The 57,671-nt window shown below is 68.3% G+C and carries 36 protein-coding genes (2 of these 36 running past the window's edge); 23 read left to right on the forward strand and 13 right to left on the reverse strand.

The genetic code is table 11. The annotated features are described in order from the left end of the window. Nucleotides 1-446: the 5' portion of a TetR/AcrR family transcriptional regulator gene (locus LTV02_RS23520; RefSeq protein WP_067710410.1), read on the reverse strand. 166 nt of this gene lie to the left of the window's left edge; 446 of the gene's 612 nt are visible here — the first part of the coding sequence; the start codon lies at nucleotides 444-446; its stop codon lies off the left edge, out of view. A gap of 150 nt (nucleotides 447-596) precedes the next feature. Here LTV02_RS23520 and LTV02_RS23525 point away from each other — a divergent pair, with 150 nt between their 5' ends. From LTV02_RS23525 to LTV02_RS23535, 3 genes are read left to right on the forward strand one after another with little or no spacing between them, the layout of a single operon-like run. Beyond that, on the forward strand, nucleotides 597-1,538 hold the full coding sequence (locus LTV02_RS23525) for a metal-dependent hydrolase (RefSeq protein ID WP_233033864.1): 942 nt from the start codon (nucleotides 597-599) through the stop codon (nucleotides 1,536-1,538). Then, on the forward strand, nucleotides 1,535-2,698 hold the full coding sequence (locus LTV02_RS23530; protein ID WP_233033866.1) for a hypothetical protein: 1,164 nt from the start codon (nucleotides 1,535-1,537) through the stop codon (nucleotides 2,696-2,698). The genes LTV02_RS23525 and LTV02_RS23530 overlap by 4 nt, the downstream gene beginning before the upstream one ends. Next, nucleotides 2,631-3,026, forward strand: a complete 396-nt coding sequence (locus tag LTV02_RS23535; protein ID WP_408639253.1) for an NUDIX hydrolase — start codon at nucleotides 2,631-2,633, stop codon at nucleotides 3,024-3,026. The genes LTV02_RS23530 and LTV02_RS23535 overlap by 68 nt, the downstream gene beginning before the upstream one ends. Nucleotides 3,027-3,068: 42 nt before the next feature. Here the strand turns inward: LTV02_RS23535 and LTV02_RS23540 are convergent, their stop codons facing one another. Next, nucleotides 3,069-4,037 (reverse strand): alpha/beta hydrolase, encoded by a 969-nt coding sequence (locus LTV02_RS23540; RefSeq protein ID WP_233041679.1) that lies wholly within the window; start codon nucleotides 4,035-4,037, stop codon nucleotides 3,069-3,071. A gap of 74 nt (nucleotides 4,038-4,111) precedes the next feature. Further along, complete coding sequence (locus LTV02_RS23545; RefSeq protein WP_233033870.1) at nucleotides 4,112-5,764, reverse strand: MFS transporter; 1,653 nt, start codon at nucleotides 5,762-5,764, stop codon at nucleotides 4,112-4,114. Nucleotides 5,765-5,923: 159 nt separating this feature from the next. Here LTV02_RS23545 and LTV02_RS23550 point away from each other — a divergent pair, with 159 nt between their 5' ends. Beyond that, the gene (locus LTV02_RS23550) at nucleotides 5,924-7,657 is read left to right on the forward strand and encodes a thiamine pyrophosphate-dependent enzyme (protein ID WP_233033872.1); all 1,734 of its coding nucleotides are present in this window, start codon (nucleotides 5,924-5,926) and stop codon (nucleotides 7,655-7,657) included. Between the two features lie 208 nt (nucleotides 7,658-7,865). After that, a complete protein-coding gene (locus LTV02_RS23555; RefSeq protein WP_233041680.1) occupies nucleotides 7,866-9,383 on the forward strand; it encodes a TerD family protein in 1,518 nt (505 codons plus the stop codon). On the opposite strand, the gene LTV02_RS23560 is transcribed toward LTV02_RS23555, so the two are convergent. Further along, nucleotides 9,380-10,045, reverse strand: a complete 666-nt coding sequence (locus LTV02_RS23560; protein WP_233033874.1) for a TetR/AcrR family transcriptional regulator — start codon at nucleotides 10,043-10,045, stop codon at nucleotides 9,380-9,382. The genes LTV02_RS23555 and LTV02_RS23560 overlap by 4 nt on opposite strands. Before the next feature lie 185 nt (nucleotides 10,046-10,230). Between LTV02_RS23560 and LTV02_RS23565 the strand changes: the two genes are divergently transcribed. The 8 genes from LTV02_RS23565 (at nucleotide 10,231) to LTV02_RS23600 (ending at nucleotide 19,259) form a co-directional block, all read left to right on the forward strand. Next, complete coding sequence (locus LTV02_RS23565) at nucleotides 10,231-11,775, forward strand: amino acid permease (RefSeq protein ID WP_233033876.1); 1,545 nt, start codon at nucleotides 10,231-10,233, stop codon at nucleotides 11,773-11,775. A gap of 35 nt (nucleotides 11,776-11,810) precedes the next feature. Further along, nucleotides 11,811-11,948, forward strand: a complete 138-nt coding sequence (locus tag LTV02_RS23570) for a hypothetical protein (protein WP_233033878.1) — start codon at nucleotides 11,811-11,813, stop codon at nucleotides 11,946-11,948. 80 nt (nucleotides 11,949-12,028) lie between these two features. Then, entirely contained in the window at nucleotides 12,029-12,799 is a 771-nt protein-coding gene (locus LTV02_RS23575; RefSeq protein WP_233033880.1) for a DUF1989 domain-containing protein, read from the forward strand. Then, nucleotides 12,796-13,410, forward strand: a complete 615-nt coding sequence (locus tag LTV02_RS23580; RefSeq protein WP_233033882.1) for an urea amidolyase associated protein UAAP2 — start codon at nucleotides 12,796-12,798, stop codon at nucleotides 13,408-13,410. Before LTV02_RS23575 ends, LTV02_RS23580 begins: the two co-directional genes overlap by 4 nt. Before the next feature lie 86 nt (nucleotides 13,411-13,496). Then, nucleotides 13,497-15,434: a 5-oxoprolinase/urea amidolyase family protein gene (locus tag LTV02_RS23585; protein ID WP_233041681.1), complete on the forward strand. Its 1,938-nt coding sequence runs from the start codon at nucleotides 13,497-13,499 to the stop codon at nucleotides 15,432-15,434. 104 nt (nucleotides 15,435-15,538) lie between these two features. Further along, nucleotides 15,539-17,155 carry an allophanate hydrolase gene (atzF, locus tag LTV02_RS23590; RefSeq protein WP_233033883.1) on the forward strand — a complete coding sequence of 539 codons (1,617 nt, stop codon included), beginning with the start codon at nucleotides 15,539-15,541 and terminating at the stop codon, nucleotides 17,153-17,155. Nucleotides 17,156-17,238: 83 nt separating this feature from the next. Then, nucleotides 17,239-17,637, forward strand: coding sequence for a DUF4870 domain-containing protein (locus LTV02_RS23595; protein ID WP_233033886.1), 399 nt, complete (start codon nucleotides 17,239-17,241; stop codon nucleotides 17,635-17,637). A gap of 131 nt (nucleotides 17,638-17,768) precedes the next feature. Then, entirely contained in the window at nucleotides 17,769-19,259 is a 1,491-nt protein-coding gene (locus tag LTV02_RS23600) for an amidase (RefSeq protein WP_233033888.1), read from the forward strand. Here the strand turns inward: LTV02_RS23600 and LTV02_RS23605 are convergent. Then, entirely contained in the window at nucleotides 19,256-19,777 is a 522-nt protein-coding gene (locus tag LTV02_RS23605; protein WP_233033890.1) for a hypothetical protein, read from the reverse strand. The two genes, LTV02_RS23600 and LTV02_RS23605, sit on opposite strands and share 4 nt — an antisense overlap. A gap of 106 nt (nucleotides 19,778-19,883) precedes the next feature. Here LTV02_RS23605 and LTV02_RS39320 point away from each other — a divergent pair, with 106 nt between their 5' ends. Next, nucleotides 19,884-20,402, forward strand: coding sequence for a hypothetical protein (locus LTV02_RS39320; RefSeq protein ID WP_269821556.1), 519 nt, complete (start codon nucleotides 19,884-19,886; stop codon nucleotides 20,400-20,402). Here the strand turns inward: LTV02_RS39320 and LTV02_RS23615 are convergent. Further along, nucleotides 20,361-20,843, reverse strand: coding sequence for an Imm32 family immunity protein (locus LTV02_RS23615; RefSeq protein ID WP_233033892.1), 483 nt, complete (start codon nucleotides 20,841-20,843; stop codon nucleotides 20,361-20,363). The two genes, LTV02_RS39320 and LTV02_RS23615, sit on opposite strands and share 42 nt — an antisense overlap. Nucleotides 20,844-21,192: 349 nt before the next feature. On the opposite strand from LTV02_RS23615, the gene LTV02_RS23620 reads away from it, so the two are divergent. Further along, nucleotides 21,193-21,687, forward strand: a complete 495-nt coding sequence (locus LTV02_RS23620) for a hypothetical protein (protein WP_233033894.1) — start codon at nucleotides 21,193-21,195, stop codon at nucleotides 21,685-21,687. A gap of 60 nt (nucleotides 21,688-21,747) precedes the next feature. Here LTV02_RS23620 and LTV02_RS23625 read toward each other — a convergent pair whose 3' ends face one another. Continuing rightward, the gene (locus LTV02_RS23625) at nucleotides 21,748-21,951 is read right to left on the reverse strand and encodes a hypothetical protein (protein ID WP_233033896.1); all 204 of its coding nucleotides are present in this window, start codon (nucleotides 21,949-21,951) and stop codon (nucleotides 21,748-21,750) included. 393 nt (nucleotides 21,952-22,344) lie between these two features. Here LTV02_RS23625 and LTV02_RS23630 point away from each other — a divergent pair, with 393 nt between their 5' ends. After that, nucleotides 22,345-22,704, forward strand: coding sequence for a DUF732 domain-containing protein (locus LTV02_RS23630; RefSeq protein ID WP_233033901.1), 360 nt, complete (start codon nucleotides 22,345-22,347; stop codon nucleotides 22,702-22,704). A gap of 207 nt (nucleotides 22,705-22,911) precedes the next feature. After that, the gene (locus LTV02_RS23635; RefSeq protein WP_233033903.1) at nucleotides 22,912-23,406 is read left to right on the forward strand and encodes a DUF4189 domain-containing protein; all 495 of its coding nucleotides are present in this window, start codon (nucleotides 22,912-22,914) and stop codon (nucleotides 23,404-23,406) included. Nucleotides 23,407-23,526: 120 nt separating this feature from the next. Here the strand turns inward: LTV02_RS23635 and LTV02_RS23640 are convergent, their stop codons facing one another. Continuing rightward, nucleotides 23,527-23,952: a DoxX family protein gene (locus LTV02_RS23640; protein ID WP_233033905.1), complete on the reverse strand. Its 426-nt coding sequence runs from the start codon at nucleotides 23,950-23,952 to the stop codon at nucleotides 23,527-23,529. Nucleotides 23,953-24,005: 53 nt separating this feature from the next. Further along, nucleotides 24,006-24,578 (reverse strand): dihydrofolate reductase family protein, encoded by a 573-nt coding sequence (locus LTV02_RS23645; RefSeq protein ID WP_233033907.1) that lies wholly within the window; start codon nucleotides 24,576-24,578, stop codon nucleotides 24,006-24,008. 129 nt (nucleotides 24,579-24,707) lie between these two features. On the opposite strand from LTV02_RS23645, the gene LTV02_RS23650 reads away from it, so the two are divergent. From LTV02_RS23650 to LTV02_RS23670, 5 genes are all read left to right on the forward strand, one after another. Then, a complete protein-coding gene (locus tag LTV02_RS23650) occupies nucleotides 24,708-25,355 on the forward strand; it encodes a TetR/AcrR family transcriptional regulator (protein WP_233033909.1) in 648 nt (215 codons plus the stop codon). 303 nt (nucleotides 25,356-25,658) lie between these two features. Beyond that, a complete protein-coding gene (locus LTV02_RS23655; RefSeq protein ID WP_233033911.1) occupies nucleotides 25,659-26,096 on the forward strand; it encodes a hypothetical protein in 438 nt (145 codons plus the stop codon). A gap of 288 nt (nucleotides 26,097-26,384) precedes the next feature. After that, complete coding sequence (locus LTV02_RS23660; RefSeq protein WP_233033912.1) at nucleotides 26,385-27,191, forward strand: helix-turn-helix domain-containing protein; 807 nt, start codon at nucleotides 26,385-26,387, stop codon at nucleotides 27,189-27,191. After that, nucleotides 27,188-27,394 (forward strand): DUF397 domain-containing protein, encoded by a 207-nt coding sequence (locus LTV02_RS23665; protein WP_233033915.1) that lies wholly within the window; start codon nucleotides 27,188-27,190, stop codon nucleotides 27,392-27,394. Before LTV02_RS23660 ends, LTV02_RS23665 begins: the two co-directional genes overlap by 4 nt. Nucleotides 27,395-27,503: 109 nt before the next feature. After that, the gene (locus tag LTV02_RS23670) at nucleotides 27,504-28,289 is read left to right on the forward strand and encodes an alpha/beta fold hydrolase (RefSeq protein WP_233033917.1); all 786 of its coding nucleotides are present in this window, start codon (nucleotides 27,504-27,506) and stop codon (nucleotides 28,287-28,289) included. 4 nt (nucleotides 28,290-28,293) lie between these two features. Here LTV02_RS23670 and LTV02_RS23675 read toward each other — a convergent pair whose 3' ends face one another. Further along, on the reverse strand, nucleotides 28,294-28,710 hold the full coding sequence (locus tag LTV02_RS23675) for a RidA family protein (RefSeq protein ID WP_233033919.1): 417 nt from the start codon (nucleotides 28,708-28,710) through the stop codon (nucleotides 28,294-28,296). A 35-nt stretch (nucleotides 28,711-28,745) separates the two neighbouring features. Beyond that, nucleotides 28,746-29,219 carry a MarR family winged helix-turn-helix transcriptional regulator gene (locus tag LTV02_RS23680; RefSeq protein WP_233033921.1) on the reverse strand — a complete coding sequence of 158 codons (474 nt, stop codon included), beginning with the start codon at nucleotides 29,217-29,219 and terminating at the stop codon, nucleotides 28,746-28,748. Nucleotides 29,220-29,327: 108 nt separating this feature from the next. Here LTV02_RS23680 and LTV02_RS23685 point away from each other — a divergent pair, with 108 nt between their 5' ends. Then, nucleotides 29,328-30,491 (forward strand): GDSL-type esterase/lipase family protein, encoded by a 1,164-nt coding sequence (locus tag LTV02_RS23685; RefSeq protein WP_233033923.1) that lies wholly within the window; start codon nucleotides 29,328-29,330, stop codon nucleotides 30,489-30,491. Between the two features lie 181 nt (nucleotides 30,492-30,672). Here the strand turns inward: LTV02_RS23685 and LTV02_RS23690 are convergent, their stop codons facing one another. Next, complete coding sequence (locus LTV02_RS23690; RefSeq protein ID WP_233033925.1) at nucleotides 30,673-31,245, reverse strand: Uma2 family endonuclease; 573 nt, start codon at nucleotides 31,243-31,245, stop codon at nucleotides 30,673-30,675. 162 nt (nucleotides 31,246-31,407) lie between these two features. Further along, nucleotides 31,408-57,671: the 3' portion of a non-ribosomal peptide synthase/polyketide synthase gene (locus tag LTV02_RS23695; protein ID WP_233033930.1), read on the reverse strand. Its footprint extends 18,427 nt past the window's final position; 26,264 of the gene's 44,691 nt are visible here — the last part of the coding sequence; its start codon lies off the right edge, out of view; the stop codon is at nucleotides 31,408-31,410.

Raw genomic sequence — 57,671 nt, forward strand, 5'->3', positions numbered from 1 at the left:
TAGCTTTCCCAGTCGACGTCGAAGCGCCGGATCATGGTCATGCCGAAGGCCTGCGCCTCGTCGGAGGTGATGCCGTCCGGGTCGGCCTTCGAATAGCTCGCCGTCAGCAGAATCCCCAGGTGCGGCGTCCGGCGCACCTCGGCCAGGGTGAAGACGGCGGCGTCGGTCATGGCGTCGGCCGGATCCTCGATCCCGCGCACCTGCGCGGCGAGCCGATCCAGGAATCCGGCGACCGAGGCGATGGCCGAGGCCCGCATGAGCGCGTCCGCGCTCGGGAAGTACCGGTACACCGTCTGCCGGATGACCCCGAGCGATTCGGCCACGTCGGCGATGCTGATCTCCGCGCCGGTGCGGCCGATGAGTTCGACTGCGGCATCGACGATTCGGCGCGATGCCTCCTCGTCACTGTCCGGCGGACTGCCGCCCCACCCGCGCCTGCGTGCCACCGCCCGACCGTAGCAGGCGCCGCGCCGCTCATCCGCCACGGGATTCGCCCGCTACCTGCGCGATTGTAATCATACACTTGTACATAGCCATGTATGTTTGTATGGTCACCCGGAACCAGCCCGCCTCCGGAAGATGAGGTATCGCCGAAAATGACGGATCTTGTTGTGCGAAAGATGGATTTCGCGTTCGAGGACCACGACGTACCGTTCCTGTGGAACGAGACCAACCCGGCCTTCTCGAGCATGGCCAATGCGGTGTCGTTCCTGGCCATCGGTTTCGAGAAGATGATCGTGAAGATGATTCTGCAGTTGAAGCCGCAGATCACCGACCCCGAAGTCGCCGACGAGGCGGACGCTTTCATGCGGCAGGAGGGGCAGCATTCGGGCGCGCACCGCCAGCACGTGCGGGCGCTGATCCGGCGGTACCCGGGCCTGCAGGACACCCTCGACGCGGTGATCGCGGAGTTCGACGCGCTGACCGAGCACAAGCCGCTGAAGTACCGGCTGGCCTACACCGCGGATCTGGAGGCCACCTTCACCTCGGTGTTCAAGCTCATGCTCGACAACGAGGCCAGCCTGTTCCGGCCCGGCGACGACCGGGTGGCGTCACTGTTCATCTGGCATTTCGTCGAAGAGGTGGAGCACCGCAGTTCGGCGCTGATCATCTTCGATTCGGTGGTGGGCAGCGACCTGTACCGGATGCGGGTCGCGCCGTCGATCTTCGCGCACGTGCTGAAGGTGATCCGGATCGCCTGCGCCGGCTTCAACGAGCATGTGCCGCTGGAGGATCGGCGGATCGACTCGCTCTCCATGTTCGGGACGTACCGCAACAAGAAGGCCCTGAGCAAATGGCTGCCGTGGCTGCGCACCCCCGATTTCGGGCCGATGACGCGCGCGTTCGACGACCTGCCGCTGGGTGAGCAGCTGATCGCGCTCAAGGGCATCATCCGCAGTCAACTGCCGAAACACGATCCGGCCCACGAGAACCTGCCCGCCCTCGCGGACGTCTGGTTCGATCGCTACGCCGCCGGTCACGACGTCGCGCACTGGTACGCCACCGACGCGCTGCTCACCTCCGGAGCGAAATCATGAGCGAGCACTGTGCCACCACCTTCTCGGAACTCGCGACCCGCCTGGGCTTCTCGTGCGAAGAGGCCGGCGGGCTGATCGAGTTCCGCAATCCGTTCGGCTTGGAGAACTGGACGCTGCCGGTGCTGGAGCTCACGATCATCGTGGGCTCGATCCTGGCCCTGGCGCTGGCCGTCGTGCGGTGGCGCCGGCACGGCGATCCGACCAATCTGGCGCTGTGGTTCGGCGCGACCGCCTACCTGTTCATCATCGAACCGCCGCTGTACTTTCCGGCGGCCTTCGGTATCGAGGACCAGGTGGACACCATGTTCGCGCACAATGTGTTCACGGTCGACTTCCTGTGGGGCCGGCTGCCGCTCTACATCGTGGCCATCTATCCGTTCATGGCGACCGTGGCCTACGAAATCGTCCGCACCCTGGGCGTTTTCCGGCAGTACGGCGCGCTCGCCGGGGCGGTGTGCGTGGGCTTCGTGCATCACGCCTTCTACGAGATCTTCGATCATCTCGGCCCGCAGTTGCGCTGGTGGGAGTGGACGACCACGAACCCTCTGAACCTGCCCATGTTCGATTCGGTGCCGACCGGCAGCGTGGTGGTGTTCGCGGCGCTGTGGCCGATGTCGCTGGCGTTCTGCGTGTACTGGATGGTGGGCCGGCACGCCGACGGCGGGCGGCGGCTCACCGGGCTCGAATTGACCTGGCGCACAATCGTGATCGGCCTGCTGGCCTCGGTCGGCACCTTCCTGCTGCCGCTCCCGGCGACCGTGTTCGGCGCGGGCAGCGATACCGTGCGCGGCGTGCTCTACGCGGCCGAGCTGGTGCTCATCACGGTGGCCGCCGTTCCGCTGCTGTACCGGCAGTGGGTGCGGCTGCGCGCGGCGACCGGGGACGTGCCGCGCTACTCCGATCCGGTCATGCTCGGCTACAGCGTGCTGTACCTGGTCGTCTTCGCGCTGCTGTGGGCCACCGCACTGCCCGACTTCCTGGCCGCCGTGGACGGTGTGACCAGCGCGGGCGATCCGATCGGGAACCTCTGGTACGTCCTGGCTTGCTACGCGGTCGCCATCGCCGTCGTGGCGGCGGCCTACACTGTGCCGGGTGATTCGCACCGCGGCACTGGCACACATCCGGGACCGTCGTCTGTTGCAGACCCGGTCCACCGGTAAGGACGTCTTCTACATGGCGGGCGGGAAGATCGATCCGGGCGAGACCCCGGAATCGGCTCTGCACCGTGAGATTCGCGAGGAACTCGGGGTGGGCACGGTCGGGGTGACCGAGCTGGGGATCTTCGAAGCCGAGGCGTACGGGCACGCGCCCGGCACCCGCCTGCACATGACCTGCTATCTGGGTGATCTCACCGAAGAGCCGCGGCCCTCCGGTGAGATCGCCGAACTGCGCTGGTTCACCCTGGACGAATACGCGAACATGCCGCATGTCGCGCCGGGTTCGCTGCTGGTGTTCCAGCGACTGCACGAACTGGAGCTCATCGACTGAGGAGCGGTCTCACCCGCCCGCCGAGCCGCCTCGCCTTCGAGTTCAGTGCGCGTTCAACGCATCCAGGATCATCGGACGCGCATTGGCCAGGGCCTGCTGCCAGTAGGGCCAGGTGTGGGTGCCCGCGCCGAGTTCCACCCGGGCGCTGATGCCCAGCGCCGCCAGCCGGCTCTGGAAGATCTGGGACGCGGTCAGCGTCATGGCTTCCAGACCCATGGCGTTCACGGTGTTGACGACCGTATTGCTCAGGTCGGCCGCGGTGGGCACACCGTTCCCGGACCACACGTACATCGGTAGTCCGCGCAGCCTTTCGGCCTGTGCGACAGCGTCATTGCGGCTCCAGGCCGGGTTACTGCTCGGACCCCACATATCGTCCACGTTGAACTTGCCCTCGTCCCACATGGCGGCGCGCATGGCTTCGTTCCAGAGCGGGAAGGTCGGGTTCAGGTAGCCCGAGAAGGACCCGGCGAACTTGAACTGGTCACGGTGGTAGGCGGCGAGGATCATGGCGGCATTGCCGCCCATGGACGCGCCCACGATGGCGTTCTGGGTACGGGAGACGCCGAAACCCGCCAGATAGTCCGGCAATTCCCGGGTGAGGAACGTTTCCCACTTGTACGTGGTGGTCTGGCCGTTGGTACTGCTCGCGCGGTACCAGTCGGTATAGAAGCTGGAGTGCCCGCCGACGGGGAACACCAAAGTCACATTGTCGCCCGCGAATTGGCGCAGCGCGTCGGTGTCGGTCGTCCACTGGCTGTGGTCGCCGGGCGCGCGCAGCCCGTCCAGCACGTAGAGCGCGGAGCTGCCGCCGCGCGCCGCCCACTGCACCTGGACCTTGATGTTCCCCATGCTGGAGGGCACCCACAGGTCCTGGGTGCCACCCGATGGCGTCTGCTTGACCGGCGCGTAAACCGGTGCCGCCGAGGCGATCACGCCGCCCGAGGACAGCAGTAGCGCGCTGGCCAGCACGGTGACGGCCTTGCGCAGCGCGCGTTGTTTTCCGGACCGCATTGCGATGTCCACCCGGGTACCTCCCACCTTTCCCACAGGTTAAGGTACCGAACCCGCGCCAATCCTGTTGTGCCTCAGGGGGTATTACTCTTGGGCTCCGGCGTGTCACCCGGCTTTTCGGCAGCCGCCACGCCCTTGTTCGGGATGCGGGTGGCGGCGGCCAGGCCGATCAGCAGGAAGATGGCCGCGGCCAGCAGTGTGGTGCGGGTGGCGTCGGTGAAGCCCCTGGACAGCGCGTCCACGACCGCGGCGGCGCCGTCGTGCGCGCGCAGCCCGGCGATCGCCCCGCCCGCGGATTCCCGGGTGGCGGTCTCGGCGGCGTCGGCGGCCTTCTGCGGCAGATCCGGCACCTCGGCCAGGCGTTTGGCCAGATCCTGGCCGAGCGCCGCGGACAGCAGCGCGCCGAGCACGGCGGTGCCGAAGGCCGAACCGACCTGCCGCACCGTGCTCTGAGTGGCCGAGCCCTGACCCGACTGCTGCGGCGGCACATCGGCCAGCACGGTGCCGGTCAGCTGCGCGGACGCCATCCCGAGGCCGACGCCGTAGCCGACCAGCAGCACCGCCAGCCACCAGCCGGAGATGTGCGGGGTCACGAAGAGCGCGGCCGCCGCCACCGCGACCGCCTCGAAAGCCAGGCCGAGCTGCACCACCCGCACCGGCCCGTACTTGCGCACCAGCCCTTCGGCCACGCCGGCTGCCAGGAACGCGCCGACCGCCATCGCCGCGAGCACGTAACCCGCTCCGAGCGTGGACAATCCGAGTACGTTCACCATGAACAGCGGCAGCACGAACAGCAGACCGAATTCGCCGAGCGCGACCAGGAACGCGGTGATGTTCCCCCATCGGAAGCTGGGGATATCGAACAGCGCCGGGTCCAGCAGCGCCGAGCGGCCGATCAGCATGCGGTGCTTCTCCCAGCGCAGGAACAGCACCAGCGCCAGCAGGCCGAGCGCCAGCAGCACCGGAACCGGCGAGATCGGGGCGGTGTCCGGCCAGGTCCAGCCCGCCAGCGGGAATTCCCGCAGCGGCTTCCACCAGCCGTAGGTCTGGCCTTCGATGAGCGCGAACACCAGCAGCGCGAAACCGGCTGCGCTGAGCAGGAACCCGTCCACGTCGAGCCCGGGCGCGGCCTTGCCCATGCGGGTCTCCGGCACGAACAGCACCAGGCCGATCAGCACCACGACGCCCAGCGGGATGTTCACGAGGAAGATCCACGGCCAGGTGTAGTACGTGGTCAGCCAGCCGCCGACCAGCGGGCCGATGGCGGCCACGCCGGCGATGACCGAACCCCACACCGCGAAGGCGATGACCCGGTCCCGGCCCCGGAAGATGGCGTTCATGGTGGCCAGCGTTCCCGGCATCACCCCGGCCGCGCCGATGCCCTGCACCACCCGGCCCAGGATCAGCGGCCAGGCGCTGGTCGCGACCGCCGACAGCACGCTGCCGGCGAGGAAGATCAGCACGCCGACGGCGAAGATATTGCGCCGCCCGAGGCGGTCCCCGAGCCGCCCGCTGGTGATCAGCAGCGCCGCCAGCACCACCGCGTAGATGCTGGTGATCCATTGCGCCTGAGTAAAATTCAGGTTCAGGTCGTCGATGATGACCGGCAGTGAGACCGCGACGATGGTGCCGTCCAGCACCACCATGGAGAGCCCCAGCGCGAGGACTCCGAGCGCGATCCACTTCTTGCGCCCGAGTTCCGGAACTTCGGGCCCTGTTTCGGTCATCGATTGCTCCCACTTGCTCGAGGACAGCCGTCCAGAACCATGGTGCTGCACATTCGCCGACTTCTGAGAAAGGCTCGCGGAACCCGGTAGAGTCTACCGATAACCAGACATTTATGACGCTGCTACATGTTTGCTCTCCACTTTCACGAGAGGGGCACCATGGTCAAGAACGTCGCCGATGGCTTGTGGGAGATGCTGGTTTCCGCCGGGGTCCGGCGCTGCTACGGCATTGTGGGCGACGCCCTGAATCCGGTCATCGACGCCCTGCGCCGCAATGGGGAGATCGAATTCGTGCACGTCCGGCACGAGGAGTACGGGGTGTTCGCGGCGGTCGCGGAATCGGTGCTCACCGGGCGGCCGGTCGCGGTCTGCGGCACCGCCGGTCCGGGCGTGACGCACCTGATCAACGGCCTGCTCGATGCCCGCAAGGAGGGCGCGGCGGTGATCGCGGTGGCGGGCGACAGCGAGACCAGCCTGCTGGACACCAGCACCGTCGAGGAATTGAACCCGTACAAGTTCTTCGATGCCGCCGCCCTGTACATCGGGCGGATCGTGAACGCGGGGCAGCTGCATCAGGTGGTGAGCACGGCCGTGACGGTGGCCATCGCCGATCGCGGGCCGACGGTGATCTCCCTGCCCGGTGACGTGGCGACCCATGACGCGCCGAAAACCGCGCTGCGCGTGGCCGTTCCATCGACCAAGGTGCCGCGCGCGGCCGACGAGGACCTGCGCGCCATGGCCGATCTCATCGACGCCGGGAGCAAGATCGCCATTTTCGGCGGTGACGGCTGCGCGGAGGCCGGGGCGGAGGTGCGGGAGCTGGCGTTCAAGCTGAACGCGCCGGTCGGCTACAGCCTCAAGGGCAAGCAGTGGCTGGAATACGACAATCCCAATGCCGTCGGTATGACCGGGCTGGTCGGGTACGGCGGGTGCTGGGAGGCGGTGAACAAATGCGATGTGCTGCTCATGCTCGGCACCGACTTCCCGTTCGCGAACTTCCTGCCGCACAGCAAGGTCAAGACCATTCAGGTGGATCGCAAACCCAAGCATCTGGGACGGCGAATTCCCTTGGAACTGGCGGTCATCGGTGATGTGCGGACCACCGTGCAGGCTTTGCTGCCGCTGGTGCGGGCCAAGTCGAGCGATCGTTTCCTGAAGAAATGCGTCAAGGAGACCGAGCATTTCGTCGAACGCATGCAGCACTACGTCACCAAAGGTCCCGACCTGAAACCGATCCGACCGGAATATCTGGCCTCGATCCTCGACGAGGAAGCGGCCGACGACGCGCTGTTCTTCGCCGACACCGGCACCGCCGTGATCTGGGCGGCCCGGCACATCCACTACGGACCGAACCGCCGCCTGTTCGGCTCGTTCTCCTGGGCGTCGATGGCCAATGCCTCCCCCAATGCCTTCGGCGCGCAGCTGTCCTTCCCCGGCCGCCAGACCATCGCCCTGTGCGGCGACGGCGGCTTCACCATGCTCGGCCTCGGCGACCTGCTCACCGAAGTGCAACGCAAAACCCCCGTGGTGCACGTCGTCCTCAACAACAGCATGCTCGATTTCGTCAATATCGAGCAGCAGGAAGCCGGTTTCGTCCCCTTCGGCACCGACTTCCAGAACCCCGACTTCGCCAAGGTCGCGGAAGCCATGGGCGCCAAAGGCATCCGCGTCGAAGACCCCGGCGACCTCCGCTCCGCCGTCCGAGCAGCCCTGTCCCACAAGACGGGGCCCGTCGTCCTGGACGTCCTCGTCGACAAATACGCCCTGGCCCTACCGGGCCACGTCCCCGCCGAAACCGCCGAAGGCTTCACCCTCAGCATGGCCAAACAAACCCTCCACGGCGACCTCGACGACGTAATAGCCACCGCCACCCACAACATCCGCCTCCTCTGAGCCCACCGCCTGGCATACCCGTGTCCCGGAAGGCCTCTCCTCCTGAGAGTCACCTGCCGGGCACACCTACCGAGAGCCCCCTCCTCCCGAGAGGCACCTGCCGGGGCACACCTGCCCGAGAGCCCTCTTCCTCCCGAAAGGGGTTTCAGGGGCTTGCCCCTGAGAGCCCCGAGAGTTGGTCATTTCGGATACGTTTGAGTGCGTGTCGATGATGAAGGGTTCCAACGTTCCGGTTGCGGCGACCGCGGTCCGGGTCGAGCTGGGGTGGCAGGCCGGCCCCGGCGGGCGACCCGACGCGGATGCCTCGGCGCTCCTGCTGGCCAATGGGAAGGTGCGGTCCGACAGCGACTTCGTCTTCTACAACCAGCCCGCCCACGCCTCGGGCGCGGTCCGCCACGACGGCAAGCGCCCGGGCCCGCAGACCATCGACGCGTTGACGGTGAACCTGGCCCAGGTGGAACCGCAGATCGAGGCGATCGTCATCGCCGCCTCGGCCGACGGCGGCACCTTCGCGCAATTGCAGGGCCTGCACGTCCGCGTGCTCGATGCCGCCTCCGGCGCCGAACTGGCCCGATTCGACAGCACCGACGCCACTTCCGAGACCGCGTTCGTGCTCGGCGAGCTGTACCGCCGCCAGGGCGCCTGGAAGTTCCGCGCCATCGGCCAGGGTTACTCGTCCGGACTGGCCGGGCTGGCAACGGATTTCGGTATCACCGTCGACGACCCCGGCACGCCCGCGCAGCAGGCCGCCCCCGCACCCCAGCAGGGCTTCAACCCGCCGCCCCCGCAGCAGGGCTTCAACGCTCCCCCGCCGCCGCAGGGCTACAACGCTTCCCCGCCGCAGCAGGGCTTCAATGCCCCTCCGCCGCAACAGGGTTACGCCCCGCCGCCACCGCCCTACGGTCAGCAGCCGGGGCAGTCGGCGTATCCGCCGCCGCCTCCGCCGAATTACGCACCGCAGGGCTACAACCAGCAGCCGCCGCCGTTCACCCCGCCGCAGCAGGGCCAGTTCCCCACTCCCCCGGGGCAATACGGTCAGCCCGGCCAGTTCCCGCCGCCCACACCCGGCGCGGCCCCGGGCGCCCCGGTGAACCTGGGCAAGATCTCCCTCACCAAGGAAGCGCCCGCGGTCTCGCTGACCAAGCAGGGCGCGACCGGCGGCATCATGCGGGTCAATCTGAACTGGATGGTCCCCGGCGCGACCGGCGGCCTGTTCGGTCGCAAGCGCGGCGGCAACGGCGGCCTGGACCTGGATCTGTGCTGCTTCTGGGAGCTGGCGGACGGTTCGAAGGGCTGCGTCAGCCCGCTCGACACCATGGGCAATCTGCACCGCGCCCCGTTCATCGAACTGGACAAGGACGACCGCACCGGCGCGAACGCGGCGGGCGAGAACCTGTCCATCAACCTCGACAACACCGCCAAGTTCAAGCGCATCCTGGTGTTCGCCTCGCTCTACGAAGGCGCGCAGGACTTCCGCGGCGTGCACGCCACCGCCACCCTGTACCCGCGCAATTCGCCGCCCATCGAGATGGAAGTCAGCGGCTGCGTGGACGATTCGCGCGAAATGGTGCTGGCGCTGATCGAGAACGTGAACGGCGAGCTGGTGGTGCGCCGCGAGGGCGTCTTCGTGCGCCCGCCGGACGGGCACCGTTTCTGGGGCAAGATGGCGGTCGATCAGGCCTACCACTGGGGTCTGAAGTGGGGCACCTCGAAGGGTAAGAGCTAGTCCGCCCCGAGCGCGCCCGCCGCCCTGCGGATCTCGTCCCGATCGCCCTGCCTGCCGAGTAGTTGCAGCAGGGCGTCGGGAATGAGGTGCTCGGCGTATTCGGGCGCGCCGCCTTCATCCGACCGCATGCTGATCACCGCTTCGACCATCCGGAACGGCAGCAGCTCGACCCCCGGCACCCCCTGATTCCCGGATTCCACGATGGCGGCGGCCGCCAAGCGCTCGTAATGCCGCCTGAGCTCGTTCCGCCGCTCCCGGAACACCGCGAACCGTTCCCCGCGTAGCTCGGGCAGCAGATACAACGCGCCCAGATTCCAACGCGCAGTGCACAGTTGACGCACGTCGTAGGAAGCCAAGGCGTACAACCGAACCACCGCCGGCTCCGCCACGCCCGCCAGCCGCTCCGCCAATTCCAATGCCCCGGTGATGGTTTCGGCCAGCAACGCATCCAGGATGTCGTCCTTGGCCGAGAAGTGGTGATACAGCGAAGCCTGCCGGATCCCCACCGCGTCCGCGATCATCCGGGTCGAGGTGTTCCCGTACCCGTTAGCGGTGAACAACTCCGCCGCCGCATCGAGGATCTCCGCACGCGGGGTCTGTCCCGCCCGGCGGCGAGGTTCCAGGCGAGGGCGTCCGGGTCCGACTTGGGTCACGCCCCTCATTCTGTACCACCCCGGGATCCCACCGCCTTTCACCAGGCCGTGAGATTCCTGTCATCCGATAGAAACTCAGGCAACGCAGAAGTTACGCCCCGCCATCCAACGGATACATCGCCATAACCGGCCGAGCGATCGCGAACGCAAAACTTTCAAGCGATAGATATTCGCCGCTCGCCGAAAGGCCCCCCATGGCCGCCACCCTCGACTCCGTCGCCCCCGATCCGTCTATCTCCGCCGACAGCGCCGACCTCGAACGCTTCGGCTATCAGCCCGTCCTGCACCGCAAACTCGGCCGCTACGCCTCCTTCGCGGCCGGTTTCTCCTTCGTCTCCATCCTCACCACCATCTTCCAATTCTTCGGTCTCGGTTACTCCTTCGGCGGCGCGGCCTTCTTCTGGACCTGGCCGATCGTCTTCGCCGGCCAGTTCCTGGTGGCCCTCAACTTCGCGGAACTCGCCGCCCGCTACCCGATCTCGGGTTGCATCTACCAGTGGTCCCGGCATCTGGCCGGTGAGCTGGTGGGCTGGTTCGCCGGCTGGATGATGATCATCGCTCAGATCGTCACCGCCGCCGCGGCCGCCATCGCCCTGCAGGTGGTGCTGCCCTCGATCTGGAGCGGCTTCCAGTTCTACGGCACCGACAGCGCCCTGACCTCGCACGACGGCGCTGTGAACGCGGTCATCCTGGGCAGCGTCCTGCTCATCGTCACCACCTTGATCAATGTGGTCGGCATCGACTGGATGGCGCGCATCAATTCGCTCGGCGTCACCATCGAGATCATCGGCGTGCTCGCGGTGATCGCGGTGTTCTTCACCCACACCGATCGCGGACCGGGCGTGGTGCTGGAAACCGATCAGGCCGCGCCCGGACCGTACTGGGCCGCCTTCCTGGTCTCCGGCCTGATGGCCGCCTACGTCATGGTCGGATTCGATTCCGCCGGTGAGCTTTCCGAGGAAACCAAGAACCCGCGCCACGTCGCCCCGCGCACCATCCTCACCGCCCTGTCGGTCTCCGCGCTCGGCGGCGGCCTGATCCTGATCGGCGCGCTGATGGCCGCGCCGAGCCTGAGCGACGGTTCGCTGAGCACCGGCGGCCTGGCCTACGTGATCGAGGCCAAGCTGGACAGCCCCGCCGGCAAGGTGGTGCTGGCATGCGTCGCCTGCGCCATCACGGTGTGCACCTTGGCCATTCAGACCGCCGGCTCGCGCCTGATGTTCTCCATGGCCCGCGACGGCCGCCTGCCCTTCGCCAAGCAGCTCGCCGCCGTGCACCCGCGCTTCGGCACCCCGGTGTGGCCCGCCGTGGTGATCGGCGCGCTCGGCATCGGCCTGCTGGTGCTGAACCTCGGCAATGCCGCCATCTTCGCCACCCTGGCCTCGGTCTGCATCGTCACGCTGTACCTCGCCTACCTGCTGGTCACCGTGCCGCTGCTGGTCCGCCGCATCAAGGGCTGGCCCGCCGACGATCCGGCCGCGCAGGGCGAGGGCCTGTTCTCGCTGGGCCGCTACGGGATTCCGATCAACGCGGTCGCGGTGGTGTGGGGCCTGGCCATGGCGATCAATCTGGCCTGGCCGCGCGCCGAGGTCTACACCCCCGCCGGCGGCGGCTGGTGGATGCTCTGGGCCGCACCGCTTTTCGTGATCGCCACCGTGCTGGTGGGCGTCGTGGTGCACCGCCTGGTCACGCCGGCCCGCACCGCCGCCGTCACCGAAGCCGCGGTTCAGCCCGCCTGATCGATTCGCAATCGCCTCGAACACAAGGACATCCGATGGCCGAGCTCGACCCCGACTACCGCATGCGCGGACGCCCCGAACTGGCGATGCTGCTCGCCGACCTGTTGCGGCGCGGCTACCTCCGCTGGCGAAATCGCGGCGGGCTCGGCCCCCGGACCGAACTCAGCCCGTGACCCTCCGTCCTTCCGGCGTGCGCTCAGCCGGAATCCACACGCACCCGATCCCCAGACCAGCACCCAACGCAGGGAGCCCCATGACCAGCACAGCCAACAGCCAGCCCGGCACCGCCGACACCGGCGCGGCCCGCGCCCACGCCCGGTCACAGGCTGCGGCCGCGAACATCACCGGCCCGGCACTGCCGGACGGCATCGACTCGGCGAAAATCACTTTCGCACAGCGTATTCCGTCGGGCGGCTACGCCAACGTCGTACTCGCCCGGGGCACCCGGATACGACTGTCGGATCCGGCGGGCGCGGCCTGTGCGCATCTGCTCCTGCTGCGTGACGGATCACCCTGGGAGCGGCTGAATGTCGCCGACACCGTGAAGGTGCCGTGGCAGGCATACCTGGGCCCCGGCCATCCACTGCTGTCCGATCAAGGCCGGATCCTGGCGACCATCGTCGGCGACACCTCCACCCACCACGACACCCTGTGCGGCCCTTCGCCGCTCGCCCGGCAGCAGCTGCGCATGGCGGGGTCGAAGCAGGGTCTCGAGCCGCGCGATATCGGCCCGAGCGTGACGTTCTTCCGGGGCGCGCGGGTGGAATCCGACGGCGGGCTCACCCCCACCGGCAGCGCCGGAGCCGGGGCCGCCGTCGAGCTGATCATTCACCTGCCGGTGACCCTGCTGGTCGCCAACGCACCGCATCCGCTCGATCCCGCCCCGGTCACCGAACTGGACGTCGTGGCCTGGGCCGATCCGGAAGCACTGGCCCAGCAGCACAATTCCGATCCCGAGTATCTGCGCGCGGTGGAGAACACCGAGCAGGACTGGACCGCACGGACCCTGGAGGCCCTCGTATGATCACCACCCGCACGGTCGTGCTGGACGAGACCGTCCCCGCCAACGCCCCCTGGTCGGCGGTGGTGCGGGCCGGCGAGCAGCTGGAGATCATCGATCTGCACGGCAATCAGGCCGTGGACTGCCTGCTCTACGCGGCCGCCGACCACGCCGACCGCTACAGCGCCCAGGCCACCGTGACCGCGCAGCGCAATATCTTCCTGACCACCGGCAGCACGCTGCTGACCGATGCGGGCACCGCCCTGATGACGGTGGTCGCCGACGAGGTCGGCAATCACGACACCGTGGCGGGCGCGTGCTCGCAGGAGTCCAACACCCTGCGCTACGGGCATCACACCCGGCATCAGCACGCGTGCGTGGAGAACTTCCTCGCCGAGGGCATGAAATGGGGCCTGGGCAAACGGGATCTGGTGTCGAACATCAACTGGTTCATGAACGTGCCGGTGGAGGCGGACGGGACGCTCGGCATCGTGGACGGGCTGTCCGCGCCCGGCAAGACCATCACGCTGCGGGCCGAAATCGACACGCTGGTGCTGGTGTCCAATTGCCCGCAGATCAACAACCCGTGCAACGGTTTCGACCCGACGCCGGTGCGCATGGTGGTGACCCGATGACGACCATGCTTCCGCAACTCTCGGAAACTCCGGTGGCACAGCAGGATTCGAACCCCGCGCGGACCTTCTCGGTGCTGCGCCCGGGCATGCAGACGACCATTCAGGACTGGCCGGGGCGCGTCGGCTACTGGCATGTCGGCGTGCCGCCGTCCGGGCCGATGGACGACCTGTCCTTCCGGCTCGGCAATCGCGCCCTCGGCAATGACGAAGGCGCGGCCGGGCTGGAGTGCACGCTCGGCGGACCGGCCCTGCGCTTCGACGCCCCGACCTGGGTGTGCGTGACCGGTGCACCGGTGCCGATCACGGTGAACGGCACGGCGGTTCGGCAGTGGCGCAGCGTGCTGGTGCCGGCGGGCGGCGTGCTCGACGTCGGCATGGTGCGCGGGCCGGGCATGCGCAGTTACATCCTGATCGCGGGCGGCATCGAGGTAGCCGAATATCTCGGCAGCAAGTCCACTTTCACGCTCGGCCGGTTCGGCGGCGGCACCGGTGCGGCGCTGGCCGCGGGCGATGTGCTGGCAGTGGGCGCGGCCGCGGGCCGGGTGACGGCGGGCGTGACCGGCGACGATCAGCCGGTGCTGACCCGCCGCTGGGAGCTCGCGGTGACCGAGGGGCCGCACGGGGCGCCGGAGTTCTTCACGCGCAACGACTTCGACACCATCATCAGCACCGATTACGAGGTGCATTTCAACTCCGATCGGACCGGCGTGCGCCTGGTCGGGCCGCAACCGCAGTGGGCGCGCACCGACGGCGGCGAGGCCGGGCTGCATCCGTCGAACATTCACGACAACGCGTATTCGATCGGCGCGCTGGACTTCACCGGCGACACCCCCATCCTGCTCGGCCCCGACGGGCCCAGCCTGGGCGGATTCGTCTGCCCCGTCACCGTGGTGGCCGCCGAACGCTGGAAGCTGGGGCAGCTGTGCCCCGGCGATACCGTCCGCTTCGTCCCCGTCCGGGCGGACCGCGCCGCCTCGCCGCGCGAACTCGGTGCGGAACGGCGGGCCTCCTGGCCGATCGTGCTGTCTCCGGGCAGCGACGGCGACGACGGCGTGCTGGGCCGCCGCGAGGGCGTGGACACCGCGGTGACCTACCGTCGCCAGGGCGATGACGGCGTGCTCATCGAATACGGCGATCTCACACTGGATCTCGAACTGCGCGCCCGCGTGCACGCCCTGCATCAGGCGCTGCTGGAACGGTCGGAGCCCGGTATCACCGAGTTGACTCCCGGCGTGCGGTCCTTGCAGGTACGCACCGACCCGGATCGGCTTCCCACCCCCAAGCTCCTGGATCTGCTCGCCGAAGTGGAGACCGATCTCCCGGCGGCCGCCGAGCTGGTGGTTCCCAGCCGCACCGTGCGACTGCCGCTGTCCTGGGACGACCCCACCATCCAGGAAGCCATCACGCGCTACATGCACGGTGTGCGCTCCGATGCGCCCTGGTGCCCGTGGAATATCGAGTTCATCCGCCGCATGAACGGATTGCCTTCGGTGGACCAGGTTTTCGACACCGTCTTCGCGGCCGAGTACCTGGTGCTGGGCCTGGGCGACGTCTATCTCGGCGCGCCCGTGGCCACCCCGACCGATCCGCGGCACCGCCTGGTGACCACCAAGTACAACCCGGCGCGCACCTGGACCCCGGAGAACGCGGTCGGCATCGGCGGCGCCTATCTGTGCATCTACGGCATGGAGGGGCCCGGCGGGTATCAGCTCGTCGGCCGCACCACCCAGGTGTGGAATCACCGCTCCACCGGGATCGGCGAAGACCCTTGGCTGCTGCGGTATTTCGATCGCATCAGCTGGTATCCGGTCACCGCCGAGGAACTCGGTGACCTGCGCGCCGATTGCGCCACCGGGAGCTGGGAACCCGAGACCGCGGAGGGGGAGTTCCGGCTCGCCGACTATCGCCGCTTCCTCGCCGACAATGCGGATTCCATCGCCGAATTCCGCGCTGGACAAGCCGAAGCCTTTGCCGCCGAACGCGATTCCTGGCAGCAGGCCGGGGAGTTCGCCGAAAAGCCCTGAGGGCTGGTCCCGTACACCGCATCGGAGACGACGTCTCCACCGACCATCGCTCCGCCGCCGCGCCGGAAACGGCGCACCGGGGCCGAATACCGAAGGGCACGCACATGACAGTGTGGATCCACCGCCGCTCCGACAGCGAGATCAGCGCCGAAACCGCCGGGGCCACCGGACCGCTCGCCGGTCTGCGTCTCGCGGTCAAGGACAATGTGGACGTCGCGGGCCTCCCGACCACGGCGGGCTGCCCCGAATTCGCCTACACGCCGGTGCAAGACGCGGCAGCTGTCGCGGCGCTGCGTGCCGCCGGTGCGGTGGTGGCCGGCAAGACGAACCTGGACCAGTTCGCCACCGGGTTGGTCGGCACTCGCTCCCCGTACGGCGTGGTGGAGAACGCCGTACGGCCCGGATACGTCTCCGGCGGTTCGAGTTCCGGTTCCGCCGTGGCCGTGGCGAGCGGGGAGGTGGACATCGCCATCGGCACCGATACCGCCGGCTCGGGGCGGGTTCCGGCCGCTCTGCACGGCATCGTCGGCATCAAACCCACGCTCGGGGTGGTATCCACCGACGGTGTGGTCCCCGCCTGCCGCTCCTACGACTGCGTGACCATCTTCGCCGCCGATCTCGAGACGGCGAACCGGGCCATGGCGGCAATGGCCTCCGGCGCGCCCGCCCGGCCCTTCCCCGCGGATGTCCGCCTGGCGGCGCCGCCGAATCCGGTGGTCGCGATCTTCGACGCGCTCCCGGATCTGGATCCGCAGTGGCGCAGTGCATTCGAGCGCACCGTCGCCGGGCTGCGGGAGGCCGGGGCGCGCATCGTGGAGATCGATCCGGCGCCGTTCCTGGCCGCCGCCCGGCTCCTCTACGACGGCGCTCTGGTGGCCGAAAGGTACTCCGCCGTAGGTGAATTCGTGGACTCGCACGCCGAGGCCGTGGACCCCACCGTCGGCGCGATCATCAGCGCGGCCCGTGACGTTCCCGCCCATCGCCTGGTGTCCGACCAAGCCGAACTCGCCCGCCTGCGCAGCGCCGCCATGTCCGCTCTGGCGGGCGCCGACGTCCTGCTCACCCCCACCGTGCCCGGCCATCCGACCATCGCTGAAGTCGCCGCCGACCCCATCGGCGAAAACTCGAAACTCGGCACCTACACCAACTTCTGCAACCTCTTCGACCTCTGCGCGGTGGCTGTCCCCGCCGGACAGGTCGAGGACGCCCACTTCGGCGTCACCGTCCTGGCCCGCGCCTTCGAAGACGCGGTCGCCTACGACGTAGCCGCCCTCGTCACCGGCACCCCCGCCGCCGAACCTGCCTGGCCCCTCGAAGTGTGTGACCCCCAAGAACTCATCGTGTTCGGCGCCCACCTGCGCGGCCAACCCCTCGAACACCAGCTCATCACCCTCGGGGCCCGCTGGTCCGGTCCCGTCCGAACCAGCTCCAACTACCGCTTGGCAGCTCTCGACACCACCCCACCCAAACCCGCCGTAACCCGTGTCCCCGAAGGCGAATCCGGCGTCCCCATCGCCGGGGAACGGTGGCTCCTCTCCCCCGCCGCCCTGGGGCGCTTCCTCGCCTCACTCCCCGCGCCCATGCAACTCGGCAGTATCGAACTCGCCGACCACACCTGGCACACCGGCTTCAGCTGCGCCGGCGCGGCCGCCCAATCCGCCAAGGACATAAGCGAATACGGCGGCTGGCGAGCCGCCCTGGCCGCCGGCGCGGTCGGCTGACGATATCGGGTGATCGCCCACGACCTGCGCGTTCGCCCGAAAGTTGGGATCGGTAGGGGCGGGTGCCGACGTCTACTTACGGCATGACATTTTCTCAGCCTCCCGCCGACCACCCGCAGTCCACCGGTTTGAACAAGAAGACCAGCGCCATTCTGTCCTATGCCTTCGGCTGGGTCACCGGCATCATCTTCTTGTTCATCGGCAAGAACGAGCCGGACGTGAAATTCCATGCCGCGCAATCGGTGGTGTTCTTCGGAGCCGTTTCGGTCCTGAATATCGTCCTGAGCATCCTGGGGTCCTTCCTGGGCGCCCTCGGGATCATCTTCAGCCTCGCCGGACTCGTCCTCGGGCTCCTGACCCTCGTCGTCTGGATCATGGCGATGGTGCAGGCCAACAACACCGGCGGTGTCCGCGCTCCGCTGCCCATCGTCGGAAAGTTCGTCGCCCCCTATGCCGATCAGCTGGCCGACTCGGTCAAGTAACCACACACTCGAAAAACCCACGGCCCGAGTTTCGCTCGGGCCGTGGGTCGTTCACGTCGGCTGTCGCGCCTCGGCCCATTGTGCAAAATTGCATTTTATGCCCTGGTCGGGGACCTAATACCGTCGAATTCATGGAACGCAGCTTTGATTCGGCCGAGGAACTTTCGACTGCTTTGCGTGCGGGTGCGGTGACGTCGGTCGAGTTGACCGACGAGGCGATCGCCCGCATCGAGCGCGAGGACAAGGAGATCAATGCGATCTGTGTGCCGGACTTCGATCGGGCGCGCGCGGCGGCGCGGGAGGCCGATGCGGCGCTGGCGCGGGGTGAGGATCGGCCGCTGCTCGGCATTCCGGTGACGGTCAAGGAGTCGTACAACATGGCCGGGCTGCCTACGACCTGGGGCATGTCGGCGCATCGGGACTTCGTGCCGGAGGAGGACGCGGTGCAGGTGTCGCGGTTGAAGGCGGCCGGTGCGGTGATCCTCGGCAAGACGAATGTGCCGCTGGGGCTACAGGATATCCAGAGTTTCAACGAGATCTACGGCGTCACCAACAACCCGTGGGATCACGCTCGTACCTCGGGCGGGTCCTCCGGCGGGTCGGCGGCGGCCTTGGCATCCGGGTTCGGTGCGCTGTCCATCGGCTCGGATCTCGCGGGTTCGCTGCGCACGCCCGCTCATTTCTGCGGCGTCTACGCGCACAAACCGACGGTCGGGCTGGCTGCCACCCGCGGCATGGTCGCACCGCCCGCTCCGGCTCTTCCCACCGATCTCGACCTGGCCGTCGTCGGCCCGATGGCGCGTACCGCGCGCGATCTCACCCTCTTGCTCGACGTCATGGCCGGACCGGACCCGCTGACCCACGGCATGGCGTACCGGGTGACGCTCCCGCCCGCCCGCCATGAACGGCTCTCCGATTTCCGTGTGCTGGTCATCGAGGACCACCCGTTCATCCCGACCGGATCCGCGGTGCGAGCAGCCGTGAACCGTGTCGCCGACGCGCTCTCCGACAGCGGCGCCCGCGTCGAACGACACAGCCCTCACCTGCCCGACTTGGCCGAAGCCGCAGCGCTTTACCGGCTCTTCCTCTTCTCCGGCAACTCCGCCCGCTTCCCCGTCGACGCCTACGAACAACTGCAAACCCAAGCCGCCGCCCTGAATCCGGCGGACCAAAGTCTCGGCGCCGCACTGGTCCGGGGCATGGTCCTCACCCACCGCGACTGGCTGGAAGCCGCCAACCGCCGCGAACTCCACCGCCACGCCTGGCGGCACCTGTTCACCGAATTCGACGCCGTCCTCTGCCCGATCACCCCCACCCCCGCCTTCCCGCACGATCACGACCCCAACCTGCCGGAACGCCGAATCACCATCGACGGCAACGACTACCCGTACTTCGACCAGCTCGTCTGGGCGGGTGTGGCCACCATGCCCGGCCTGCCGAGCACAGCCATCCCCACCGGTCCGTCCCCCGAAGGCTTGCCGGTGGGCGTCCAGCTCATCGGTCCGATGTTCGAGGACCGCACCCCGCTACGCCTGGCCGAACTGCTCGAACAGCGGATCGGCGGGTTCCGAACCCCGACCCTCGATTCCGGCCGTCGGGGCCCCGGAGCGGTTGCGGGCTAACGGATCTCCAACTGGTAGGTGACCTCGACCCAGAAGCCGCCGGGCTCGTACTCGCCACCGAAGGTGAGGACGTAATCGCCCGGGGCGAGGTCATCGAGGCGGACCCAGAGGCCCCAAGCCTTGGCCTTGAACCGCCCGGCTTCACCGAAGGGTCCGCCTGCCGCCGCCGTGACCCGAAATGCCTTGCTGTTGGTCACCACTCGCACGGGCAGCGAAACGCCATTGAGCGCGGCATGACCGGTAGCGGCGGGCGCAACCGGCACTTCGCCCCGCGCGAAGAATCCTTCCGGAACCTTCTGGAACATATTGAATGCCGGAAAGAAGATCGGCCGCCCATGCGGAACCGTGCACCGCCGCTCGGCCCGCCCACCGAAAGTCCCCGCCAGAAACCACACATCCGCCGGCTGATCGATCGCGGCGAACTCCCCCGTCTCGTCCACCACCGGATTCTTGGCATTCGGCACGGACATAGCCCACTGCCACCACCGAGCCGCCAATTCGACGTCGCTACTCGCCATCTCCACTACCCAAACCCTCGCTGCATAATCGAACCAGCAGGAGGCTATACGAACCATCCGGTCTGCGCCGGTCCGCGCGGAACAGGATCGGCCGGAAGGATATTCGATGCAACCCTGGGTGACGATCTGCCTACCACCCGACGCACTCGCCGACCTGAAAACCGCGATCACCCAAGCCCTGGCCCCCTTCGACCGCCACCAAGGCTTCCCCCGCCAAAACATGTGGACCACCTGGCGAACCCGCCCCGCCGAACCAGGAGCCGGCTTCTACGTCCGCCCCGGCCACGAAAACGACCCCCGCCTGATCCACGACGCCCCCAACCAATTCGGCATCACCCTGCTCCCCACCCCCCGCGAATGCGCAGGCGGCCCCAAGTCCCTCCTGAACATCCCCACCCACAACCTCTCCCACCCCGACATACTCACCCTCGACGGCTGGTGGATCGAGCCGAACGGCACCCACCACCACAAAACCAACGAACCCAACCCCCCACCCCCACCCGCCGACATCGAAAACTATCTCGATTCCCTACCGGACGACACGATTCTCGTCCGGGTCTACTGCCACATTCGAGCATCGACGCTACAACCGCGGCATTCCCCCGTGCGGGCTGTTGAGAACTAAAGGGGCCGAGCCTTCCCGCAGATAGCCGAACTGTGGGTCGTACTCGATGTGCTGATGCCCGCCCACACTCATGGCCCCCACCTCACGAAGGTCCTCCGCCAGCAGCACACGACCCTCCTGATCGCCCACCACCACCAACACCCGCCGCGACTCATCGACCCGGATCAGAACCCCTGGACCACCATCCGAACGAACCTCGACAGCAACAAGCTCCTCGGCCTCGACTCTCCCCTCCCCCCTGACCACCACGGCAGCAAGCTCCACGAATTCCGAAGCGGCACCGCTGATATCGACCATCCCGTCACCGAACACCTCGACCCGCAAACCTCTCCCTATGACAGCAGCGCAGCCATTTTCACCGCGCGAATCCGAATCGGACAACGATATGGGATCAGCCACAGCCACCCCATCCGTATTGCCCACGATCTCTTTGGACGGCACTCCGAACGCCCGGTCCGGGACGGTCAACCGCCCGCACCGGTCGGGCCCTGTCAAACGCACTAGTTTGCCGAATGCAGGGTGATCGTCCGCCGTCTCGAGCCGCGTTTCCAAGGTCTGCGATCAATGTCCACACCCCATCTCCGAACACACGGTGTGGAAACCAGACGAGCAGTGCGACGGCTGGATGCATTGCCGTGCGGCGGACTGCTCATGCTGGCACGGCTGGCCGCACGGACCGACCTGACGATGACCGGGCCTCTGCGGCCGGCGAACTGGCCGGAAATCGAGCTGCGTCTGTTGATTCCGGGCGATAACCTGGGCGCTCGGAATCGCGCGAGGGGGAAGCGTTGTGGCTCATATCTGGGTGATTGTGTGTTTGCCGCCGGATGCGATCGATGACGTTCAGGCCGGGCTCACTCGAGCGCTCGCTCCGTTCGAGATGTACGAACAGCCCGCTGAGCGATCGATGTGGGACACATGGCGTATTAGGGGTGGCGGCGAGGGAGTCAGGTTTGAGGTACGACCGGGATATGAGAACGATTCTCGACTGATCTATGACACTCCCGACAACGCCGGCTTCAGGTTTCCGCACATCCGACGCGAATGCGCGGGCGGCCCAAAGGCATTGCTGATTATCCCGGTTGATTCTCTCAGATGGACCGATGTGCTCACCCTCGATGGTTGGTGGGTGGAGCCGAGCGGCGTCTGGGCGCATGAGGACTGGGACGAACACACATCCTACGAAGACGAGCCCGACTGCCCGGTACCGCCCGGCGGCAACGCGGATTATCTGGCCGCATTGCCTGAGGACACAGTGCTTGTCCGGGTTCATTGCCATGGCTGAAAGCACAATGAGGGGTTTGTCCGAATCGGGAGCACGGCAATCGCGGAGCGCGCGGGACAGTCAAATTTCCATCAGGGCATCGAGTCGGCCGATGATCATGCGTAGCTCGCGGGCCCCGCGCGGTGACATCGCCGCGATTACGACGTCGAGGAGGTGACGGGCCTCCACTGGACTGCCACAACAGAAGTCGTGGACATCGCCGAACTCGTAGTAATGCCACAGTTCGCGCGCGGGAAGGTGGACGTGGTTCTTCCACAGACGCACAGCTCTTCCGACATCCCCCGCCTGTAGGTAATTTCGGGTGCGTTCCAGGCGGTCGATCTCGGCTAGTGCAGACGAAGACAGGCCGTCGATGACATGCTCGGCGCTGTGGGATCGGAGTCGCAAGGCAGCGCGGGCGCGGACCTCGCGTGGGCGGTTACGCGGCACGAGCCTTTCGGCTGGAGATCATGTCGAACATGGCGCAATGATAGCGGCCTGGCCAACCACGCTATTGCCGGATGGCGCGGGGCGACCCGGCCAGTGCCCTGCAAAAGATGAACGGACGCAGGTGAACTCGGAGTAACGCGAATCGACATCCGGCGGAGTTCGGCGACCTCATTTACGATCTTGGTGGCGACCACCAGGTCGCACAGTTGTCGCACGATTGGAATCGCTTTGCTCGTCTCGAAAATCGCTACCGGGCTCGCTGCCGCGGGTGCTGCCGTTTTGTTCGCCGTTCCCGCCTCGGCATCGCCCTCGACAGAGCTTCAGCCGGTCGCGGGTCCCCACAACTATGGCCCGATACAGGACGCGCATTTCGGGTTCCTGCTCATCCAGCGGGATGGCATCGAGGCGCTTTCCGGCATCGTCTCGGATTTCCCGACCATTGCCGAGGGTGGCCATGCGGTTTGCAATCTGCTCGCGAGCGGCGTATCGAAGCAGCACCTGGCAGAGCTCATCAGCGAGGCGCCAGGCGAGTTCAACTCGGCAATGGCCTTCGTGAACGCCGCTGAGACTGCCTATTGCCCTGGCTGATACCGGGGCATGGCCGGCCCGACCCGGAATACTCGCCACGTCCTCGCCGGCTCGCGTGACGAAATCCGAATGACGCCGTATTGCGAGTCACGCCAACGCTTACGACGTCCGGTCAAAATCCGAAATTTGTTGCGTGCGAGCTGGACACCCGGTGCACGGGCGGCAATGATCTATCGGTCGGTGCCGTTCGTCTCTGGGGTTGGGTTCATGTCGTTGTTGGGCAGGGCCGCGCTGGCCGCGGTGCTTCCGATTGCGGGCGCGTTGGTGGTCGCGGGGAGCGGGACGGCGCAGGCGGCCGGTGATCTGTATGGCGCGATCGCTATCTACCAGCAGAAAACCCCCGGCACCCCGTGGGAGCACCACACCGGTGTTGTTGTGGCGGTGGACTATCCGTCGCAGGCCGCCGCGGACGCAGCCGCCCTCGCCGGGTGCACCGTCGACCGCTGCACCGTTTTCGCCCGAGTCCACAACGAGTGCGGCTCGGTAGTCGAATACGACACCTGGACAGCATGGTCGAATGCTGTGGAGCCGGTCTACTACACGGGTCGTGGCCCAACCGCCGCTGCGGCGGAAAGTGCTGCTCTGGACTTGGGAAACCGGGGCCTGGGCTTCCCTAGCAGTCTCCTTTTCAATCTCGGTCTCGCTCGAGTCGTCGCACCGCTGTCCGTCCTCGACACCATCTGCACCTCGAACGCCGGCTGAAACTTTTCGCCGCCCTTGTAGGTTCGGCGGACTCGACCAACCGGACCGGACCCGTCCCGGTAACGCACTACGCGGCTACCGGCGGCTGGGTATCGCCGGTAGCCGAGGGGCGTGCGTGGGTCATCGATTGAACGGCGTGCGCAGTGTGGTGATCGAATCCCGGCGCTCGTAAGCGATCCAGGCGAAGATCGCGGTCAGCGCCAGCGGGAATGGAGCCAGTTCAGGGGTGCCGGTCAGGAAGAGGTTGAAGCCGGCGGCCAGGAAGGTGACGATCGCCAGGCCGATTGCGGCGGGTGACGCCAGGCGGGGCACCATGAGCCCGATGCCGCCTGCTACTTCGGCGACGCCGATGAAGACCAGCAGCGCGAACGGGATCGAGAAGGCGGTGGCGTTGTTTTCCATCAGCGTGTGCGGGATGACGAGCTTGGGTCCGCCGGAGGCGATGATGAAGAACAGGCCGAGCACGATCTGCAGGGTCCACAGGATGCGGTGGCGGATCTTGCCGGGGGCGGTGACGGTGGTCGGGGCGGCGGTGATGGCGGTCATTTCTTGCTCCTCGGTTGAGTCGGTCGCGCCGGGTTGGTAGTGCGTTCAGGTGATCAGTGCACGACGTCGAAGATGTTGAGCTGCAAGCCGTTTGCATAGGCCTGGGATTGGACGAGCTGGAGTTTCCGGGCGTCCTTGTCGGTGGCGGAGAACATGCGCTTGCCCGCGCCGAGCAGCAGCGGGAACACCACTAGGTGGTAGCGGTCGATCAGCCCGGCGTCGGACAGGTCCTGGTTCAGGGAAGCGCTGCCGTGGATGATGATCGGTCCGCCCTCGGTCTCCTTGAGGGCGGCGACCTGCTCGATGGAGCGCAGGATCGTGGTCTCGCCCCAGTTCGTGACCAGATCCTCGTCGGCCAGCGTCGTGGAGACGACGTACTTGGGCATCGCCTTGTAGTCGGCGAACTCCGCCATGTCCGGCCAGACCGGGCTGAACGCCTCGTAACTGACCCGGCCCATCAGGATCGCGGTCGCTTCCTGCTGTTCACGTCCCTTGATCTCGAAGGCGTCGGGGATGAACTCGGTGTGCTTGAAGGTCCAGCCGGAATTGCGGTAGCCGGGCTCGCCACCGGGCGCTTCGACGACACCGTCGAGGGAGATGAAGGCCGAACTGATCAGGGTGCGCATCGGATGTCCTGTGGGTTGAATTCGATCTGGACGCTGTACAGAAGTGAAGATACACAGACTTTCTGGACGGTGTCCAGTTATAATCTGAACGTCGTCCAGAAATTGCTTTGACCAGGGAAGAGGCACTACATGAGCGAGAGTGCGGCGCAGCAGGCGCGCCGAAGCACGTACCGGCACGGCGCATTACGCGAGGCACTGCTCGAAGCGGGAGTGGCGATGGCGCGGGAGGGCGGCGGACCGCAGGCGATCGTGCTGCGCGAAGCGGCGCGACGGGCCGGCGTCGCCCCGAACGCCGCCTACACCCATTTCAAGGATCGCGAAGCGTTGGTGCAGGCCGTGGCGCGGTACGCACTGGCACGGCTCGCGGCGACCATGGTCGCCGAGCAGGAGGCGATTGCCGGCACCGAAGATCCGGCCGCCGCCGCACGAGCCCGATTCCACGCCGTCGGAATCGGCTACATCCGCTTCGCCCGCGAGGAACCCGGCCTGTTCCGCACGGCATTCGCGACCCAGCACGATGTCTCCGCCGTCGCCGAACCCGCTGCCGCCGGACCCACCGGACGATCGGCGATCGAACTGCTCACCGAATCCCTCGACGGCTTGGTCGAAGCCGGCCTGCTATCGCCCGAAAACCGTCCCGGCGCAGAGTTTCTCGCCTGGCCCACCGTGCACGGACTGGCCTACCTCGCCGTCGACGGCCCGCTGCGCTTCCTCGAACCGGCCCAACTCGACGACCTCACAACCAAATTGGTGGAGATGCTCGACCGCGGGATATGAACAATGGAGCCGCGTGATGCGCGAGATTGAGTAGCTCGCTCAGAGTAGCCGCGGAGCACGGAGGGTTCCGTACGACTCAGGAACTCGTGCTCGCGAATGGGACGACGTTGTGGGGGATGCTGCGGCCGCGCTGAACGCGGATGCGGGCCTCTCTTTCGATTCGCGCGCGAATCTCGGCGACGCTGTGACCGGGTCGGCTGTTGGCTCGTGCCTCGTGGCAGGGGCGGCGCATCGGAGGCATAGTTGCGCCTAGCAGCAGACCGGCCAGGACTCCGGAGATTGCGCAGATGAGTTCTCCGATCATTGTTCGCGCCTTCGGGTTTCGGGATCTCGGTGATCGCCGGTGCGGGGCGCCCGGATATTCCAGGTAGTGCTGCCGCGCTGCAGGTAGGGAACGAGCTTGGTGAAGTAGCGCTTGGCTTCGCAGTCATCCGGGCAGTCGCTGTGACGGTCAAGAGCATGCTGTGCCACAGCGAGATTCAGGACGGGGTGGTCTGGCATCTGGTGGAAGCATGGATTGTCGCCCATCGGTCAGCTCCCGATGTGAGGGGTGTCGGCCGGCACGAGGCGCCCGGATTCGATCAGGACGCCGCGCGCCTGCGCTTTGGCGGAGCAGATCGAAACAGGACAGTGCTTGTGCTGCTGCATGATTCGGTGGGCCCGGGAGATCGTCAGCGTGCTTGCCGGGACGGCTGTGTGGTTGATGGGTGGATGGTCGAGCATCGCGGAAACCTCCAATGACTACTGGTGTTCGATGATCGGAGTTGGAATTCGACAGTGGCGACATAGCGGACATTTCGTCTGCTTGGATGATCGAATTCCGTTTATCGAAGCCAACTTCCGGTCTACTCCGCATAAGAGCGGCTTGGAAGTTCCGTCTTGTCGAAATCAACGTGAAGGTGCCAAACTTTCAGGGCGGATACTTCCAGAATTCAGCCCGTTCGATAGCGAGGCTAGGCAATGGCTGGTTCCACCCTGGTGAGCAGAGCACTCGGCCGGATGTTGGCCCAATACCGCAGACGAGCTGGGATGACCGCCTATGCGGCCGCCCAGATCGTCGAGACCTCACAGCAGACCCTGGGGCGCATGGAAGACGGGCTGAAGTCGAAGGTGCCTCAGCTATGGATCAATGCTTTTGCCGACGCTTACGGCCTGAGCGATGACGAGCGGCGGGTATTGATCGGTTTGGCCCAGGAGCTCGCCTCTGCCCAGAAGAATTGGTGGCGCGCGTACACGGACGAATTGCGCTCGGGATTCGACCATTACATGGGTTTGGAGAGCGCCGCACGCAAGCTTTCCACTTGGAAGGTCGCGCTGGTTCCCGGCCTGCTTCAGACGCCGGAGTATCGACGGGCGGTCATCTGGCGGGAGTCGCCGAACCTGCCGCCCGAACAGGTCGAAAAACGGATCACGGTTGCGATGCGTCGCCAGAACCGACTGGAGGAAACGGGTTTCGCCATCGAGGCACTGCTGTTCGAAACCGCATTGCGAGATGAGGTCGGCGGACCGGCGGTGATGGCGGACCAACTCCGCCGGCTCGCCGACATCGGCTGTCGGCCGGACGCTTCGGTGCGGGTCGTACCGTTCAACGCGAGAACGCATCCTGGTTCTCTGGTCGGATCCTTTGTCCTGCTGGAGTTTCCGAAGCTGCCGGCAACCGGGATCCAAGAACCCCCGGTCGTCTATGTGGAGGGTTTCGCAGGGGACCTGTATCTGGAACAGGAAGCCGAAGTGAAGCGCTATCGCGATGCCTACACGGAGATCAGCCGGGTAGCGTTGGACGCGGAGGCGAGCAGACAGCTCATTTTGTCGATAGCCGAGGAGCACACCCAGTGAACACCGATCTGACCTCAGCCCACTGGTTCAAGAGCACTCGGAGTCATGGCAGCGGCGAATGCGTGGAGACAGCGCATTTACCCGGCGGCTCGGTGGGTGTGCGGGACTCGAAGCTCGGTGCGGAGAGCCCGGTGCTGGTGTTTCAAGCGGCACCGTGGGATGTCTTCGTAAAGGGCCTCCGCGCAGGCGCATTCGATATCTAGGGTTCGCCTGCGGCATCGGTTGCGGTGGAGTTCGGCTGGGGGCCGAGGGTTGGCGGTGCGGAACATTTGTCCAATTCAAAGCTCACTACCTGCGCGGAGAGTGCAGGGTATGACAATTCATGTGAGCCAGGACGGTCCGGCCGATGCACCCGCACTGCTACTGATACACGGCACTGCCGCGTCGGGGCGGTCCTGGGATCCGATGGTTCCCTTGCTGTCCGGATCGCATCGGGTGATCCGGGTGGATCTGCTCGGCTGTGGACGGTCTTCCGGGCTGGGCGAGGTGATCTATACGGTTGCCGATCAGGCCGGGCGGGTCGGTGCGGCGATAGATCAGCTCGGCGTCGGGCAGGTGGTCGCCGTCGGTCACTCCAGTGGTGCGGCGGTGGCGACCGCGCTGGCCGAGCAGCGGCCGGATCTCGTGACCGCCGTCGTGATCATCGACTTCGGGCCGGACCTGGAAGCCTGCACGGTTCCGGAGACGCCGAGCGGGCCACCGATCGCCTGGTCGAGCCTGACCGATGACCAGTTCCGGCAGTTGATGCAGTCGGCATTCAGCCCGGGTTTTCGGATCCCGCAGGAATATGTGGAGCAGTTCCGCGCGATCGACCCCACCGTGTTCGCCGCTGCGTCCCAGGCGAACCTCGCGTATCTCAACGAGCGCTCACTACCGGAACGCCTTGCACCCCTGGGTAAACCGCTGCTGGTCATCTTCGGGGAGGAGGACACCCGGTGGCGTCCGTCCGCTGCCGTGGGATATCGAACCGTGCCCGGGGCAAGGATTCTCCTGCTTCCGGACGTCGGCCACTCGCCCAACCTCGAGGACCCGCAGCGCACCGCCGCCCCGCTGCTGTCCTTCGCCGCGCAACATCAGCTTCGGACAGCGATGGGGTGATCGCTCAGCCCTGCGACGAGCTGGGAATCGCTGCGATGGCCTCGATTTCGCACAGCACCCCGGGGCGGGCGAAGGCGGCGACGGTGAGGACGGTGATGGCGGGCGGCGGGGCGGTGCGGGCGCCCCAGATCTCGAGGAAAGCCTCGTAGCCGTCGCGGACCGGCTCGCCGGCGGCGACGAACATGGTCCACTTGACGATGTTCTCGAGGTCGGCGCCCGCTGCCACGAGGCAGGCCCGGACGTTGGCGAGGGCCTGGCGGGATTGTTCTTTGAGGGTCGGGCCCACCAGTTGGCCCGACGCGTCGATGCCGTTCTGGCCGCCCACATAGATGGTGTCGGCGGCCGACGAAACCCGGACCGCCTGGCTGAAAGCCGGGCTGGCGGGTAGGGATTCGGGGTTGATGTGGGTTACGAGGCTCATGGGGGCAGCGTAGGCAGGTCGACCGACAGGGTGGGTTATTGCGTCACCTGTGCGGCTTCGGGGTGGGTGGCGTCGCGGATGATGCGGAGGCTGGCCAGCAGGTCGGTGAGCTGGTCGGGGGTGAGGAGGCTGGTGAACCATTTGTCCACGCCTTCGAGGTAGGCGGGCAGGATGCGCGCCACCCGGGTGGCGCCGGCAGCGGTGAGGACGGCATAGGAGCTGCGGCGGTCGGTGGGGTCGGATTCGCGGCGGACGAAACCGTTGCGCTCCAGGCGATCCACTAGGCGGGTGACGCCGCTGGTGGAGAGGTTGGTTTGTTTCGCCAGGTCGGTCATGCGGAGTTTGCGGCCCGGGGAGCGGGTGAGGCGGGTGAGGGCGTTGAGGTCGAGCGCGGAGAGCCCGTTGCCCTTCCAGGTGGACTCGATTCTGGCGAGGATGCCGTCGTGAGCCTCGTACAGGAGGCCTATCGCAGTGAGTCGAGGATCGTCGAAGAGCTGCTTGGTGTCCACTTGACCAGCGTAAACCATGAACTTTCAGTGCGGATAGTTGACACGCGGAACAATTCTTGTAGATTGTTGACAACGCAATATTCCGCACAGCAACTAATGGAGGTTCCGATGAGCGAGGCGCAGCGGCAGTGGGTGGCCGGGTTCCGGGCGCCGCTGGTGAATCCGGCGGAGCGGATTCGACTGGCCGCGCCGCGTGGATTCGACGGGGAGACGGTGCGGCAGGTGGCGCATCTGGCCGGGGGCGGGTCGGCGGTGCGGGTGCGGCTGACCAACCGTTACTCCGAGCACGAACTGGTGATCGGGTCGGCGCGGATCGCGGTGCGCGACAGCGGCAATGCGATCGTGGCGGAGACGGATGCGGCACTGCTGTTCGACGGTGCGGCCGAGCTGCGGATTCCGGCGCACGGGGACGCGGTCAGCGATCCGGTCGAGCTGCCGGTGACGGCGGGCACGGATGTGGTTGTCAGCCTGTACTTCCCGGCGGCCACGGGTGACACCGCTTTCGCGCACATCCCGGTGGAGACCAGCTGGATCGCGGCGGGCGACCGGACGGGCGAGGTCGCCCTGCCCGACGCCGCCGAGCACACCTCCCGATTCGTGCTGACCGGCGTGGACGTCCTCGCCGACGCCGGGACGCCGGTGCTGGTCGCGTTCGGTGACTCCTGGTTCGAGGGCGTCGGTTCCACGCACGGCGCGAACCGGCGGTCGGTGGATCGGCTGAACGCGCGACTGCCGTTGGGCTGGACGGTGAATCAGGGCATCGGCGGGAACCGGCTGGTGACCGATCAGATCGGCGAGCGCGGGCTGGCGCGGTTCGAGCGGGATGTGCTCTCGGTGCCGGGCGTGGCGGCGGTGTGGGTGAACTTCGGGATCAACGACCTGATCCTGGACGATGCCACCACGCCCGCCGAGCAGCTCATCGCCGGATACACGGAGCTGGCACGGCTGGCGCACGCGGCGGGGCTGCCGATCTACGCCAATACCATCGGACCGTTCGGCGGCGCGTACTACCCGAATCTCAATGTGGCCGAGGGTATTCCGGTGCGCCGGCAGGTGAACGAGTGGCTGCGCGGGACCGATGTGTTCGATGCCGTCTTCGATCCCGCCGCGGCGGTGGAGGATCCGGAGCGCCCGGACTTCATCCGCCCCGAATTCGATTTCGACGGTATGCATCTCAATGACGCCGGCCATGACGCCATCGCCGCATCGGTGGATCTGACCGCCCTCACCCTGACCGCGACCCCGCGGCCCGGTCTCGCCGGAGCCCACTGACCCCGCTTCTCGACGAAAGGCGGGCAGATCCGGGTGGCTCGGTCCCGGTATCTGCCCGCCCATCCAGCCTGGCGAGTCCCCGCCCGAAAAGCGGCAGTAGTCCGCTACCCGATTTCGGATTCGCTGACGCCGTTCTTCCGAGTAGTGGTGAATCTTCTTCCTGGAGAAACGAATACGCAGGTCAGCGTGGAAACAAAACGGCCGGATCGATCGTCAATTCGACTGGCGAGGTCAAGAATGTTTCCCTCCCCGCTGGTGCCCGGTGCGTCAATTCGTACTCACCGGTCTCAGCGAGCTGGAATGCGAACAGCACCGGCAATGCCTCCCCCGGCAGCTGACCCTTGAATCGGTAGGTCTCGACACGCCAATAGTTGAGGATCTTGGCCTCCGCATACAGTTCCGGTTTGACCGTGCGGTCGGTCATCGTGGTCGATTTGGAGACCACCTCAACGGCTAGAACAACCTGGTCGGCCGGAATTCCCCGGCCCTCCATATCGATCTCACCGGAGTAGACGACCAGATCTGGGATCGGTTCGTCGTCGCCGATGAGAACACCCACACCCTGCAACCCGAACAAGTCATCAGGTAGGGCGGCGGCTATCGCGCGTTCCAACTTCGATACGACCCACTGATGCAGTGGTTTCGGTGCTGCGTTCACGACGAGCTGACCATTCAGGACCTCGTATCTGAGACCGTTCTCCGGCAGATAGTCGAGGTCGATGGCCGTCCAGCGATCGGAAGCGGGCACGTGCATAGTCGAATTGTCCAGCTCAGGTATCGGTTGCGCCACCGCAAACCACCCCTTGTCGCACATTCAGCAAGTTCGAACCCCGATGCCCGGAGACCGTAGCCGATCCAGCGGCACGACTCGCCGGTAATGAATCGAACACATGTTCATTACCGGCGAGTCTTCGGATCAGTATCCAGCAACCACCCGGATCTCGTCCCCGGCCTGGTCAACCGGGTCATCGAGGGTCACGAACCAGTGGGTCACCTCGCCTTCGTCGAGGTCGGTTGCCAGGTCGCCGGTGGGGAGTACCGAGAGGGCGCCCGCGGTGGCGGAGACCAGGAATTCGTCCACGGCCGGGCGGCCGGTGGCCGCGATGGTGAAGGTGGTGGATTCGTAGTCGATCTCGTGGTCGGTGCGGAGCGCGGTGGCCCGGTCCAGCGCTTCGGCCTGGGTGAGGGTGGCCCAGGAACCGTCGGGTGCGCTGTAGACGAAAGCCGGGTCGGCTTCGGTCAGGGGGCGGACGCGGTCGGCGTAGGAGACCGGGTGCGAGGGGCGGGCCGCCAGGTCGGCCTTGACGGCCGCGTCGGCGGGGACCAGCCAGCGCACGGCGCCTTCGACGGGTTCTTCGGCGATGCCGAAACCTGCTCCGGCGGCGAGGATTTCGCCGAGGGACAGGCCCTGGGCGAAGAGCGCCGCGGCGCCGGCCTTCTGGATCGCCCAGACCGCCACCACCGAGTCCACCGAGTGTGGGAGGGCGATGGCGACGATGTCGCCGGGGCCCGCGCCGCGGTCGATGAGCAGGCGCGCCAGCTGCGAGCTGCGGCGGTCGAGGACGTGGTAGGCCACTTCCTCACCGTCGGCCAGCAGCGCCGGAGCCTGCGGGTCCTCTTCGACGACCTCGGCGAGCACGTTCGCGACGGTCCGGTTGCCGACCCGCGCCGCTTCGGAATCGGTTGCGACGACGGTGCTTTCGGCGAGGATCCGAGCGCGCTCGTTCTCGTCGAGGATGTCGATGTCGCCGACCAGGCCCTTGGGATCGCCGAGCAGGGTATCGAGCACCCGGTTCAGGCGCGCGGCGAGGATCTCGACCTCTTCGGCGGTGAACCGGCTGTCCAGGTACCGCATGGCGATCTCGATGGTCGCCCCCGCCATGACGGTGAGGCTCATCGGGTAGTGGGTGTTGTCGTTGATGCCCACGCCGTTGACCGACATGCCGTCGATGGAGCTGGCCGCCGCGATGGCGTCCTTGTCCACCGGGTACGACTCGAACACGACCAGGGTGTCGAATTCCGCGCCCGGTCCGGCCAGGCGCTGGATCTCGCTGAACCCGATGTGATGGTGCTCGAGCAGATCGGCCTGATCGTGCTGGACGCGTTCGAGCAGCCCGCCGATGGTGAGGCGGTCGTCGACCCGGATGCGCACCGGCACCGTGTTGATGAACAGGCCCACCATGGATTCCACGCCCGCCAGGTCTCCCGGGCGGCCCGACACGGTCGCGCCGAACACCACATCGCTGCGCCCGGTGAGGCGGCCGATGAGCACCGCCCACGCGGTCTGCACCAGCGTGTTCAGCGTGACGCCCAGTTCCTGCGCCCGCTTGGTGAGCTGGCGCGTGCGCTCGGCGTCGATATCCAGTGTGTAGCGGCCGATTTCGTACTGCTCGTCCTTGCGCGGGGCGGGCGCGAGCGTGGTCGGCTCGCTGACCCCGGCCAGGGCGCGCTTCCACGCGTCCAGCGATTCCTGCCGGTTCCGCCCGGCCAGCCAGGCCAGGTAGTTCCGGTAGGACGCCACCCGCGGCAGCGCGGACACGTCGCCGCGCACCGCGTACAGCACCAGCAGGTCGCGCATGAGCAGCGGCATGGACCAGCCGTCCACCAGGATGTGGTGGGTGGTGATCACCAGGTGCCACTGGTCTTCGGCGACCCGGAACACGATGAACCGCATGAGCGGCGCGACGGTCAGGTCGAAGTGGTCGGCCCGGTCCGCGTCGATGAGCTCACGCATGCGCGGATTGCGTTCCGGCTCCGGCAGATCCGTCAGATCCACCACCCGGAACGGCGCTTCCACATTGTCCAGCACCACCTGGTGCGCCTGCCCGTCCGCGTCGGTGACGAAGGCGGTCCGCAGGCTCGGGTACCGGTCCAGGATGGCCTGCGCGGCATTGCGCAGCCGCTCGGTGTCCACCGTGCCGGCCAGATCCAGCAGCGCCTGAATGGTGTAGACGTCCACCGTGTTCTGGGTGAGCATGGCGTGGAACAGCAGACCGCCCTGTAGCGGCGAGAGCGGCCACACGTCGGCCAGGTTCGGGTAGGCCCGCTCCCAGACCTCGATGTCCTGCTGCGTCACCTGAACCAGGTTCATGTCCGACGGCGTGAAGCCGCCGGCCTCGGGCCGTCGCGCGTGCGTGGCCAGCGCGGTCAGCGCCGCCACGAACAGGTCCGCGAACTCCTGCACCCGTTCCCGCTCCAGCAAGCCGGTCGGGTAGGCGAAGGACGCGCCCAGCTGCGGGCCGTCCTCGCCGTCGGTGACGATGGCATTGATGTCGAGGGTGGCGTTGGCGGGCATGTCGGTGTCCATCTCGCCGTCGAGCCGGCCCAGATCGTCCACCGGCACCCAGCCCACATCGGCCATGCCCTCGGGCACCGAGCCCGCGGACGCGCGACCGAGGTAGTTGAAGCTGATCTGGCCGACGTCACGCAGCTGCGCACCGGTCTCCGGGTTCAGGTGGCGCAGCATGCCCCAGCCCAGACCCTTGTCGGGCAGCGCGAGGAGCTGTTCCTTCACCGATTTCACGATGTCGCCCAGGGCTTTTCCACCCGCGAAGGCGTCGCCGAGGTCCGCGCCGTCGAGGTCCAGGCGCACCGGGAACGCGGCGGTGAACCAGCCGACGGTGCGCGAGAGATCCGCACCCGGCACGATTTCCTCTTCGCGGCCGTGACCCTCGAGCTTGATCAGCGCCGAACCGCCCGCGGTCTCGCCGCGCCAGCGCGCGACGGCCATGGCCAGCGCCGACATCAAACCGTCGTTGACGCCGCCCCGGTACAGGCCCGGCAGCGAGGTCAGGACGGCATCGGTGATCTCGGCCGGAACCGAGACCTCGACGCGCTCCACGGTGGCGAAGGTGTCGACCTTCGGGTCGAACGCCCGCGAGCCCAGCAGCGGATCCGGCGTCTCGGTAACCCGCTGCCAGAACGGCAGTTCCGCCACGCGCTCGGCCGAGGTCGACTGCTCGACCAAGGCGTGCGCCCAGCGCCGCATGGAGGTGCCGGTCTCGGGCAGCTCGAGCGGCTGGTCGAAGGCCAGCTGCGACCAGGCCAGACCCAGGTCCGGGATCAGGATGCGCCAGGAGACGCCGTCCACCACCATGTGGTGCGCGACGATCAGCAGCACATCGCGGCGGGCGATGACGCCTTCCGCGGTCGCGCCGAAGGCGAACCAGATGAACTGCACCATGGCCGCGTTCGCCGGATCGAGACGGCCGAGCGCCGCATCGAATTCGACGCTGGCGGCCTTGGTCAGCCCCTCGTCGGAGATGTCGCCGGGCAGTTCGACCCGATGCACGAGGGCGTCGACGTCGACCGCGCCCTTGGGCAGCGCCTCGAATTCGAAACCGTCCGTGGCGTTCCCGCGCAGGCGCGAGCGCAGTACGTCGTGATGGTCGTACAGCGCTTCGATGGCCCCGACCAGGGTGGCCCGATCAATACCGTCCGGCAGCCGCAGCGGCATGGACTGCGAGAACCGTTCGTAGGACGAACCACTCGACAGGATCGCGTGCATGATCGGCGTCAGCGGAATGTCGCCGACCCCGCCGCCGGGCAGTTCGGCCAGGCGCTGCTGGGTGGAATCGCCTGCGAGCGTGGCCACTTCGGCCAGTCCGGCCACGGTGCGCTGTTCGAACACATCGCGCGGTGAGAACACCACGCCCCGCGCCTTGGCCCGCGAGACCAGCTGAATCGACAGAATCGAGTCGCCGCCGAGCGCGAAGAACGAGTCGTCCGCGCCGACCTGCTCGAGCCCGAGGACATCGGCGAACACCTCGGCGAGCAGCGCTTCCATCTCGGTGACGGGGGCGCGGAAATCGCGTGCGGTGAACACCGGTTCGGGCAGCGCCCGCCGGTCCAGCTTGCCGACCGGGGTCAGCGGGATGGCGTCCAGGACCGTGATGGCCGTCGGCACCATGTATTCGGGCAGGCGACCGGCGATGTGCTCGGTCAGCGCCGGAATGTCGATGGAGCGTCCCGCCACCGGCAGTACGTAGGCCGCCAGGATGGTGGCCCCGGCGTCGGTCTTGTGGCCGACGGTGACCGCGAAGTCCACGCTCTCGTGCGAGGCCAGGGCCGCGTCGATCTCACCGAGCTCGATACGGAAGCCGCGCACCTTGACCTGGAAGTCGTTGCGGCCCACGTACTCCACTTCGCCGGTGGGGGTCCAGCGGACCACGTCACCGGTGCGGTACATGCGCTCGCCGTCCACGAACGGGTTGGCCACGAACCGCTCGGCCGACAGGCCCGGGCGATCGTGGTAGCCCCGGGAGAGCTGGATACCGGACAGGTAGAGCTCACCCGCGACGCCGACCGGCACGGGGCGCAGGCGGCTGTCGAGGATCAGCGACCGCATACCGCGGATCGGGCCACCGATGGTGACCAGATCGCCCGGGGTCAGCGCATCGCTGATGTTCGTCATGATCGTGGTCTCGGTCGGGCCGTAACCGTTGTGGAACGCGCGAATCATGCGGTCCGCCAACGGAATCGCCCACTTCTCGACCAGATCGGCCGGTACGGCTTCACCACCGGCGACCAGCACCCGCAGGCTGTCGAGGCCCTTGGGATCGAGGGTGGCCAGCGCCGCCGGGGTGATGAAGGCGTGCGTGGCCCGCTCGCGCTTGATCAGCTCGGCCAGTTCCTCGCCGCCGTAGATACCCGGCGGGACGATGACCAGGGTGCCGCCCGCGCCGATGGCGAGCAGGTACTCCAGCACCGACGCGTCGAACGACGGCGACGCGAAGTGCAGTGCGCGCGAACCGGAATCGAGGTCGTAGCGCACGATCTGCTCGGTGCTGAAGTTGGCCAGACCCGAGTGGGTGACCACGACGCCCTTGGGCATGCCCGTGGTGCCCGAGGTGTAGATGACGTAGGCCACGTGCTCCGGCCGCACCACGCCCCAGCGTTCCGCGTCTGTGACGAGTTCGGCCGAGTGCGAGGCGATCTCGGCCTGCACGATGGGATCGTCCAGGGAGATCCAGCCCGCCAGGCTCTTGACCGGCGGCAGCCCGTCCAGTTCGGCGTCGACGGTGAGGCCGAGCACCGCGCCGGAGTCGTTGACCATGTGCGCGATGCGGTCCGCCGGGTAGGACGGATCGACCGGCACGAACGCCGCGCCCGACTTGGCGACGGCCCAGATGGCCAGCACCGATTCGAACGAACGCCGGATGGCCACGGCGACCCGGGTTTCCGGTCCGGCGCCGCGCTCGATGAGCACCCGCGCCAGACGCGAGGAGGCGGCATCGAGTTCGGCGTAACCGAGGGCCTGGCCGTCGAAGACGACCGCCTCGCCGACCGGGTTGTTGGCGACGGCCTCGGCCAGCAGGTCCGGCAGCACGCGCGGGGTGATGGCCGGACCGCCGGTGCGGGCGATCAGGTCGGTGCGCTCGGCGCTCTCCAGGATCTCGAGATCGCCGACGGCCTTGCGCGGCGCGGCGATGATCTCGCCGAGCAGGCGCAGGAATCGCTGCGCGAACCCTTCCACCGTGGACTGGTCGAACAGGTCACGGGCGTAACCGAATTCGGCGTACATGCCCGCGTCGGTGTCGTCGGCGCGCGCTTCGGTCAGGGTGAGCATGAGGTCGAACTTGGCGACCTCGTTCTCGAAATCGACCGCCGCGACCCGCAGCCCGGGCAGCTCGAAGGAGCTGTCGGGCAGGTTCTCGAACGACAGCGCCACCTGGAACAGCGGGTGCCGCGCGGTGGACCGCTCGGGGTTGAGCAGTTCGACCAGGCGCTCGAACGGAATGTCCGCGTGCGCGAACGCCTTCAGGTCGCTGTCCTTGGCCCGGGCCAGCAGTTCGGTGAAACCGTCCTGGCCGTTCACCTCGGTGCGCAGCACCAGGGTGTTGACGAACATGCCGATCAGGTTGTCCAGCTCGGCTTCGCCGCGGCCCGCGATGGGCGCGCCGATGGCGATATCGCTGGTGCCGGACAGGCGGGCCAGGAACACCGCGAGGGCGGTGTGCACGACCATGAACATGGTCGCGTTATTGGCCCGCGCGATGCGCTGCAGACCGCGATGCAGTTCCCTGTCGATCGGGAACAGCACCCGGCCGCCGCGGAAGGACTGCGCCAGCGGGCGCGGCCGATCCGAGGGCAGGTTCAGCTCGTCGGGCAGGTCGGCCAGTGCGCCGCGCCAGAATTCGGCCTGGGCCGAGATCAGGCTGGTCGCGTCGTCCTCGTCGCCGAGCACCTCGCGCTGCCAGATGCTGAAGTCCGCGTACTGCACCGGCAGCGGCGTCCAGCCCGGTTCGGTGCCGGCGGCACGCGAGGCGTACGCCACCATCACGTCGCGGGTGAGCGGGCCCATGGACCAGCCGTCCGCGGTGATGTGGTGGGTGACGAACACCAGCACGTGCTCGACGGCGTCCGGCTGCTCGGGGTCCTCGACCCGGAAGAGCTTGGCGTGCAACGGCACTTCGGTGGTGACGTCGAATCCGGTGGTGACCAGTCCGGCGACCCGGTCGAGCACCTGCGCCGGGGCGACGGTGATCGGGGTCAGATCCGGAATCGCCTGCGCCACCGGCACGATCACCTGCGCGGCGGTGCCGTCGACCTGCGGGTAGACGGTCCGCAGCGTCTCGTGGCGGCCGATCACGTCGCCCACGGCCCGCTGCAGCGCGTCCACGTCGAGCGCACCGGTGAGGCGCACGGCGACGGGCACGTTGTAGGCGGCCGAGGCGGTGTCGAACTGGTTCAGGAACCACATGCGCGACTGGGCGAGCGAGAGCGGCACCCGTTCCGGACGCGGTCCGGCGGTGAGCGCCTTGCGATCTCCCGCCCCGGCGTGCTGTTCCACCCTGGCGGCCAGACCGGCCACGGTGGACGCCTCGAACAGCGCGCGCACCGGCACCCGGGCATCCAGGGCCGCGCCGATGCGGGCGGCGACCTGGGTGGCCAGCAGCGAATTGCCGCCGAGCGCGAAGAAGTCGTCGTCCGCGCCGATCCGCTCGACGCCGAGCACCTCGGCGAACACTCCCGCCACGATCTCCTCGATCGGGGTGGCGGGCGCGCGGAAGGCGGCGGCCTCGAACTCCGGCTCCGGCAGCGCCTTGCGATCCAGCTTGCCGTTGACGTTCAGCGGCAGCGCGTCGAGCACCACGAAGGCGGACGGCACCATGTAGGACGGCAGCGCGGCGTTCAGCGCCGACTTCACCTGTGCCACATCGATATCCGTACCGACCAGGTAGGCGACCAGGCGGTCGCCGGTGCGCTGATCGGACTTGGCCAGCACCGCGGTCTGCGCGATCTCCGGCAGCGCCAGCAGCGCGGCCTCGATCTCGCCGAGCTCGATGCGGAAGCCGCGGATCTTCACCTGGAAGTCGATGCGGCCCCGGTACTCCAGTTCGCCGTTGCCGTTCCAGGCGACGAGGTCGCCGGTGCGGTACATGCGCTCGGCCGTCCCGAACGGGTTGGCCACGAAACGATCCGCCGTGAGGTCGGAGCGCCCGAAGTACCCGCGGGCCAGCTGCTCGCCGGCCAGGTACAGCTCGCCCGGTACGCCCGGGGCGACCGGCCGCAGCCGCTCGTCGAGCACGTACACCCGGCTGTTCCACTGCGGCAGGCCGATGGCGACCGAACCCTGATCGGCGTCGGTGACCAGGTGCGTGGTGATGGACACCGCGGCCTCGGTCGGGCCGTACAGGTTGAACAGGTGCGCACCCGGGTTGGCGGCCCGGAAGCGCTGCGCCACCGCGGCGGGCAGCGCCTCACCGATGGCCAGCACCCGGCGCAGCGTGTGCGAGCGCACGCCGCCGTTGTCCGGCGCGGCGACCAGCAGCGCGTCCAGCATGGACGGCACCAGGTGCAGGGTGGTGACCCGTTCGCGCTCGATGAGCTCGTTCAGGTACACCGGGTCGCGATGGCCGTCGGCCGCCGCGATGACCAGGCGGCCACCGGAAACGGCCGCCGACCAGAACTCCCACACCGAGAGGTCGAAGGTGGCCGCGGTCTTCAGCAGCACCGCGTCGTCGACGCTGAGCCCGAATTCGGCGGTCTTCCAGCGCAACTGGTTGACGATGGCCGCGTGCGGCACCGCCACGCCCTTCGGGCGACCGGTCGAGCCGGAGGTGAAGATGACGTAGGCGGTGTTCGACGGACGCAGCGGCGCAAGGCGTTCCGCGTCCCGCACCGAATCGGTCGAGACCTCGCTCAGATCCAGCTCGTCGATCCGCACCACCGGCGCGACCGGCGTCGCGAACTGTGCGTCGGCATTGGTGAGCACACACACCGGGGCGGCGGTTTCGAGGATGTAGCCGGTGCGATCGGCCGGCTGATCCGGATCGATCGGCACGTACGCGCCGCCCGCGACGGACACCGCGTACATGGCCACGACCAGATCCACCGAGCGGCGGAAGGCCAGCGCCACCCGCTGATCCGGGCCGACGCCCAGCGAGATCAGGTGCCGCGCCAGGCGATTCACCCGATCGCCGAGTTCGCCGTAGGACAGCACCGCGCCGTCGGGTCCGATGAGCGCGACCGCGGTCGGGATATCGGTGACCATCGAATCGAGCAGTGACGGCAGCGTGGCCGCCCGGCCCAGCTGATGCGCGGTGTTGTTGCGCGCCAGCACCAGTTCGGCGCGCTCGGCCGGCGCCAGGATCTCGTAGTCGCCGACGGCCGTGGCCGGCGCGGCCACGATCTCGCCGAGCAGGCGCACGAAGCGATCCACGAAGCCCTGCACCGTCGGCCCGTCGAACAGGTCGGTGGCGTAGGTGAAGATGCCGGTGATGCCCACCGGCGCACCGGTTTCGTCGTACCGGTCGGTGGCGATCAGGTGCAGGTCGAACTGCGAGATACCGGAATCGACATCGAGTCCGGCCACGGTCAGGCCGGGCAGTTCCAGGCTGGACTGGGCCAGGTTCTGGAAGGACAGGCCGACCTGGAACAGCGGATGCCGCGCGGTGGAGCGCACCGGGTTGAGCACCTCGACCAGGCGCTCGAACGGCACGTCGGCATTGGCGAAGGCCTGGATGTCGGTTTCGCGCTGGCGGGCAAGGAGTTCGGTGAACGACGCGCCCGACCGCACCCGGGTCCGGAAGACCAGGGTGTTGACGAACATGCCGATCATGTCGTCCAGCACGGCTTCGCCACGACCGGCCATGGGCGTGCCGATGGCGATGTCGTCGGTGCCGGACAGGCGGGCCAGCAGCACCGCGAGGGCGGTGTGCACGACCATGAACAGCGTCGCGCCCTCGGCACGCGCCAGATCGACCAGCGCCCGGTGGATCTCGCCGTCGATGCGCACCTCGACCTTGCCGCCGGCGAAGGACTGCACGGCGGGACGCGGGCGATCCGAAGGCAGATCCAGCTGATCCGGCAGGTCGGCCAGGGCCTGCTGCCAGTAGGCGACCTGCTTGGCGGCCAGCGATTCCGGATCGGCCTCGTCGCCCAGCAGTTCGCGCTGCCAGATGGAGTAGTCGGCGTACTGCACGGGCAGCGCCGCCCAGCCCGGCTTCTGCTTGATGGAGCGGGCCGCGTAGGCGGTCATCACATCGCGGGTCAGCGGGGCCACGGAGGATCCGTCACCGGAGATGTGGTGGATCACCAGCGCCAGTACGTATTCCGCGGGCGGAGCGGTGTCGCCCGTGATGGCCGGGAACTGACCGGTGGGGGCGATATCGGCATTGTCGAAGGTGTAGGCCGCGGCCAGGGCGGCGGCCTTGGACTGCGGGGTGACCGCCGGGGCGGGCGGTTCGATGCGGAACAGCGCCACCTTCAACGGCACCTCGGCGGTGACGTCGAACGGCGTGGAGACCAGTTCCACCACGGCCGCGGTGACATCGTCCGCGGCCACGGTGCGCACCTCGAGCTGCGGCACGGCCTGGGCCGGCGGCAGCACGACCTGCACCGCGCCGTCCTCGGTCTGCGGGTAGATGGTGCGCAGGATCTCGTGGCGGGCAACGACATCGGCGATGGCGGCGCGCAGCGCCTCCACATCCAGCAGACCGGTCAGGCGCACCGCGACGGGCACGTTGTAGGCCGCGGACTGCTGGTCGAAGCGGTTGAGGAACCACATGCGCTGCTGCGCGAGCGAGAGCGGGATGTTCTCCGGGCGCGGTCCGGCGACGAGCGCCTTGCGGCCGCCCGCCCCGGCGTCCTGTTCCACCCGGGCGGCCAGCGCCGCCACGGTGGACGCCTCGAACATCAGGCGCACCGGCACCCGGGTGTTGAGCGCCTCGCCGAGACGCGCGGCCACCTGGGTGGCGAGCAGCGAGTTGCCGCCCCACTGGAAGAAGTCGTCGTCCAGGCCGATGCGACCGGACTCGACGCGCAGCACGTCGGCGAAGACCCCGGCCACGATCTGCTCGATCGGGGTGACCGGCGCGCGGAACACCGCCTTCTCGAAGGTGGGCTCCGGCAGCGCCTTCCGGTCGAGCTTGCCGTTGGCGTTCAACGGCAGCGCGTCCAGGGGCATGAAGACCGACGGCACCATGTACGACGGCAGTTCGGCGGCGAGCGCGGTCTGCAACTGCTGCTTGTCCGGTTCGCCGTCCTGGCCGACCACGTAGGCGACCAGGCGATCGCCCAGCACCGGATCGGTGTGCGCGACCACGGCGGCCGAGGCGACGGCGTCCAGTCGCAGCAGCGCCGATTCGATATCGCCGAGCTCGATGCGGAAGCCGCGGATCTTCACCTGGAAGTCGGTGCGGCCCCGGTATTCCAGTTCCCCGCCTGCCTGCCAGGCCACCAGGTCGCCGGTGCGGTACATGCGGGAACCGTTGTCCGCGAACGGGTTCGCGACGAACCGATCCGAGGTCAGGTCCGCGCGGCCGTAGTAGCCGCGGGCCAGCTGCGCACCGGCCAGGTACAGCTCGCCGGACACGCCCACCGGCACCGGCCGCAGACGCGAATCCAGCACGTACACCTGGGAATTCCATTCGGGCGAGCCGATGGACACCGTCTGCTCGTCGCGTTCGGTGACCCGGTGGTTGGTGATGGACACCGCGGCCTCGGTCGGGCCGTACAGGTTGAACAGCTCGGTGCGCGGATGCTCGCGCACCATGCGCTGGGCCAGCGGTGCGGGCAGCGCCTCACCGATGGCCAGGACCCGCCACAGCGAATCCGGCAGGCCGTCGGTGAGCAGGGCGTCGAGCATGGACGGGACCACGTGCAGGGTGGTCACCCATTCCCGCGCCATCAGCTCGTTGAGGTACGCCGGATCCTTGTGCCCGTCGGGCGCGGCGATGATCAGGCGGCCACCGCAGGCCGCGGCGGACCAGAACTCCCACACCGAGAGGTCGAAGGTCGCGGCGGTCTTCAGCAGCACCGCGTCGGCCGGGTCGAGACCGAATTCGGTGACCTTCCAGAGCAACTGGTTGACCACGGCGGCGTGCGGCAGCGCCACACCCTTCGGGCGACCGGTCGAACCGGAGGTGAAGATGACGTACGCGGTGTTCGCGGGGGTCAGCTTCCGGATGCGGTCGGCATCGGTGACCGGCTGATCCGAGTGTCCGGACAGGTCGAGTTCGTCGATGCGCAGCACCGTGGCCAGCTCGGTTTCGAAACCGGCCGCGGCCGTGGTGAGTACGGCGGCGGGAGCTGCCGTCTCGAGGATGTAGCCGACGCGCTCGGCGGGCTGATCCGGGTCGATCGGCACGTACGCCGCACCGGCCTTGGCGACCGCGTACATGGCCACCACCAGATCGACCGAACGGCGAATGGCCAGGGCGACACGGTCTTCGGTGCCGATGCCGCGCGCGATGAGCTCGCGGGCCAGCTGGTTCACGCGGGCGTCGAGCTCGCGGTAGGTCAGCTGTTCGCTGTCGTCGCCGTGGTCGGCGACGATCGCGGTCGACTTGGGATCGGCGGCGACGGCGGCGTCGAGCAGCGAAACCAGCGTGGCGGCAGCGGCATTCGGGAACACCGCGTCCAGTTCGTGCGCGGTGTTGTTCCAGCGCCGCAGGATTCGTTCGTGCTCGGTCTCGTCGAGCAGGTCGATCTCACCGACGGTGATGGAGCCGTCGGCGATGATCGCGTCCAGCACCCGCACGAACCGGTCCGCGAACGACCGCACGGTCGATTCGTCGAACAGGTCGGTGGCGTAACCGAATTCGGTGAGGATCTCGGCCGGCGCGCCGTCCTCGGCGTACCGGTCGTAGAGCGTCACGTGCAGGTCGGTCTTGGCCAGCTGCGATTCGAACTGCACCGCGCTGACGTGCAGCCCCGGCAGTTCGAACGCGGTCTCGGCCAGGTTCTGGAAGGACAGGCCGACCTGGAACAGCGGATTGCGCGCGGTGGAACGGACCGGGTTGAGCACATCCACCAGGCGCTCGAACGGCACGTCGGCATTGGCGAAGGCTTCCAGGTCGCGTTCGCGGACCTCGGCGAGCAGTTCGGCGAAGGTCGCGCCCGCGTCCACCTGGGTGCGGAACACCAGGGTGTTGACGAACATGCCGATCAGATCGTCGAGTTCGCGCTCGCCGCGACCCGCGATCGGGGTGCCGACCGCGATGTCGTCGGTGCCGGACAGACGCGCCAGCAGCACCGCCAGGGCCGCGTGCACGACCATGAACAGCGAGGCGTTGTTGGCGCGCGCCACCTCGTGCAGCTTGGCGTGACGCTCGGGATCGATATCGAAGCGCAGCGCCTTGCCGTGGAACGACTGCGCCGGCGGGCGCGGCCGGTCGGTGGGCAGCTCCAGCTGATCCGGGAGGCCGGTCAGCGCGCGGGTCCAGTACGAGACCTGCTGCGCGGCGATCGATTCCGGATCGGTTTCGTCGCCGAGCACCTCGCGCTGCCACAGCGCGTAGTCGGCGTACTGCACCGGCAGCGGCTGCCATTGCGGCGCTTCGCCATTGGCGCGGGCCACGTAGGCGGCCATGATGTCGCGCGCCATCGGACCCATGGAGGAGCCGTCGGCGGAGACGTGATGGACGGTGAACGCGAGCACATGCTCTTCGGTCTCGGCATCCTCGACCCGGAACATCTTGACCGCCAGCGGAACCTCTTCGATGACGTCGAAGGTGGTCATGGCGAATTCGATGATCTTGCCGAGCAGTTCGGCCTCGGTCACGACCTCCGGGATCAGCGTCAGGTCGGTCTGCGCGGTCGGCAGGATGACCTGGTGCGGGCCGTCGGCCGAGCGCGGGTACACCGTGCGCAGCACCTCGTGGCGGGCGATCACGTCGGCGATGGCCTGGCGCATGGCCTTCAGGTCCAGCGCGCCGGTGAGCCGCACCGCCAGCGGGATGTTGTCGACCGCCGAAGTGCTGGTGTCGAACTGGTTGAGGAACCAGTAGCGCTGCTGCGCCGGGGACAGCGGCAGCTGCGCCGGACGCTCCCCGGCCACCAGGCTGGGGCGGCGGCCGGAACCGGCATTGCGCTCCACCCGGGCGGCCAGGGCCGCCACGCTGGAGGCTTCGAACAGGTCGCGCACCGCGAGCTGGGTGTCCAGGGCCGCGCCGAGGCGGGCGGTGACCTGGGTGGCGATCAGCGAGTTGCCGCCGAGCTCGAAGAAGTCGTCGTCGAGACCGACGCGACCGCCGGAGCCGCCGGCCGCGTTCAGGCCCAGCACATCGGCGAAGATGCCCGCCACGATCTCCTCGATCGGGGTGGACGGTGCGCGGAACACCTTGGCCTCGAACACCGGGGCCGGGAGCTGCTTGCGATCCAGCTTGCCGGAGGCATTGAGCGGGAAGGCGTCCAGCACCACGTAGGCGGCCGGGACCATGTAGCCGGGCAGGTCGCCGGCGAGGGCGGCGCGCACGGCATCGGTGTCGACGGTGTGGCCGGTGGCCGGGATGACGTAGCCGACCAGCTGATCGCCGAGGCGATCGTCGGAGCGGACCACGACCACGGACTGGGCGATGGACTCCTGGGCGGTGAGCGCGGCCTCGATCTCGCCGAGCTCGATGCGCAGACCACGCAGCTTGACCTGGAAGTCGGTGCGGCCCAGGTACTCCAGTTCGCCCGCACCGGTCCACTTCACCAGGTCGCCGGTGCGGTACATGCGCTCGCCGGTGTGGAACGGGTCGGCGACGAACCGGTCGGCGGTCAGTTCCGGACGCGCCACGTAGCCGCGCGCCAGCTGGATGCCGGACAGGTACAGCTCGCCCGCCACCCCCGGGGCGACCGGGTGCAGCCGCGAATCCAGCACGTAGACACGGGTATTGAAGACCGGCGCGCCGATCGGCACCGACAGCGTGTCGGTGTCCTCCACCTCGTGGTAGGTGACGTCGACGGCGGCTTCGGTCGGGCCGTACAGGTTGTGCAGGCGCGCGCCGGTCAGCTCGCGCAGCTTGTGCGCGGTCGGGGCCGGCAGCGCTTCACCGGAGGCGAACACCTGGTGCAGCGTGGTGACTTCGGCGGCCTTGGGCTCGGCCACGAAGACCGAGAGCATGGACGGCACGAAGTGCGCGGTGGTGACGCCCTCGCGCACGATGACCTCGGCCAGGTAGGCCGGATCGCGGTGGCCGTCCGGCTTGGCGATGACCAGGGTGGCGCCGATCTGCAAGGGCCAGAAGAACTCCCACACCGACACGTCGAAGGTGGCGGGCGTCTTCTGCAGCACCACGTCGTCGTTGTACAGGCCGTATTCGGTCTGCATCCACACCAGGCGGTTGACGATGGCGGTGTGGGTGACGGCCACGCCCTTCGGCCGGCCGGTGGAGCCGGAGGTGAAGATGACGTAGGCGGTGTTGTCGCCGCGCAGCGGGGCGCGACGCTCGGCATCGGTGATCGGATCGCCGGGGTACTCCAGCAGATCCAGATCGTCGATGCGCAGCGTCTTCACATCGGATTCGAAACCGTCACGCGCGGTGGTCAATACGACGACCGGCTGGGCGGTCTCCAGCACGTAGGTGTTGCGCTCGATCGGGTGATCCGGGTCCAGCGGCACGTACGCGCCGCCCGCGGTGATGACGGCGTACATGCCGACCACCAGATCCAGCGAGCGCCGCATGCCCAGGGCCACATAGGAATCCGGGCCGACGCCCTCGGCGATGAGGCGGCGGGCCAGCTTGTGCACGCGCGTCGCGAACTCGCCGTAGGACAGACCCGTCCCCTCGAACACCAGCGCGGGCGCGTTCGGCGTCAGCGCGGCCTGGGTCTCGAACATGGACGCGAGGGTGACCTCACCGGCGCTCGCCTTGCCCGCGCGCACGACGCGCAGCACGTCGTACTCGGTGGCGTTCCAGCTGCGCAGCACCCGGCGGCGCTCGGACTCGTCCAGCAGTTCGATATCGCCGACCGGGGCGGCCGGGGCGGCGACCACGGCGGCCAGCAGGCGCACCAGGCGATCGGAGAACCCGGCCACCGTGGCGGCGTCGAACATATCGGTGGCGTAGGCGAATTCGGCGGCCATGCCGTCGGCGACGCCGTCCGCGCCGATGCGCTCGGTCAGGTTGAGGTGCAGGTCGAACTTGGCGGTGACCACGTCCAGGGGCACGCCGGCGACTTCCAGCCCCGGAAGCGCGAAGCTCGCCTCCCCGGTGTTCTGGAACGACAGCATGACCTGGAACAGCGGATGCCGGGCCTGCGAGCGGACCGGGTTGAGGATCTCCACCAGGCGCTCGAACGGTAGGTCGGCGTGGCCGAAGGCGGCCAGGTCGCTCTCCTTGGTGCGGGCCAGCAGTTCGGTGAAGCTCTGCTCCCCCGCGACCGGCGTGCGCAGCACCAGGGTGTTGACGAACATGCCGATGGCGTCGTCCAGCGCGGCCTCGCCACGACCCGCGACCGCGGTGCCGATGGCGATGTCGTCGCCGTTGCTCAGGCGCGCCAGCAGTGCCGCGAAGGCGGCGTGCACGACCATGAACAGCGACGCGCCGTGCTCGCGGGCCAGGGCGTTCATGCCGCGCAGCAGGTCGGCGTCGATCGAGAACTCGTGCACCCCACCGCGGTTGGACGCCACGGCCGGACGCGGGCGATCCGACGGCAGATCGATCTGGTCCGGCAGCCCGGCGAGGCTGTCCGACCAGTAGGCGACCTGCTGCGAGATCAGCGATTCGGCGTCGTCCTCCGAACCGAGGGTCTCGCGCTGCCACAGCGCGAAGTCGGCGTACTGCACCGGCAGCGGAGCCCACTGCGGTGCGAGACCGTTCGAGCGCGCCGCGTACGCGACCATGATGTCGCGGGCCAGCGGACGCACCGACCAGCCGTCGCCGGAGATGTGGTGCACCACGAAAACGAGGACGTGCGTGGGGGTTTCGGCGTCGGCGACGCGGAACACGCCCGCCCGCACCGGCACCGCGGCGGTCACGTCGAAGCCGGTGAGCACCAGCTCCGCGATACGTTCGCGCAGTTCGGCTTCCGGCACCGTGATCGGCGCGAGGCCGTGACTGGTGCGGCGGCCGGCGGCGGCGTCGACCTCGGCCATGGTCAGGCCGGTGGCGTCGGCGTAGGCGGCGGCGCGCGGATCGAAGGCGAGGCTGACCTGGTCGGCGGGCAGGATCACCTGCACGCCGCGGCCTTCCGCGTTCTCCGGGTAGACGGTGCGCAGTACCTCGTGGCGTTCGATGACGTCGCCGACCGCGTCGAGCAGGGCGTCGATATCGAGATCGCCGGTGAGGCGGACGGCCATCGGGATGTTGTTGACAGCCGAGGCGGTGTCGAAGCGGTTCAGGAACCACATGCGCTGCTGGGCGAGCGACAGCGGAATCTCCTGCGGCCGCTCCCCCGCCACCAGCGCGGCACGGCTGCCGGTGCCCGTCTCGGCCGCGACGCGCGCGGCCAGCGCCGCGACGGTCGGAGCCTCGAACAGCACCCGCACCGGAATCCGGGTGTCGAGGGCCGCGCCGAGGCGGGCCACCACCTGGGTCGCGATCAGCGAGTTGCCGCCGAGCTCGAAGAAGTCGTCGTCCAGGCCGATGGCCTGCTCGGTGCCGAGCACCTCCGCGAATACCGCGGCGACGATCTCCTCGGCCGGGGTCGAGGGGGCGCGGAACTCGCGCGCCTCGAACTCCGGCTCGGGCAGGGCCCGGCGGTCCAGCTTGCCGTTCGCATTGAGCGGCATGACATCGAGCACCACGAGGGCGGCCGGGACCATGTAGGACGGCAGGCGCGAGGCGAGGTGGGTACGAAGCGCGTCGGTATCCACCGCGGCAGCGGCGAGCGCGGCCGAATCAGCCGCAGCGGCAGCGGTCCCGGTCGCCGAACCTGCCACACCGGCGGCAGCCAGCGCGGCGGCGGTCGGCACGACATAACCGACGAGGCGGTCACCGGTACGCGGGTCGGAATTCATGACCACGACCGCCTGGCCGACCGAATCGAAAGCCGTCAAGGCGGATTCGATCTCACCGAGTTCGATACGCAGGCCACGTAGCTTCACCTGGAAGTCGGTACGACCCATGTAGACGATGTCGCCAGTGGCGGTGCGGCGCACCAGGTCACCGGTGCGGTACATGCGCTCACCGTTACCCAGGGGGTTGGCCACGAAGCGGTCGGCGGTCAGGTCGGCGCGGCCGACATAACCCCGCGCGAGCTGATCACCGGCGAGGTACAGCTCACCCGCGACGCCCGGAGCGACCGGGTGCAGACGCGAATCCAGCACGTAGGCACGGGCATTCCACACGGGGCGGCCGATCGGGACCGCGCCCTGCACATCCTCCGCGACGGGGGCGTAGGTGGCATGGACGGTGAATTCGGTCGGGCCGTAGAGGTTGTGCAGCGGCGCGTTGCTGACCCGCCGGAACGCTTGCACCACATCGGAAGTGAACGCTTCACCCGCGATGAGCAGGGCGCGCAGCGACGTCAGCTGAGCGGCATCGACACTGCTCGCGAAGACGCTGAGCATGGACGGCACGAACGAGGTCAGCGTGACACCCTCGGCGGCGATCACGTCCGCCAGGTACTGCGGGTCGCGATGCCCGTCGGGGGTGGCGATGACCATGCGGCCACCGGTCGCGATGGGCGCGAACAACTCCCACACCGACACGTCGAAGGTCTGCGGGGTCTTGAACAGTACGACGTCGTCGGTATCGAGACCGTACTCGTTGCTGATCCACGCGATCTGATTGACCGCGGCGGCGTGCGAGACCGCCACACCCTTCGGGCGACCGGTCGAACCTGAAGTGAAGATCACGTACGCGGCATTCGAAGCACGCAGCGGCGCAACCCGATCCGCATCCGTCAGCGGCGCATCGGAGTAACCCGACAGCTCCAGCTCATCGATACGCAGGACCGTGCCACGCAGCGCGGCCGGAACCTCGGCTGTTGCGGACGACCTGTCCCCGGCGGGGTGCTGGCCGGCATTCGCCGCGCTCGCCAATTCCGCGAGGTCGAAACCGTCACGCGCGGTGGTCAATACGACCACCGGGTCGGCGGTCTCGATGACGTAGGCGATGCGGTCGGCCGGCTGATCCAGGTCGAGCGGCACGTACGCGCCACCGGCCGCCAGCACCGCGTACATCGCGATCACCAGGTCGGTGGAGCGGCGAATGCCCAAGGCCACCAAAGTGTCCGGACCCACGCCCGCTTCGACGAGCTTGCGGGCGAGCTGGTGCACGCGCCCCGCGAACTCACCGTAGGACAGACTCGTCCCCTCGAAGGTGAGCGCGGTTTCGGCGGCGGACTGGGCGGCCTGCGCTTCGAACACCGAGATCAGGGTGTTCGCGGCGGTGTCCGTCTTGCTCCGGCGCGAACCACCGGTGAGCGCGACGACCGCCGGGCCCATGTCGATGGCGGTGTTGTTCCAGTGCGTGACGACCTGCTTGCGCTCGGCGGCGTCCAGGAGCTCGATATCGCCGAGGGCGCGATCGGGTTCCGCCGCGATGCCGGCCAGCAGGCGGGCGAAGCGCTGTCCGAACGCCGTCATGGTGGCGGTGTCGAACAGGTCGGTGGCGTAGATGAGTTCGGCGGTCAGGCCTGCCGGGACCGCGCCGTGGCCGTTGCCGGCCGCGTCGGTCGCGGAGGTCTGCTCGGTCAGCACCAGCTGCAGGTCGAACTTGGCGGTGTCGATCGGCAGGTCCACGCCGCTGACGGTGAGCCCGGGCAGCTCCAGTTCGGAGACGCCCTGGTTCTGGAACGACAGCATGACCTGGAACAGCGGGTGCCGGGCCTGCGAGCGGGCCGGGTTGAGGATCTCCACCAGGCGCTCGAACGGCAGGTCGGCGTGACCGAAGGCCTGGATGTCGGTGGCGCGCACCGATTCCAGCAGTTCGGTGAAGCTCGCGCCGCCGTCGACCGGCGTGCGCAGCACCAGCGTGTTGACGAACATGCCGATCAGGTCGTCGAGCGCGCGCTCGCCACGACCGGCGACCGGGGTGCCGATGGCGATATCGGATTCCCCGGACAGGCGCGCCAGCAGGGTGACCAGCGCGGCGTGCGCCACCATGAACAGCGTCGCGCCCCGGGTGCGGGCCAGTTCGGCCAGCTTGCCGTGGGTTTCGGCGTCGATGGTGAACACGTGGGTGGCGCCGTGGCCCGAGGCCACCGCCGGACGCGGCCGGTCGGCGGGCAGTTCGAGCTGGTCGGGCAGGCCGCGCAGGGTTTCGCCCCAGTACGAGATCTGCTGGGAGATCACCGATTCGGGGTCGGACTCGTCGCCGAGCACGGCGCGCTGCCACAGGGCGAAGTCGGCGTACTGGACTTCCAGTGCGCGCCAGCCCGGTTCGCCGCCTTCGACGCGAGCGCCGTACGCGGTCATGACATCCCGGGTGAGCGGGCCCATGGAGAAACCGTCGGCCGAGATGTGGTGCACCACCAGCGCGAGCACGTGCTCGGTGGGGCTGATCTCGAACAGGCGGGCCCGGAACGGCACCTCGGCGGTGACGTCGAAGCCGGTCAGCACCAGATCCGAAAGCGCCTGCGGCAGGCCGGCTTCGGTGACCTCGATCGGGGTCAGGTCGGGGATGACCTGGCCGGTCGGGACGATCTCCTGGTAGGCGGCGCCGTCGATCTCCGGGTAGCGGGTGCGCAGCGATTCGTGGCGCGCCAGCACATCGGCGACGGCGATCTGCAGGGCCTGGCGATCCACCAGACCCGACAGCCGCACGGCGGCCGGGATATTGTCCACGGCCGATTCGGGATCGAACCGGTTGAGGAACCACATGCGCTGCTGCGCGAGCGAGAGCGGCAGGCGCTCGGGGCGTTCCTGCGCGGTCAGCGCCTGGCGCGCACCCGCACCGGTATGGGTTTCGGCGCGTGCGGCCAGGGCGGCCACGCTGGAGGCCTCGAAGATCTCGCGCACGCCCAGCTGGGTGTCCAGGGCGGCCGACAGGCGGGCCGCGACCCGGGTGGCGCTGAGCGAGTTGCCGCCGAGGGCGAAGAAGTCGTCGTCCAGGCCGACCCGCTCCAGGCCGAGGATCTCGCCGAATACACCGGCCACGATCTGCTCGACCGGGGTGACGGGGGCGCGGAAGACCGCGGCCTCGAACACCGGCGCGGGCAGCGCCTTGCGGTCCAGCTTGCCGGAGGCGTTGAGCGGGAACTCGTCGAGCACCATCAGGATGGACGGCACCATGTACGCGGGCAGGCCGTCGCCCAGTTCCGCGCGCACGGCTTCGCTGTCCACCACGCGCCCGGCGGCCGGGATCACGTAGGCGACCAGCTGATCGCCGGTGTGCACGTCGGAGCGCACCACGACCACCGACTGCGCGATGGCATCGAGTGCGGTCAAGGCGGATTCGATTTCGCCGAGCTCGATGCGCAGACCGCGCAGCTTGACCTGGAAGTCGGTGCGGCCGATGTAGTCGAGTTCGCCGTCCGCGGTCCACACCACGAGGTCGCCGGTGCGGTACATGCGCTCGGATTCGCCGAACGGGTTGGCCACGAAGCGATCCGAGGTGAGGTCGGGGCGCGCCACATACCCGGTGGCGAGCTGATCGCCCGCCAGGTACAGCTCACCAGCGACGCCCACCGGAACCGGCCGCAGGCGCGAATCCAGCACGTAGACCTGCGTGTTGAAGACCGGGCGGCCGATCGGCACGGAATCGATGTCGGCGTCCACGACCCGGTGGTAGGTGACGTCGACGGCGGCTTCGGTGGGGCCGTACAGGTTGTGCAGCTCCGCGCCGGTCAGCTCGCGCAGCTTGTGCGCGGGCTTGGGCGAGAGCGCCTCGCCGGAGGCGAACACCATGCGCAGGCTGGTGCACTGCGCGGCAGCGGATTCCGCCACGAACACCGCGAGCATGGACGGCACGAAGTGGGTGACCGTCACGCCTTCGCGAGCGATGAGCTCGGCCAGGTAGGCCGGATCGCGGTGGCCTTCCGGCTTGGCGACGACCAGCTTCGCGCCGATCTGCAAGGGCCAGAAGAACTCCCACACCGACACGTCGAAGGTGGCGGGGGTCTTCTGCAACACCACGTCGTCGGCGGTCAGCCCGTATTCGGACTGCATCCACACCAGGCGGTTGACGATGGCCGAGTGCGGCACCGCCACGCCCTTGGGGCGGCCGGTGGAACCGGAGGTGAAGATGACGTACGCGTTGTTCGATTCGCGCAGCGGGGCCCGGCGTTCCGAGTCCTTCAGCGGCGCGGCCGAGTAGCTCGACAGCTCCAGCAGATCGATGCGCACCTGCGCGGTATCGATGGGCAGGTCCTCGCCGGAGGTCAGCACGGTGACCGGATCGGCGGTGGCCAGGATGTATTCGATGCGCTCGGCCGGGTGGTCCGGGTCGAGCGGCACGTACTCGCCGCCGGCCACGGTGACGGCGTACATGCCGACGACCAGGTCGAGGGAGCGGCGCATGCCCAGCGCCACGAAGGATTCCGCGCCGACGCCGCGTTCGATGAGCCAGCGTGCCAGGCGGTGCACCCGATCGGAGAACTCGGCGTAGGACAGACTCGTCCCCTCGAAGCTGACGGCGGTCGCGTCGGGGGTCCGCGCGGCCTGCGCTTCGAACAGCGCGACCAGGGTGTCGGCGTCGTCGCCGGAGGCGGTGAGCACGCGGGTGAGCGCGCCGGTGGCCGCGGCGTCGTCGACATCGCGGCGCAGGCTCGAATCCACCACGCCGCCGGTGAGTTCCAGCAGTGTCGCGTCCACGTCGAAGCCGGTGTCGTTCCAGCGGCTGACGACCAGTTCGCGTTCGGCGGCGTCGAGGAGTTCGATATCGCCCACAGCCGCGTCGGGTTCGGTGGTGAGCGCGTGCAGCACCCGGATCAGGCGGTCGGCGATGCGTTCCACGGTCTGCGCGTCGAACAGGTCGCGCAGGTAACCGGCGCGAATGCGCAGGCGGGTATCCAGCTGGGCGATGAGCGTCAGCGGGTAGTGGGTGGCGTCGGCGGCGTCCAGGCCGGTGACGGCCATGCCGTCGATATCGGCGGCCTGCGCCTGAATGCCTTCGGCGTCAACGGGGTACGACTCGAACACCACCAGGGTGTCGAAGAGCCCGCCGATGCCCGCCGCCGACTGGATGTCGGCGAGACCGATGTAGTGGTGATCGAGCAGGTCGGCCTGTTCGCCCTGGGTGCGGGTGAGCAGGGTGCGCACCGGTTCGGCCGGATCGAAGGCGACCCGCACCGGCACGGTGTTGATGAACAGGCCCACCATCGATTCCACGCCGGACAGCTGGGCCGGGCGGCCGGACACGGTGGTGCCGAACAGCACGTCGTCGCGGCCGGTGAGACGGCCGAGCAGCACGCCCCAGGCGACCTGGAGCACGGTGTTCGGGGTGACGCCGAGGTCGGCGGCCAGGGCGGTGAGGCGCGCGGTGGCGGCCTCGTCCAGCTCGAAGAAATGCTCGCCGGACAGCGCCGTGATCTCACGGCCGGCATCCGGGCGGGTGAGCAGGGTGGGCTCGGAGACGCCGCGCAGCGACTGCTGCCAGGCGTCCAGCGAGGCCGTACGGTCCTGCGCCGCAACCCATTCCAGGAAGTGGCGGTAGGAACGCACCGGCGGCAGCACGCTGGTGTCGGAGTGCGTGGCGTAGAGCACCAGCAGGTCCTGCATGAGCAGCGGCATGGACCAGCCGTCGAGCAGGATGTGGTGGTTGGCCACGGCCAGCTGCCAGCGGTTCGCTTCGACGCGGACCAGGGTGTAGCGGATGAGCGGCGGCTCCGTCAGGTCGAACCGCTGCATACGATCGGCGGCGATGAGCTCGGCGGCCGCGGCCTCCGGGTCCTGCGCGCCGGTGACGTCATGTTCGGCCCACGCCACGTGCACGCCGTCGATGACCAGCTGCACCGGCACGCCCGAGGCATCGGAAACGTATGCGGTGCGCAGGATTTCGTGGCGTTCCAGCAGCGCCTGGGCGGCCGCGCGCAGGCGGTCGCCGTCCACCCGGCCGGTGAGGGTGAGCACCGCCTGCGCGGTGTACACGTCCACCGAGGTGGCGGCCAGCTGGGCGTGGAAGAGCAGACCGGCCTGCAGCGCGGACAGCGGCCACACCTGGGTGAGCCCGCCGAAACGCTGCTCCCAGCCGTCGATATCGCGCTGGGTGATCCGGACCAGGCCGAAGTCGGACGGCGTGTGCCCGCCCGCCTGCGCCGATTCCGCGTGGTGCGCGACGGCTTCCAGCGCGGCGGTCCACACGGTGGCGAACTCGGCCACCTCGGCCGCGCCGAGCAGGGTGCTCGGGTAGCCGATGTTCGCGGTCAGCTTGTCGCCCACCACGATGGCATTGATGTCGATCGGGGCCATGGCCGGCATATCGGCGTCATAGGCGCCGGCCAGGTCGCCCAGCTCGGGAGCGGGGATCCAGCCGAAACCGCGCAGCGCGTCCGGCACATCGCCCTCGTTGACGCGGCCCAGGTAGTTGAAACTGACCTGGCCCGGCAGCTGCTTGGGCAGCTGGTCGGCGGTGGCCTGGTTCAGGTAGCGCAGCAGGCCGTAACCGATGCCCTTGTCCGGCACGGCGAGCAGTTGTTCCTTGACCGTCTTGATGGCGCGGCCCATGGCCTCGCCGCCGGCCAGCGCGGCGTCCACGTCGATGCCGGCGAGGTCGAAGCGCACCGGGAAGATGGCGGTGAACCAGCCGACCGTGCGGGACAGGTCCGCGCCCGGCACGACCTCTTCCTCACGGCCGTGGCCTTCCAGGCGGATCAGCGCGGAGTCGTCGGCCGCAATTCCCTTGTCCGCGCGCCACTTCGCGACGGCCAGCGCGAGCGCGGTCAGCAGACCGTCGTTCACGCCGCCGTGGAAGAGCGCGGGCACGGTGGTGAGCAGCGACTTGGTGACCTCGGCGGACACCTCGACGCGATGCTTCTCAATGGCGGCGGTGACGTCCACGGCCGGATCCAGCGCCCGCGTGGTGAGCAGCGGGTCCGGGCCCTCGACGACGCCACGCCACCAGGCGAGTTCGGCGACCCGCTCGTCGGTGGCGGCGTCGCGCTCGAGCGCGTGCGCCCAGGTGCGCATGCTGGTCGCGGGAGCGACCAGTTCCGGGGTCTGCCCGGCGGACAGCTGCCCCCAGGCGGTGACGAAGTCCGGCACCAGGATGCGCCAGGTGACGCCGTCGACCACCAGGTGGTGCGCGGCGACGACGAGACGGCCCGCACGCGGGCTCGCGGTATCGGAAGCAGCGGGAGCCAGCCACAGGAACCGGATCACCACGCCGGTGGTCGGGTCCAGCTTGTCGAGGGTGGCATCCAGTGCGGCGGTGGCGATCTCGACGAGTTCGGCATCGGTGGCGGCCGGATCGAATTCGACGCGGTCGATGAGCGCGTCCACGTCGACGGCGCCGACGGCGGCCGTCTCCACGATCCAGTCCGCGCCCGGCACCCGGCGCAGGCGCGCCCGCAGCATGTCGTGGCGGTCGATGACCGCGCCGACGGTGGCGGCGATACCGGCCCGGTCGACGCCGATCGGCAGTTCCAGGGCCATGGTCTGGTTGAACCGGCCGAATTCGCCGGGCCGCTCCACCATGAACCGCACCACCGGGGTGAGCGGCATGACGCCCACGCCGCCGCCGGGCAGCTCGACCAGCTTGGGCGCCGAATCGCCCTGGCCGTCAGCGGTTTCCGCGACGGAAGCCAGCCCGGACACGGTGCGCTGCTCGAACACGTCGCGCGGGGAGAACACCACGCCGCGCGCCTTGGCCCGCGACACCAGCTGGATGGAGACGATGGAGTCGCCGCCCAGGGCGAAGAAGGAATCGTCGATGCCGACCCGCTCCAGGCCGAGCACCTCGGCGAACACCTCGGAGATGGTCTGCTCCACCGCATTGCGCGCGGCGCGGAAGACCACCTCGGTGGCGAACACCGGCTCGGGCAGGGCCTTGCGGTCCAGCTTGCCGACCGGGGTCAGCGGCACCCGGTCGATGATCATGACCGAGGACGGCACCATGTACGCCGGAAGGCGCTGCTCCACGTGCGCGGTCACGGCGGCCACATCGATCGAATGACCCGGCGTGGCAACCACATACGACACCAGCGAGGTCGCGCCGGCGGCGTTCTTGTGTCCGACGGTGACCGCGAAGTCCACGCTCTCGTGCGAGGCCAGCGCCGCGTCGATCTCGCCGAGCTCGATACGGAAACCGCGCACCTTCACCTGGAAGTCGGAGCGGCCCACGTATTCGACCTCGCCGGTGCGGGTCCAGCGGACCACGTCACCGGTGCGGTACATGCGCTCGCCGTCCACGTACGGGTTGGCGACGAAACGATCGGCGGTCAGGCCCGGACGCGCGTGGTAGCCGCGCGCCAGCTGGATGCCCGACAGGTAGAGCTCACCCGCGACGCCGACCGGCACGGGGCGCAGGCGGTTGTCCAGGATCAGCGATTGCATGCCGCGGATCGGGCCGCCGATGGTGACCAGATCGCCCGGGGTCAGCGCATCGCTGATATTGGTCATGATGGTGGTCTCGGTCGGACCGTAACCGTTGTGGAAGGCACGAATCGTGCCGTCCGCCAGCGGAACCGCCCACTTCTCGACCAGATCGGCCGGGACGGCCTCACCACCGGCGACCAGGACGCGCAGGCTGTCCAGCCCGGCCGGGCCGAAGGTGGACAGCGCGGCCGGGGTGATGAAGGCGTGCGTGGCCCGCTCGCGCTTGATCAGCTCCGACAGCTCGTCGCCGCCGTAGGTGCCCGGCGGGACGACCACCAGGGTGCCGCCCGCGCCGATGGCGAGCAGGAACTCCAGCATGGACGCGTCGAACGAGGGCGAGGCGAAATGCAGTGCGCGCGAATCGGAGTCGAGGGCGTAGCGCTCGGCCTGCTCGACGGTGAAGTTGGCCAGACCGGCGTGGGTGACCACGACGCCCTTGGGCAGACCGGTCGAACCGGAGGTGTAGATGACGTACGCGGGATGCTCCGGGCGCAGCGGGCGGACCCGCTCGCCGGCGTCGATCGCGGTGTCCGCGAAGGCGTCCAGCT

It is taken from the genome of Nocardia yamanashiensis, assembly GCF_021183565.1.
GTDB classification, from domain to species: Bacteria; Actinomycetota; Actinomycetes; order Mycobacteriales; family Mycobacteriaceae; genus Nocardia; species Nocardia yamanashiensis.

Bases quoted from the DNA above. Each gene is read 5' to 3' on its own strand.
- LTV02_RS23555 (WP_233041680.1), top strand. From the start codon at position 7,866: ATGATGAAGGGTTCCAACGTTCCGGTTGCGGCGACCGCGGTCCGGGTC.
- LTV02_RS23670 (WP_233033917.1), top strand. From the start codon at position 27,504: ATGACAATTCATGTGAGCCAGGACGGTCCGGCCGATGCACCCGCACTG.
- LTV02_RS23645 (WP_233033907.1), bottom strand. From the start codon at position 24,578: ATGCGCACCCTGATCAGTTCGGCCTTCATCTCCCTCGACGGTGTCGTC.
- LTV02_RS23545 (WP_233033870.1), bottom strand. From the start codon at position 5,764: ATGACCGAAACAGGGCCCGAAGTTCCGGAACTCGGGCGCAAGAAGTGG.
- LTV02_RS23650 (WP_233033909.1), top strand. From the start codon at position 24,708: ATGAGCGAGAGTGCGGCGCAGCAGGCGCGCCGAAGCACGTACCGGCAC.
- LTV02_RS23580 (WP_233033882.1), top strand. From the start codon at position 12,796: ATGATCACCACCCGCACGGTCGTGCTGGACGAGACCGTCCCCGCCAAC.
- LTV02_RS23600 (WP_233033888.1), top strand. From the start codon at position 17,769: ATGGAACGCAGCTTTGATTCGGCCGAGGAACTTTCGACTGCTTTGCGT.
- LTV02_RS23585 (WP_233041681.1), top strand. From the start codon at position 13,497: ATGCAGACGACCATTCAGGACTGGCCGGGGCGCGTCGGCTACTGGCAT.
- LTV02_RS23675 (WP_233033919.1), bottom strand. From the start codon at position 28,710: ATGAGCCTCGTAACCCACATCAACCCCGAATCCCTACCCGCCAGCCCG.
- LTV02_RS23565 (WP_233033876.1), top strand. From the start codon at position 10,231: ATGGCCGCCACCCTCGACTCCGTCGCCCCCGATCCGTCTATCTCCGCC.
- LTV02_RS23570 (WP_233033878.1), top strand. From the start codon at position 11,811: ATGGCCGAGCTCGACCCCGACTACCGCATGCGCGGACGCCCCGAACTG.
- LTV02_RS23575 (WP_233033880.1), top strand. From the start codon at position 12,029: ATGACCAGCACAGCCAACAGCCAGCCCGGCACCGCCGACACCGGCGCG.
- LTV02_RS39320 (WP_269821556.1), top strand. From the start codon at position 19,884: ATGCAACCCTGGGTGACGATCTGCCTACCACCCGACGCACTCGCCGAC.
- LTV02_RS23525 (WP_233033864.1), top strand. From the start codon at position 597: ATGACGGATCTTGTTGTGCGAAAGATGGATTTCGCGTTCGAGGACCAC.
- LTV02_RS23690 (WP_233033925.1), bottom strand. From the start codon at position 31,245: ATGCACGTGCCCGCTTCCGATCGCTGGACGGCCATCGACCTCGACTAT.
- LTV02_RS23530 (WP_233033866.1), top strand. From the start codon at position 1,535: ATGAGCGAGCACTGTGCCACCACCTTCTCGGAACTCGCGACCCGCCTG.
- LTV02_RS23560 (WP_233033874.1), bottom strand. From the start codon at position 10,045: ATGAGGGGCGTGACCCAAGTCGGACCCGGACGCCCTCGCCTGGAACCT.
- atzF (WP_233033883.1), top strand. From the start codon at position 15,539: ATGACAGTGTGGATCCACCGCCGCTCCGACAGCGAGATCAGCGCCGAA.
- LTV02_RS23660 (WP_233033912.1), top strand. From the start codon at position 26,385: ATGACCGCCTATGCGGCCGCCCAGATCGTCGAGACCTCACAGCAGACC.
- LTV02_RS23685 (WP_233033923.1), top strand. From the start codon at position 29,328: ATGAGCGAGGCGCAGCGGCAGTGGGTGGCCGGGTTCCGGGCGCCGCTG.
- LTV02_RS23550 (WP_233033872.1), top strand. From the start codon at position 5,924: ATGGTCAAGAACGTCGCCGATGGCTTGTGGGAGATGCTGGTTTCCGCC.
- LTV02_RS23540 (WP_233041679.1), bottom strand. From the start codon at position 4,037: ATGCGGTCCGGAAAACAACGCGCGCTGCGCAAGGCCGTCACCGTGCTG.
- LTV02_RS23640 (WP_233033905.1), bottom strand. From the start codon at position 23,952: ATGACCGCCATCACCGCCGCCCCGACCACCGTCACCGCCCCCGGCAAG.
- LTV02_RS23605 (WP_233033890.1), bottom strand. From the start codon at position 19,777: ATGGCGAGTAGCGACGTCGAATTGGCGGCTCGGTGGTGGCAGTGGGCT.
- LTV02_RS23595 (WP_233033886.1), top strand. From the start codon at position 17,239: ATGACATTTTCTCAGCCTCCCGCCGACCACCCGCAGTCCACCGGTTTG.
- LTV02_RS23635 (WP_233033903.1), top strand. From the start codon at position 22,912: ATGTCGTTGTTGGGCAGGGCCGCGCTGGCCGCGGTGCTTCCGATTGCG.